The 54,088-nt window shown below is 62.5% G+C and carries 61 protein-coding genes and 2 pseudogenes (1 of these 63 cut by a window edge); 29 read left to right on the top strand and 34 right to left on the bottom strand.

Annotated features, from left to right (window positions below; all coding sequences use genetic code 11):
• Positions 1–585: the 3' portion of a DUF1176 domain-containing protein gene (locus tag NKH59_RS05935; protein WP_352818137.1), read on the top strand. 453 nt of this gene lie to the left of the window's left edge; only the last 585 of its 1,038 coding nucleotides appear in the window; the start codon falls outside the window, past its left edge; it ends in the stop codon at positions 583–585.
• On the opposite strand, the gene NKH59_RS05930 is transcribed toward NKH59_RS05935, so the two are convergent.
• From NKH59_RS05930 to NKH59_RS05910, 6 genes and pseudogenes are all read right to left on the bottom strand, one after another.
• Positions 582–1,439 (bottom strand): alpha/beta hydrolase, encoded by an 858-nt coding sequence (locus tag NKH59_RS05930; protein WP_352772732.1) that lies wholly within the window; start codon positions 1,437–1,439, stop codon positions 582–584. The two genes, NKH59_RS05935 and NKH59_RS05930, sit on opposite strands and share 4 nt — an antisense overlap.
• Positions 1,440–1,531: 92 nt before the next feature.
• Positions 1,532–3,142, bottom strand: a complete 1,611-nt coding sequence (locus NKH59_RS05925; protein ID WP_352872467.1) for an NTP transferase domain-containing protein — start codon at positions 3,140–3,142, stop codon at positions 1,532–1,534.
• Positions 3,139–3,843 carry an XdhC family protein gene (locus NKH59_RS05920; RefSeq protein ID WP_352684212.1) on the bottom strand — a complete coding sequence of 235 codons (705 nt, stop codon included), beginning with the start codon at positions 3,841–3,843 and terminating at the stop codon, positions 3,139–3,141. Before NKH59_RS05920 ends, NKH59_RS05925 begins: the two co-directional genes overlap by 4 nt.
• A 6-nt stretch (positions 3,844–3,849) precedes the next feature.
• Positions 3,850–4,188: an XdhC family protein gene (locus tag NKH59_RS05915; protein ID WP_352836815.1), complete on the bottom strand. Its 339-nt coding sequence runs from the start codon at positions 4,186–4,188 to the stop codon at positions 3,850–3,852.
• An 85-nt stretch (positions 4,189–4,273) separates the two neighbouring features.
• Positions 4,274–4,382, bottom strand: a pseudogene (locus tag NKH59_RS33475) (AAA family ATPase); the annotation flags it as partial.
• 33 nt (positions 4,383–4,415) lie between these two features.
• Entirely contained in the window at positions 4,416–4,910 is a 495-nt protein-coding gene (locus NKH59_RS05910) for a flavin reductase (protein WP_352836813.1), read from the bottom strand.
• A 180-nt stretch (positions 4,911–5,090) separates the two neighbouring features.
• On the opposite strand from NKH59_RS05910, the gene NKH59_RS05905 reads away from it, so the two are divergent.
• Complete coding sequence (locus NKH59_RS05905) at positions 5,091–6,164, top strand: branched-chain amino acid ABC transporter substrate-binding protein (protein WP_353021280.1); 1,074 nt, start codon at positions 5,091–5,093, stop codon at positions 6,162–6,164.
• Between the two features lie 14 nt (positions 6,165–6,178).
• A complete protein-coding gene (locus NKH59_RS05900) occupies positions 6,179–7,198 on the top strand; it encodes a P1 family peptidase (RefSeq protein ID WP_353021312.1) in 1,020 nt (339 codons plus the stop codon).
• A 46-nt stretch (positions 7,199–7,244) separates the two neighbouring features.
• Here the strand turns inward: NKH59_RS05900 and NKH59_RS05895 are convergent, their stop codons facing one another.
• The gene (locus NKH59_RS05895) at positions 7,245–7,499 is read right to left on the bottom strand and encodes a DUF2171 domain-containing protein (RefSeq protein WP_023674734.1); all 255 of its coding nucleotides are present in this window, start codon (positions 7,497–7,499) and stop codon (positions 7,245–7,247) included.
• Between the two features lie 247 nt (positions 7,500–7,746).
• Between NKH59_RS05895 and NKH59_RS05890 the strand changes: the two genes are divergently transcribed.
• From NKH59_RS05890 to NKH59_RS05875, 4 genes are read left to right on the top strand one after another with little or no spacing between them, the layout of a single operon-like run.
• Positions 7,747–8,472, top strand: a complete 726-nt coding sequence (locus NKH59_RS05890) for a DUF2259 domain-containing protein (RefSeq protein ID WP_352474665.1) — start codon at positions 7,747–7,749, stop codon at positions 8,470–8,472.
• Between the two features lie 11 nt (positions 8,473–8,483).
• The gene (locus NKH59_RS05885) at positions 8,484–8,984 is read left to right on the top strand and encodes a hypothetical protein (RefSeq protein ID WP_352745663.1); all 501 of its coding nucleotides are present in this window, start codon (positions 8,484–8,486) and stop codon (positions 8,982–8,984) included.
• Between the two features lie 59 nt (positions 8,985–9,043).
• A complete protein-coding gene (gene purB / locus NKH59_RS05880; RefSeq protein ID WP_352702469.1) occupies positions 9,044–10,351 on the top strand; it encodes an adenylosuccinate lyase in 1,308 nt (435 codons plus the stop codon).
• Positions 10,351–10,923 (top strand): RBBP9/YdeN family alpha/beta hydrolase, encoded by a 573-nt coding sequence (locus tag NKH59_RS05875; protein WP_352872475.1) that lies wholly within the window; start codon positions 10,351–10,353, stop codon positions 10,921–10,923. Before purB ends, NKH59_RS05875 begins: the two co-directional genes overlap by 1 nt.
• 1 nt (position 10,924) lies before the next feature.
• On the opposite strand, the gene NKH59_RS05870 is transcribed toward NKH59_RS05875, so the two are convergent.
• Complete coding sequence (locus NKH59_RS05870; protein WP_352541428.1) at positions 10,925–11,737, bottom strand: VOC family protein; 813 nt, start codon at positions 11,735–11,737, stop codon at positions 10,925–10,927.
• Positions 11,738–12,008: 271 nt separating this feature from the next.
• On the opposite strand from NKH59_RS05870, the gene NKH59_RS05865 reads away from it, so the two are divergent.
• Entirely contained in the window at positions 12,009–12,557 is a 549-nt protein-coding gene (locus tag NKH59_RS05865; RefSeq protein ID WP_352474656.1) for an RBBP9/YdeN family alpha/beta hydrolase, read from the top strand.
• Between the two features lie 98 nt (positions 12,558–12,655).
• On the opposite strand, the gene NKH59_RS05860 is transcribed toward NKH59_RS05865, so the two are convergent.
• Both NKH59_RS05860 and NKH59_RS05855 read right to left on the bottom strand, forming a co-directional pair.
• A complete protein-coding gene (locus NKH59_RS05860; RefSeq protein ID WP_352681914.1) occupies positions 12,656–13,429 on the bottom strand; it encodes an HpcH/HpaI aldolase family protein in 774 nt (257 codons plus the stop codon).
• Between the two features lie 120 nt (positions 13,430–13,549).
• Positions 13,550–13,870, bottom strand: coding sequence for a DUF1476 domain-containing protein (locus NKH59_RS05855; protein ID WP_254817651.1), 321 nt, complete (start codon positions 13,868–13,870; stop codon positions 13,550–13,552).
• 270 nt (positions 13,871–14,140) lie between these two features.
• Between NKH59_RS05855 and purC the strand changes: the two genes are divergently transcribed.
• Genes purC through NKH59_RS05825 form a run of 6 tightly spaced genes read left to right on the top strand, consistent with a single transcriptional unit; the run spans position 14,141 to position 17,644 of the window.
• Positions 14,141–14,935 carry a phosphoribosylaminoimidazolesuccinocarboxamide synthase gene (purC, locus tag NKH59_RS05850; protein ID WP_023674725.1) on the top strand — a complete coding sequence of 265 codons (795 nt, stop codon included), beginning with the start codon at positions 14,141–14,143 and terminating at the stop codon, positions 14,933–14,935.
• A gap of 40 nt (positions 14,936–14,975) precedes the next feature.
• Positions 14,976–15,218, top strand: coding sequence for a phosphoribosylformylglycinamidine synthase subunit PurS (gene purS / locus NKH59_RS05845; RefSeq protein ID WP_352541430.1), 243 nt, complete (start codon positions 14,976–14,978; stop codon positions 15,216–15,218).
• A 1-nt stretch (position 15,219) separates the two neighbouring features.
• The gene (purQ, locus tag NKH59_RS05840) at positions 15,220–15,888 is read left to right on the top strand and encodes a phosphoribosylformylglycinamidine synthase subunit PurQ (protein WP_352614096.1); all 669 of its coding nucleotides are present in this window, start codon (positions 15,220–15,222) and stop codon (positions 15,886–15,888) included.
• A 31-nt stretch (positions 15,889–15,919) separates the two neighbouring features.
• On the top strand, positions 15,920–16,585 hold the full coding sequence (locus NKH59_RS05835; protein WP_353021276.1) for a glutathione S-transferase family protein: 666 nt from the start codon (positions 15,920–15,922) through the stop codon (positions 16,583–16,585).
• Between the two features lie 2 nt (positions 16,586–16,587).
• Positions 16,588–16,998 carry a hypothetical protein gene (locus NKH59_RS05830; RefSeq protein WP_353021275.1) on the top strand — a complete coding sequence of 137 codons (411 nt, stop codon included), beginning with the start codon at positions 16,588–16,590 and terminating at the stop codon, positions 16,996–16,998.
• A 4-nt stretch (positions 16,999–17,002) separates the two neighbouring features.
• Positions 17,003–17,644, top strand: coding sequence for a Pr6Pr family membrane protein (locus NKH59_RS05825; protein WP_353021273.1), 642 nt, complete (start codon positions 17,003–17,005; stop codon positions 17,642–17,644).
• Between the two features lie 14 nt (positions 17,645–17,658).
• Here NKH59_RS05825 and NKH59_RS05820 read toward each other — a convergent pair whose 3' ends face one another.
• Complete coding sequence (locus NKH59_RS05820) at positions 17,659–17,904, bottom strand: DUF1127 domain-containing protein (RefSeq protein ID WP_353021271.1); 246 nt, start codon at positions 17,902–17,904, stop codon at positions 17,659–17,661.
• A gap of 93 nt (positions 17,905–17,997) precedes the next feature.
• Here NKH59_RS05820 and NKH59_RS05815 point away from each other — a divergent pair, with 93 nt between their 5' ends.
• From NKH59_RS05815 to NKH59_RS05800, 4 genes are all read left to right on the top strand, one after another.
• Complete coding sequence (locus NKH59_RS05815) at positions 17,998–19,410, top strand: aminotransferase-like domain-containing protein (protein WP_353021269.1); 1,413 nt, start codon at positions 17,998–18,000, stop codon at positions 19,408–19,410.
• Between the two features lie 148 nt (positions 19,411–19,558).
• Positions 19,559–21,796 (top strand): phosphoribosylformylglycinamidine synthase subunit PurL, encoded by a 2,238-nt coding sequence (gene purL, locus NKH59_RS05810; RefSeq protein WP_353021268.1) that lies wholly within the window; start codon positions 19,559–19,561, stop codon positions 21,794–21,796.
• 85 nt (positions 21,797–21,881) lie between these two features.
• Positions 21,882–22,115, top strand: a complete 234-nt coding sequence (locus NKH59_RS05805; RefSeq protein ID WP_023674714.1) for a BolA/IbaG family iron-sulfur metabolism protein — start codon at positions 21,882–21,884, stop codon at positions 22,113–22,115.
• A gap of 20 nt (positions 22,116–22,135) precedes the next feature.
• Positions 22,136–22,828 (top strand): class I SAM-dependent methyltransferase, encoded by a 693-nt coding sequence (locus NKH59_RS05800; RefSeq protein WP_353021265.1) that lies wholly within the window; start codon positions 22,136–22,138, stop codon positions 22,826–22,828.
• A gap of 43 nt (positions 22,829–22,871) precedes the next feature.
• Here the strand turns inward: NKH59_RS05800 and NKH59_RS05795 are convergent, their stop codons facing one another.
• Positions 22,872–23,666 (bottom strand): phosphodiester glycosidase family protein, encoded by a 795-nt coding sequence (locus tag NKH59_RS05795; RefSeq protein WP_353021263.1) that lies wholly within the window; start codon positions 23,664–23,666, stop codon positions 22,872–22,874.
• A gap of 163 nt (positions 23,667–23,829) precedes the next feature.
• On the opposite strand from NKH59_RS05795, the gene grxD reads away from it, so the two are divergent.
• Together grxD and NKH59_RS05785 are read left to right on the top strand one after the other, a co-directional pair.
• Positions 23,830–24,165: a Grx4 family monothiol glutaredoxin gene (gene grxD, locus NKH59_RS05790; RefSeq protein WP_023674712.1), complete on the top strand. Its 336-nt coding sequence runs from the start codon at positions 23,830–23,832 to the stop codon at positions 24,163–24,165.
• 207 nt (positions 24,166–24,372) lie between these two features.
• Positions 24,373–25,572, top strand: a complete 1,200-nt coding sequence (locus NKH59_RS05785) for a multidrug effflux MFS transporter (protein ID WP_502893744.1) — start codon at positions 24,373–24,375, stop codon at positions 25,570–25,572.
• An 18-nt stretch (positions 25,573–25,590) separates the two neighbouring features.
• Here the strand turns inward: NKH59_RS05785 and NKH59_RS05780 are convergent, their stop codons facing one another.
• From NKH59_RS05780 to rpsD, 4 genes are all read right to left on the bottom strand, one after another.
• Positions 25,591–25,998 (bottom strand): UCP034077 family protein, encoded by a 408-nt coding sequence (locus NKH59_RS05780; protein ID WP_352501584.1) that lies wholly within the window; start codon positions 25,996–25,998, stop codon positions 25,591–25,593.
• A gap of 49 nt (positions 25,999–26,047) precedes the next feature.
• Positions 26,048–26,875: an inositol monophosphatase family protein gene (locus NKH59_RS05775; RefSeq protein ID WP_353021260.1), complete on the bottom strand. Its 828-nt coding sequence runs from the start codon at positions 26,873–26,875 to the stop codon at positions 26,048–26,050.
• Entirely contained in the window at positions 26,865–27,752 is an 888-nt protein-coding gene (gene ttcA / locus NKH59_RS05770) for a tRNA 2-thiocytidine(32) synthetase TtcA (RefSeq protein ID WP_353021257.1), read from the bottom strand. Before ttcA ends, NKH59_RS05775 begins: the two co-directional genes overlap by 11 nt.
• Before the next feature lie 154 nt (positions 27,753–27,906).
• Positions 27,907–28,524 carry a 30S ribosomal protein S4 gene (gene rpsD / locus NKH59_RS05765; protein ID WP_023717376.1) on the bottom strand — a complete coding sequence of 206 codons (618 nt, stop codon included), beginning with the start codon at positions 28,522–28,524 and terminating at the stop codon, positions 27,907–27,909.
• Between the two features lie 379 nt (positions 28,525–28,903).
• Here rpsD and NKH59_RS05760 point away from each other — a divergent pair, with 379 nt between their 5' ends.
• Positions 28,904–29,113, top strand: a complete 210-nt coding sequence (locus tag NKH59_RS05760) for a hypothetical protein (RefSeq protein ID WP_353021255.1) — start codon at positions 28,904–28,906, stop codon at positions 29,111–29,113.
• Positions 29,114–29,206: 93 nt separating this feature from the next.
• Here the strand turns inward: NKH59_RS05760 and NKH59_RS05755 are convergent, their stop codons facing one another.
• From NKH59_RS05755 to NKH59_RS05740, 4 genes are all read right to left on the bottom strand, one after another.
• On the bottom strand, positions 29,207–29,395 hold the full coding sequence (locus NKH59_RS05755) for a DUF3008 family protein (RefSeq protein ID WP_023674705.1): 189 nt from the start codon (positions 29,393–29,395) through the stop codon (positions 29,207–29,209).
• A gap of 76 nt (positions 29,396–29,471) precedes the next feature.
• Positions 29,472–30,284, bottom strand: coding sequence for a glutamate racemase (gene murI, locus NKH59_RS05750; RefSeq protein ID WP_352745689.1), 813 nt, complete (start codon positions 30,282–30,284; stop codon positions 29,472–29,474).
• 156 nt (positions 30,285–30,440) lie between these two features.
• Positions 30,441–31,085 (bottom strand): DUF805 domain-containing protein, encoded by a 645-nt coding sequence (locus tag NKH59_RS05745; protein ID WP_352996294.1) that lies wholly within the window; start codon positions 31,083–31,085, stop codon positions 30,441–30,443.
• Positions 31,086–31,165: 80 nt separating this feature from the next.
• Positions 31,166–32,032, bottom strand: a complete 867-nt coding sequence (locus tag NKH59_RS05740; RefSeq protein ID WP_353021253.1) for an RNA methyltransferase — start codon at positions 32,030–32,032, stop codon at positions 31,166–31,168.
• Positions 32,033–32,237: 205 nt separating this feature from the next.
• On the opposite strand from NKH59_RS05740, the gene NKH59_RS05735 reads away from it, so the two are divergent.
• Genes NKH59_RS05735 through NKH59_RS05725 form a run of 3 tightly spaced genes read left to right on the top strand, consistent with a single transcriptional unit; the run spans position 32,238 to position 34,675 of the window.
• A complete protein-coding gene (locus tag NKH59_RS05735) occupies positions 32,238–33,449 on the top strand; it encodes an NADP-dependent isocitrate dehydrogenase (protein ID WP_353021251.1) in 1,212 nt (403 codons plus the stop codon).
• An 11-nt stretch (positions 33,450–33,460) separates the two neighbouring features.
• Positions 33,461–34,081: a glutathione S-transferase family protein gene (locus NKH59_RS05730; RefSeq protein WP_352541441.1), complete on the top strand. Its 621-nt coding sequence runs from the start codon at positions 33,461–33,463 to the stop codon at positions 34,079–34,081.
• A 15-nt stretch (positions 34,082–34,096) separates the two neighbouring features.
• Entirely contained in the window at positions 34,097–34,675 is a 579-nt protein-coding gene (locus NKH59_RS05725) for a demethoxyubiquinone hydroxylase family protein (protein WP_353021249.1), read from the top strand.
• A gap of 134 nt (positions 34,676–34,809) precedes the next feature.
• Here the strand turns inward: NKH59_RS05725 and NKH59_RS05720 are convergent, their stop codons facing one another.
• From NKH59_RS05720 to recA, 3 genes are all read right to left on the bottom strand, one after another.
• Positions 34,810–35,604 (bottom strand): PhzF family phenazine biosynthesis protein, encoded by a 795-nt coding sequence (locus NKH59_RS05720; protein ID WP_353021247.1) that lies wholly within the window; start codon positions 35,602–35,604, stop codon positions 34,810–34,812.
• Positions 35,605–35,668: 64 nt separating this feature from the next.
• Positions 35,669–38,335 carry an alanine--tRNA ligase gene (gene alaS, locus NKH59_RS05715; protein WP_353021310.1) on the bottom strand — a complete coding sequence of 889 codons (2,667 nt, stop codon included), beginning with the start codon at positions 38,333–38,335 and terminating at the stop codon, positions 35,669–35,671.
• 259 nt (positions 38,336–38,594) lie between these two features.
• Positions 38,595–39,692 (bottom strand): recombinase RecA, encoded by a 1,098-nt coding sequence (gene recA / locus NKH59_RS05710; RefSeq protein WP_023674696.1) that lies wholly within the window; start codon positions 39,690–39,692, stop codon positions 38,595–38,597.
• Positions 39,693–39,968: 276 nt separating this feature from the next.
• Here recA and NKH59_RS05705 point away from each other — a divergent pair, with 276 nt between their 5' ends.
• Entirely contained in the window at positions 39,969–40,892 is a 924-nt protein-coding gene (locus NKH59_RS05705) for a PfkB family carbohydrate kinase (protein WP_353021244.1), read from the top strand.
• A 34-nt stretch (positions 40,893–40,926) separates the two neighbouring features.
• On the opposite strand, the gene NKH59_RS05700 is transcribed toward NKH59_RS05705, so the two are convergent.
• Complete coding sequence (locus tag NKH59_RS05700) at positions 40,927–41,250, bottom strand: TfoX/Sxy family protein (RefSeq protein WP_352501573.1); 324 nt, start codon at positions 41,248–41,250, stop codon at positions 40,927–40,929.
• Between the two features lie 90 nt (positions 41,251–41,340).
• On the opposite strand from NKH59_RS05700, the gene NKH59_RS05695 reads away from it, so the two are divergent.
• The gene (locus tag NKH59_RS05695; protein ID WP_352458423.1) at positions 41,341–41,838 is read left to right on the top strand and encodes a GFA family protein; all 498 of its coding nucleotides are present in this window, start codon (positions 41,341–41,343) and stop codon (positions 41,836–41,838) included.
• A 40-nt stretch (positions 41,839–41,878) separates the two neighbouring features.
• Here the strand turns inward: NKH59_RS05695 and sufA are convergent, their stop codons facing one another.
• The 8 genes from sufA to NKH59_RS05655 form a co-directional block, all read right to left on the bottom strand.
• A complete protein-coding gene (gene sufA, locus NKH59_RS05690) occupies positions 41,879–42,259 on the bottom strand; it encodes a Fe-S cluster assembly scaffold SufA (protein WP_006206001.1) in 381 nt (126 codons plus the stop codon).
• 110 nt (positions 42,260–42,369) lie between these two features.
• Positions 42,370–42,762 (bottom strand): SUF system Fe-S cluster assembly protein, encoded by a 393-nt coding sequence (locus NKH59_RS05685; protein ID WP_352474719.1) that lies wholly within the window; start codon positions 42,760–42,762, stop codon positions 42,370–42,372.
• A gap of 5 nt (positions 42,763–42,767) precedes the next feature.
• Positions 42,768–44,009, bottom strand: coding sequence for a cysteine desulfurase (locus NKH59_RS05680; protein WP_353021242.1), 1,242 nt, complete (start codon positions 44,007–44,009; stop codon positions 42,768–42,770).
• A gap of 187 nt (positions 44,010–44,196) precedes the next feature.
• Positions 44,197–45,465, bottom strand: a complete 1,269-nt coding sequence (gene sufD, locus NKH59_RS05675; protein WP_353021241.1) for a Fe-S cluster assembly protein SufD — start codon at positions 45,463–45,465, stop codon at positions 44,197–44,199.
• A 25-nt stretch (positions 45,466–45,490) separates the two neighbouring features.
• Positions 45,491–46,246: a Fe-S cluster assembly ATPase SufC gene (gene sufC / locus NKH59_RS05670; RefSeq protein ID WP_352746447.1), complete on the bottom strand. Its 756-nt coding sequence runs from the start codon at positions 46,244–46,246 to the stop codon at positions 45,491–45,493.
• Positions 46,246–46,512, bottom strand: a complete 267-nt coding sequence (locus NKH59_RS05665; protein ID WP_352926420.1) for a hypothetical protein — start codon at positions 46,510–46,512, stop codon at positions 46,246–46,248. The genes sufC and NKH59_RS05665 overlap by 1 nt, the downstream gene beginning before the upstream one ends.
• Before the next feature lie 19 nt (positions 46,513–46,531).
• On the bottom strand, positions 46,532–48,049 hold the full coding sequence (gene sufB / locus NKH59_RS05660; protein WP_352614113.1) for a Fe-S cluster assembly protein SufB: 1,518 nt from the start codon (positions 48,047–48,049) through the stop codon (positions 46,532–46,534).
• A gap of 188 nt (positions 48,050–48,237) precedes the next feature.
• Positions 48,238–49,416: a cysteine desulfurase family protein gene (locus NKH59_RS05655; protein WP_352501566.1), complete on the bottom strand. Its 1,179-nt coding sequence runs from the start codon at positions 49,414–49,416 to the stop codon at positions 48,238–48,240.
• Between the two features lie 255 nt (positions 49,417–49,671).
• On the opposite strand from NKH59_RS05655, the gene NKH59_RS05650 reads away from it, so the two are divergent.
• Positions 49,672–50,346, top strand: coding sequence for an alpha/beta hydrolase (locus NKH59_RS05650; protein WP_023674683.1), 675 nt, complete (start codon positions 49,672–49,674; stop codon positions 50,344–50,346).
• A 6-nt stretch (positions 50,347–50,352) separates the two neighbouring features.
• Positions 50,353–51,002: pseudogene (locus NKH59_RS05645) on the top strand (FMN-binding negative transcriptional regulator).
• Positions 51,003–51,044: 42 nt separating this feature from the next.
• Here the strand turns inward: NKH59_RS05645 and NKH59_RS05640 are convergent.
• Both NKH59_RS05640 and NKH59_RS05635 read right to left on the bottom strand, forming a co-directional pair.
• Positions 51,045–51,377 (bottom strand): lipid-A-disaccharide synthase N-terminal domain-containing protein, encoded by a 333-nt coding sequence (locus NKH59_RS05640; RefSeq protein WP_023674681.1) that lies wholly within the window; start codon positions 51,375–51,377, stop codon positions 51,045–51,047.
• The gene (locus NKH59_RS05635; protein ID WP_352970435.1) at positions 51,370–52,098 is read right to left on the bottom strand and encodes a glycosyltransferase family 2 protein; all 729 of its coding nucleotides are present in this window, start codon (positions 52,096–52,098) and stop codon (positions 51,370–51,372) included. The genes NKH59_RS05640 and NKH59_RS05635 overlap by 8 nt, the downstream gene beginning before the upstream one ends.
• Before the next feature lie 387 nt (positions 52,099–52,485).
• Here NKH59_RS05635 and tyrS point away from each other — a divergent pair, with 387 nt between their 5' ends.
• Positions 52,486–53,739, top strand: a complete 1,254-nt coding sequence (gene tyrS, locus NKH59_RS05630; protein WP_352918679.1) for a tyrosine--tRNA ligase — start codon at positions 52,486–52,488, stop codon at positions 53,737–53,739.
• The last annotated feature ends 349 nt before the right edge of the window (positions 53,740–54,088 follow it).

Genomic DNA, 54,088 nt, shown 5'->3' with positions numbered 1-54,088 from the left:
GAGGATGCGGTGCCGGCAAGCTGCGGCGAAGGACCGCCGCCGCCGAAGAAGGACGCAGCGCTTGAGCAAGCCAAAAAGGCGTTTGCCGCGACTTATGGCGACCAGTGTGACAAGGATCTTTTGGCGCAGGAGCCGGACATTTTCTCGATCCACTATAAGGGCAAGGATGCGTCTGCCAGTGATCCCGAAAGCGAAACGCGGCTTTTCCATTTCGCCTGCTCGGCCGCGGCCTACAACGAAAACTCGATCTATTACATGAGCGACGACGTGCTTGGCGTGAGACAATTGCAGTTCGCCGAACCTGAGATGGACATCCGCTACGAGAACAATGACAGCGACGGCAAATTGCTGGGCATGACCATAGTTGGCTTCCAGACCTCCGGCTGGGCAACTAATTCCGATTACGACGAAGAGACCAAGACGATCACCAGCTTCAACAAATGGCGTGGCATCGGCGATGCCTCTTCATCAGGGACCTATCTGTTTCGCAACGGCGATTTTTCCCTGGTCCAGTACGATGTCGACGCGTCTTATGACGGCGAGGAAAATCCGCAGACGGTCGTCGACTACAATACCGCGCCTTAGGGAGCCTTCGACAACATCCAATTGAGCGTGCCGCGCCAGTCGGTCATGCGGATAGGGGTGCCATGCGTGCCGGTCTCGAAGCGGACGAAGCGGGTCGGATAGGCTTTCGATTTGGCCAGAATCGATCGGAAGAAGGCTTCCTGTTTCTCGATTGGAAACACCGGGTCCTTGCTGCCCTGGCCGAAGAAGACCGGCACACGACGCTTGAAGGCGGGGCTTGAGAAGAAACTCTCGTCCCATAGCGAGCCGAGCAGCAGCAGCCCGTCGATGCGCCCGCCGGTGTCATGGCGGGCGGCCAGCTTCCAGCATATTGAGCCGCCCATCGAGCCGCAGGCGACGAAGATTTTTGCGCTCGGCGATTGTTCGGCATAGTGGTTGATCAGCGCGGCGATCTGGGTGGCACCGGTGTCGCCGAAATCGGAAAAATCCGGCGACAGATAGAGGCCGCCATTGCCGGCCATCAGGTTCTTGATGCGGTTGAAATTGCCGCCGAAGGTGAAGTCGTCGCTGCCCTGCTTACGGCTGCCGCCCTGCCCGTGCAGATAAAGCACGATGATGCTGGCGCCCCCGGTTTTGCCGACGGCAATGTGGCGGACATCGCCTGCATCGGTCGGCAGCAAGAGATCCTGCTGCACCTTACGCACGCCGGTGTCGGTGTATTGCGCGTGTACACGACGCTCAGGCACTTCGTCACGAGCGTTGATGTCGCGCAGCTCACGATAATCGACAACCGTATAGGCGCCGTTGCTCTCGGACGAGAGCGTGCCCGGGTAGGCGAACAGATCGTCCTTGAAGGGTTTGAGTTCGAGAGCATTGGCGTAGGCGGCACAAGAGAGCGACAAAAGAATCGCCATCAGCAGGGCCGGGAGGCCGGAGGAAGGCAAGCGGAACCGGAAGCAGGAACGAAAGGCCATCCCTCAGCCATGCGTTTTTCGGCTTCGGTTTGTCAATCCTGCAGCACGCCGCCGGCGCCTTCCAGCGCCTCGCGCGTGTCGACGTCGACGGCTGCCCCTTCGCCGATCTCGACATCGATGACATCGAGCCCTTCGGCCTCGACCAGATGGCGGGCGCCGGTATCGCCTTCGAGGTGAGCGATCGCGGCAAACAGCGAACGCGGCAGCAGCACCGGATTGCCGCGCCGCCCGTCGTGCGAGGCCCGCACCACCGATCGGCCTTCGGACCTGCGGAACGCCTCAATCAGCCTGTCGAGGTCGGCCGACGCGACGCCAGGCATATCGCCGAGGACAATCATGGCGCCGGCGGCGTCGCCGGAAATCTTGGCGATGCCGGCCTTCAGCGATGAAGACAGACCCTCGCCGAAATCCGGATTGTCGGCGAGGGTCACATCGAGGCCAGACAGTGCACTGCGCACGCGCTCGCGCTGGTGGCCAGTGACGACGATAGTGGCCCCGGCTTTCGAACCGACCGCGCGTTCGGCAGTGCGACGGACCAGCGGCTTGCCATCGAAGAGCGCCAACAGCTTGTTCGGCCCGCCCATGCGGCTGGAGCGGCCGGCGGCCAGAAGCACGATCTCGACCTTTGGTTCGGCTTTGGCCGGCAATGGCTCGCGCGGCTGCGGCCGCGTCGGAATTTCCATCAACAGCCCGCCGACACCCATGCCGGCAATATCCCTGGCGGTCACGTCGAGACCGGCGATCAGCCGGTCAAGCACCCAGTCGAAGCCGTTCTCCTTGGGACTGCGGGCGCAGCCCGGCGCACCGATGATGCGCTTGCCGCCTAGAGTGCCTAGCACCAGCAGATTGCCGGGATCCACCGGCATGCCGGCGCGGATGACAGTGCCGCCTGCCTTTTCGATAGCAGCGGGAACGACGTCGCCGAAATCGGCCATCGCCGAGGCGCCGAAGATAACCACCATATCGTTGTCGCGGATCAGCGAGGCCGCAGCCTCGGCGACGGGGATAATTTCATGCAGGGTTCGACGCTCCGCCGTCAGCCTGCCGCCCGAACGCGTCAGGCGCGCTTCGGTGACGCGCAGCGTCTTGTCGAGCACGCTGGGTTTGATGCCGGGCAGCACCGTCTGGATGACGCCGACGCGCACCGGCTGATAGGCGTTGACCGCAAATATCTCGCCGCCGGCGCAGATCCTTGCCACGGCATCGACCAAAGCGGAGGCGACCGCAAATGGGATGATCTTCACCGTTGCTACCATCTGACCTTTTTCGACCGGCGCATGCTGCGCGAGCGTGGCGATGGTGATCGTCGGATCGACGGCGTTGATGGCGTTGATCATCGCCGCGTCGACGGTGAACATGCCGGCAGCCTGCGCATGGAGGTTGACCCTACCTGTCGCGGCGGGCTTCGCCTCGATGTTGCGATGGATCATGGATGCGGCAATCTTTTCGGCGGCGACGTCCTCGCTGAGATCATCGGGCGCCAACACCGCCGCTACGACCTCGGAAATGCCAGCGGCCTTCAACAGGGACACATCCCCGGCGCTTAGCCTGTGCGCCTTGCGGAAGCGGCGCTCTCCGACTGTGGTGGCGTGCGCAAGCACTGCCCCTTCGGCCGTATCGATCGCAACGGGACCAAATTTCACGCGACCGCGCCTTTGGATTCGAGGCCGCGGGAGCGAAAGGCGTGGATCGCTTGCGCCAACACCGCGACGGCGATCTCGGCCGGGCTGGCAGCCCCAATGTCGAGGCCGATCGGGGCATGAATGCGGGCGATCTGGTCGGCGGTCGCTCCCGAAGCCAGCAGGCGTTCCACACGTTTGGCGTGGGTCTTGCGGCTGCCGAGCGCGCCGACATAGAAGCAGCCGGCGTCGAGCGCCGCCTTCAGCGCGAAATCGTCGATCTTCGGATCGTGGGTGAGAGCGGCCAGCGCCGTATAGCTATCGAGCGGCTGACGCGTCAGCACATCCTCTGGCCATTCGGCATGCAGCGCGATATCGGGAAAACGATCGGGCGTGGCAAAGGCCGTGCGCGGATCGATGATCTCGACAGGATAGCCGGCGATCCTGGCCATCGGTGCCAGCGCCTGGCTGATGTGGACGGCGCCGATCACCACCAGGCGCGGCTGCGGCAGATGTGCGTTGAGGAAGAAGGTCCGTCCCTCAGCTTCGACCGAACCGGAATTGCCCGTGCGAAATGCCTTGGCGATGGCCGCCCCGAGTTCGCCGGCTACCCGGTCGCCCTCGCGCACGACACGGTCGCGGCCGTCGCCGAGATCGGTGACCAGGATTGCCGCGCGGCGGGCGCGGCGTTCGGCGTTGAGTGTCTTCAGCGCATAGGGATCCATTCGAGATCAACCCAATCTTTCTACATAGACCCTGATGCGGCCGCCGCATGACAGGCCGACTTGCCAGGCGGTCTCGTCTGCGACGCCGAATTCGAGCATTTTGGCCTTGCCGCTATCGATAACATCGACCGCCTCGGCGACCACGGCGCCTTCGACGCAGCCGCCCGAGACGGAGCCGTGGAAATTGCCTTCGGCGTCGATGACCAGGTGGCTGCCGACCGGGCGCGGCGCCGAGCCCCAGGTCTCGACCACGGTGGCAATGGCGACATCCTTGCCGTCCTTCATCCAGCCCTCCGCGATGATCAGCGGGTCGCGGGCCTCATCGAGATAGATACTGCGTTCCATGATTTTCTCCCTGGCAGACATGTGGTTATGCGACGCGCTTCACGCCAGCCTCGATCCACGGGCGCGCGTCGACCGAACGCATAAAAAACAGCACGGTTGCCAGCGACCGGTCCGCCACATAGTCCGCACCGGTCAACAGATCGAGCGTCTCGTCGATCGTCCGCGGCGCCGGACGCGGTTTTCAACTCGGTCATCCTGTCTTCGCCGACGCGGCCATCTGAAAGCCTCTACAAAGCGTGATAGCCGCGGTTGTGATAGATCAGCGGCCGCAAATTATCGCCGATGCGCAAACCTGTAACCTTGCCAAAAAGCACACGGTGGGTGGCCAGATCCTTGGAGTCGATCAGTTCGCAGTCGAAGACGGCGAGCGCACCCTTCAGCGTCGGCGCACCGGTCGAGATCACATCCCATTCGGCCAATGCGAAACGCTCCTCGACCGGCAGGCCGGTAATGCCGGAAAAGCCGATCGACAGCGGCTCCTGATCCGAAGCCAACGTGTTCAGGGCAAATTTGCCGTTTTCCACGAACGGCTCGTTCTTGGGATTTTCACGATTGAGGCAAACCAGGATGGTTGGCGGCGTATCCGACACCGAGCAGGCCGCGATCACCGTCGCGCCGCGCCTGCCGGCAGGGCCATCGGTGGTGATTACATGCACATGGCCAGCAAAATGGGCCATCGCGTCGCGGTAGGCCTGCGGCCCGATGTCATTCTTCTTCAGCACCGATGATTTTCCACTAGTCAGAACCAACCGTTATATATGGGGGGATATTGCAGGCCACAAGCGAAGTGCTTGACCTATATCCCGAATTCGCGTGTTGCGCCAAAGCTGGCCAGCCTTTAGGTCTTGACGGCATTGGCGCCGGCAGAACACGCGATCGGCTCGGAGGAATTCTTCGCTCGCATGCGACCTTGGACAACCACAATAGCGGTGCTGGCCTGGCTCTCGGTCGCCGGCAGTGCGAGCGCCGAGACGCTGCGGGTCGGCGTCGCGGCTCCTTTGTCGGGGCCGTCGGCGATCCTCGGCAAACAGATCGAGGCCGGCGCGACAATGGCGGCTGAAGCTGACGGTACCGAGATCAGGACGATCGATGACGCCTGCACGGCCGACGGTGGCGCCGCCGCCGCGCGGGAATTCACCGCGGCCAAGGTCAACGTCGTCATCGGGTTTTTGTGCACCGACGCAATCGAGGCGGCTCTGCCGATCCTCAAGGGTGCCGGCATACCGGTGATCACAGTCGGCGTTCGCACGGAAAGCCTGACCGACCGGCGCGCCAAGACCGGATGGCCGATCTATCGTCTCGGGCCGCGCGGCGACGACGAGCGCAATGCCGTCGCTGCCATCCTCACCCGCCTATGGCAGACCGAGCTGTTCGCCATCGTCGACGACGGTACGATCTATGGCCGCGAAATGGCCGAGACATTTCGGGCAGCCGCCGAGCAAGCGGCGCTGAAGCCGGTTTTCGTCGACACGTTCCGGCCGCAGCTCGACAACCAGATCGGCCTGATCGGCCGACTTAGGAAAGCCGGCGCAACGCATGTCTTTGCCGGCGGCGACGGCGATGATGTCGCCATTATGGGCCGGGATGCTGGCCAGCTACATACCGGCATGGTGTTTGCCGGCGGCGAAGCGTTGCGCGCGCCGCTCGGCGACGTGCCTTATGCCGACGGCACGCTGATGATCGCGCCGCCCGAATGGGTCGATGTCGCCGACCCCAAGGTGCTGCAGAGCTTTGCCGGACAAAACATCGTGCCGGAAGGTTACACGCTGCCCGCCTATGCCGCGGTCGAGATCGCCAAGTCGGCTTCAGCATTGACGCAAAGCTCCGGCGAGAGGCTGGTCAACGTGCTGACCGCGCATGACTTCACCACGGCGATCGGACCGATCCGCTTTGACGAAAAAGGTGACCTGACGCAAAATCCTTATCGAGCCTTCCGTTTCGACGGCGGCCGTTTCGTGCCGGCGGAGAGCCAATGATGTCCAGCACAGGGATGTTCCATGCGGGTCCGCGCAATCTCATCACGGACGTCGCCGGCCTGCGTGTCGGCAATGCGGCGAATGCCAAGCTGAAATCGGGTGTGACCACCGTCATCTGCGACGAACCGGCCGTGGCCGGCGTGCAAATCCTGGGCGGTGCGCCGGGCACCCGCGAAACCGACCTGCTCGAGCCGCACAATTCGATCCACGCCATCCATGCCCTGGTGCTTTCGGGCGGGTCGGCTTTTGGCCTCGACGCCGCGTCGGGGGTGCAGGCGGCATTACGTGAAAGGGGCATCGGCGTCGAGGTCGGCGGCTTTCGCGTGCCGATCGTGCCGGCGGCGATCCTGTTCGACCTGCGCAATGGCGGCGACAAGGATTGGGGCCGGTATCCGCCTTACCGTGACCTTGGCTACGAAGCCGCGCAAGCCGCCGCGATAGACTTTGCGCTCGGCACTGCCGGCGCAGGTAGCGGGGCTTTGAGTTCCGGCCTGAAGGGCGGGCTCGGCTCGGCCTCGACAGTGCTGGACAGCGGCGTCACCATCGGCGCGCTCGCCGCCGTCAACCCGACCGGCTCGGTGACGGTCGCAGGGACCCGCCATTTCTGGGCGGCGCCGTTCGAGATCGGCGACGAGTTCGGCGGGTTAGGCTATCCCCACCCGATGCCTGACGACGCCAGAATGGTCCTGCTGAAGTTCCGTGACAAGCATGCGACAGAACAGGCGGAAACCGGCGCCAACACGACCATCGCCGTGATCGCCACCGATGCGGTACTCACGAAGGCCGCCGCCAAACGTCTGGCGATATCGGCGCATGACGGCTTTGTCCGTGCCATTTGGCCGACACACACGCCCGCAGACGGCGATCTGGTCTTCGCGCTGGCAACGGGCAAGAGCGGCATCGAGCTCGCACCCAACGATGCCGTCGATCTCTACGCCGCGGCCGGCGCCACGATGGCACGCGCCATCAGCCGCGGCGTCTTTGCCGCGACGCCGGCCGAGGGCGATCTGTTCCCGGTCTGGTCGTCGCGCTGAACGCGCAACGCTCATTCGGGTGAGCCGTAATCAGACTGGATTATGATCAGGTGGGTTCGGATTTTTCTTCCTCGAAGGTGACCGCAACATCCGAGTTTGCCGACAGCCGCACCTTCTGGCCCTCGACCTCGGCGACAAGGCTGAGAGGAATGAAGTGGTGATGGCCCCTGTGAGCGCCCTCGCCGCTGTCGCGCTTGGTCAGCTTTATGCGATCTCCGTCAACCTTGTCGACGGTACCGACATGGACGCCGTCGGCGCCGATCACTTCCATACGTTCGCGAATCTTGGCTGCATCTGTCATGGGGGTCTCCCTTAGAGCGCCGCGCGTCCTTTTGAACGCGCAAAGGACACTCTAAACATTTTGAATCAATGCATCGTGCCTTCCGAAAATCGATCCTGATTTTAGGAAGGCACGATGCGGTGAAGCTGCCGACAATAACAAACGACGGCCGGATTGGATGCATCGACTTTGTGTTTCAGTCAGCACGATCTTTTGACGGCATCGTGATAGGAATTTAACGGCGTCGACCGCCGGAATGGAAAGTCCCATGCGAAATCTTGCCCTGTTTGCCGTCTGCCTGCTTGCCCCGCTCGCAACTTTGGCCGCCGCCCACGCAGGCGATGTCGCCGAGCTTGAGATCCTCGGCTTCAGCCGTGATGGCGGGGTCTTTGCCTTCGAGGAATACGGCGTCCAGGACGGATCCGGATTTCCCTATGCGATCCGCTATTATATCGACACGGCCGACGACAGTTTCCTCAAGGGCTCGCCGATACGTGTCCGGCTCGACGACGAGAATGCCACGGTGGCCGCAGCGCGGCTGCAGGCCCGGCAAAGGGGCGAAGCGATCGTCAGTCAGGCGGAACTCACGGCAAATCGCGGCATCACCGCCGGCTTCAACCCGGTGACCGAGCTTTCTGCCGATCCCTTCCGCATGGTGGTCAATCCGCGCCCGATCTTCTCGCCGGTCGACGATCCGCTCGAGTTCCGGCTCGACCAGATCGGCATGAACGACACCGAACGCTGCCAGAGCCAGGGCGAGATCAATGGCTTTCGCCTGCTGCGCATCGAGGCGAAGGATGGCGGCCAGACGAGGATCATTCACGAGGACAAATCGATCCCGCAAAGCAGAGGCTGTCCGAATGGCTACCAGATCGGCGCGGTTCAGACATTTTCGCTGGATAGCCTCAGCGCCTATGCCGTGCTGATCGCGGTGCGCCAATACGGCTTCGAAGGGCCGGACTATCGCTGGATCGCGGTAACCGGTCGCCTGTGAAGTTCCCCGCCATGCGCTATCGCGCTCTGGGCCGTCTCCGCCGCTCCTTGCCGCCGCTGCGCACCGCATTTGCCGGTGCCTTGTTGTGGGCCATGGCGATGGGCGCCAGCGCGCTGCTCAATCTGCTGTTGTACGATTGGGAGACCCCGGCGAAGGTCCGCTTCGTCTCGCTGCTTTATGCTGCCGGCGGCGCGCTGGCCTTCCCGGTTGGGCTGTTTCTGGCGCGGCTCGTCTCGCTCGGACGCCACTGGGAAATCGCCCTCGCCGCCGCCTTCGTCTGCCTTCTCGCCGCGACAATTACCTTCACCGGCGGCCTCTTTGGGCTGCAATACCGCTCCTACTATGTCCAATGGCATGCACCCGCGCTCACCATCACCTGGGTTTTCCAGTTCGTGTTCACGATGTTGACGGCGCTCTACCAGTTCGTCGTCCTCGGCATCCGGCTGTATTTTCCGCTCGGTTTCATTGCGCTAGCTGTCGCCAGCGTCTGGTTTGCGCGCCAGCAACGTTGAGCATTTTGCCTGCCTCTGTTAGGACGCGGGCAAATGCTCTCGCAAGTCAGGACCGACTGATGATCCCTCGCTACTCCCGGCCGGAAATGGTGGCCATCTGGTCGCCCGAAACCCGGTTCCGCATCTGGTTCGAGATCGAGGCCTACGCCTGCGACGCATTGGCCGAGATCGGCGTCATCCCGAAGGAGGCCGCCAAGACCATCTGGGAGAAAGGCGGGGCGGCGAAGTTCGACGTCGAAGCCATCGACGAGATCGAGCGCGTCACCAAGCATGACGTCATCGCCTTTCTCACCCATCTTGCCGAATTCGTCGGGCCGGACGCCCGCTTCATCCACCAGGGCATGACATCCTCCGACGTCCTCGACACCTGTTTTGCCGTGCAGCTCACCCGCGCCAGCGACATCCTGCTGGCCGACATTGACGGGCTGCTTGCGGCGCTCAAGCGCCGCGCCTTCGAGCACAAGGACACCATCACCATCGGCCGCAGCCACGGCATCCATGCCGAGCCGACCACCTTCGGCGTCAAGCTGGCGCAGGCCTATGCCGAATTCTCGCGTTGCCGCGAGAGGCTGGTGCATGCACGCGAGGACATCGCCACGTGCGCCATCTCTGGTGCGGTCGGCACCTTCGCCAATATCGACCCTTATGTCGAAGAATACGTGGCCAAGAAACTCGGACTGAAGCCGGAGCCGGTGTCGACGCAGGTGATCCCGCGCGACCGCCACGCGATGTTCTTCGCCACGCTCGGCGTGATCGCCTCGTCGATCGAGCGGCTGGCGATCGAGGTGCGCCATCTGCAGCGCACCGAGGTACTTGAAGCAGAAGAGTACTTTTCACCCGGACAGAAGGGCTCGTCGGCGATGCCGCACAAGCGCAACCCGGTGCTGACCGAGAACCTGACCGGCCTTGCCCGCATGGTGCGCTCCTTCGCATTGCCGGCAATGGAGAATGTGGCGCTCTGGCACGAGCGCGACATCTCGCATTCCTCGGTCGAGCGCATGATCGGGCCCGACGCGACGGTGACGCTCGATTTCGCGCTCTCACGCCTGACCAGCGTCGTCGACAAACTGCTAGTCTACCCCGACAACATGCTGAAGAACATGAACAAATTCCGTGGCCTTGTGCATTCGCAGCGCGTGCTGCTGGCGCTGACGCAAGCCGGTGTTTCGCGCGAGGACGCCTACCGGCTGGTGCAGCGCAACGCCATGAAGGTGTGGGAGCAAGGCGCTGATTTTCTTGAGGAACTTTTGGCCGACAAGGACGTTGTCGCAGCCTTGCCCGAGGCCGAGATCCGCGAGAAATTCGACTTGGGCTATCATACCAAGCACGTCGATACGATCTTTAGCCGAGTGTTTGGAGAAGCCTGATGATTTCGTCGGCCGGAGATTTCGATTTCCTCGCCCTGCCCGGGCGCGGCAATTCCGGGCCGGATCATTGGATGTCGCATTGGTGCCGGGTGTTCCCCAATTCGAGCCGCGTGCTGCAGGCCGAGTGGGACCGGCCGAAGCCTGAAGACTGGATCGGCCAGTTGGATGCCGCGGTGGCCGCCGCACCGCGCCGCGTCGTGCTGCTTGCGCATTCGCTGGCGGTGGCGACGGCGGTGAAGTGGGCTGCCGGCGCCAGTCAAAGCCAGCTCGACAAGGTCGCGGCGGCATTCCTGGTTGCCGCGACCAATGTCGAGGATACCGATCCCTCATTCGACGCGGTGCGCCCGTTCGCGCCGATGCCGCTGAAGCGCCTGCCCTTCCCGGCATTGGTGGTGGCGAGCCGCAGCGACCCACGCGTCACCTTCGACAAGGCGACCGCCTTTGCCGCCGCCTGGGGCGCAGATGTCGCCGATGCCGGCGATCTTGGCCATATGGGAAACGAGGCCGGCCTCGGCGTATGGCCAGCGGGCCTGCTCATGCTTGGCCGCTTGTTCGAAAAAGCAAACCTCTAACCTACGCCTTACCGGGAACCGTCCTTATCACCGTGCCCCACGGATCCTCGCGGGTGGTCTCGCTTGCGGCATTGTCCGAACGCATCTCGACCCAGGCCAAGCCGGAGCGGGCGGGATCGCGGCGACCGGCGCCCGCGCTCTGCCACGCATTTGCGCCAATGTGGTGATGATAGCCGCCGGACGACAGGAACACCGCCGCGCCACCGTACTTTGCCACTGTGTCGAAACCGAACTCCTGATGCCACCATGCTTCGGCTTCTTCCGGCCTGCCGACCCGCAAATGGACGTGGCCGATAATGCTGTTTTCCGGCGCGCCCTGCCAGCCGGCGTCACCGGCCGGCACTTCGGCAATGACCGACGGAATGTTCAGCCGCTCCGTCGCCATCGCGATCTTGTCGCCATTCCATTTCCAATCCTGGGGGCGGCGGTCGGCATAGATCTCGATGCCGTTGCCTTCCGGATCGGTCAGATAAAGAGCCTCGCTGACCAGATGGTCGGATGCGCCCTCGATGCCGATCTTACCGGCGATGGCGTGATTGATCCAGCGGCCGAGATCGGCCCGGCTGGGTAGCAGGAAGGCGGTGTGGAAAAGACCGGCGCTGCGCGGGTCATCGGGTTTCGCAGCCGGATCCGCTTCGATGTCGAGCAAAGGGCGATTGACTGCGCCGAGCGTAATCGTGCCGCCGGAGCGGGTCAGTTCCTGCAAACCGACGACTTTGCGATAGTAGGCAGCGAGATTTTCTGCATCGCGCGCCCGCAAGCCGACACGGGCAACGCTGACCGGGGTCGTCGCGGCAAAAGGCAGTTCGCTCATCAAAGTGCTCCGTTCAGCCGGCGCTCGACAAGCTTCCAACGAAGGAACCCGGCGCCATCAATCATTCTACGCCGTGTCCGTGCCAAAATCTCGGAACAGCCATTCTTTCTCAGCGACAGATCGTCGATCGCGATCGTTCACACAAGAGCGCAAGAAGCGAACATGGTGTTCACAATAGCGAGCAGAACCGGGCTGATGAGAGGCCGTTTGCGTGTCGCTGTTGAGTTCATACCCGGTTGCACCCGACAGCGCCTCTCGCTACATGCGCGCCATGAAAGTCAGGGAAGCAGATATTCTCATCGTGCCGGGCTACACCAATTCCGGCCCCGATCATTGGCAGAGCCGCTGGCAGTCGAAACTATCGACAGCGCGCCGCGTCGAACAGACGGAATGGTCGAAGCCGGTGCGCGAGGATTGGACGGCCGGTGTCGCCAAGGCGGTTAACGAGGCCGAGCGGCCGGTCGTCATTGTCGCTCACTCGCTTGGCGTCGCCGCGGTCATCCAGGCATTGCCTCGGTTCGAGCGACCGGTCGCCGGCGCTTTCTTCGTGGCGCCGCCCGATGTCGCCAACCCTGAGATAAAGCCGAGGCACCTGATGACCTTCGGCCCCTACCCGCGTGACCCGCTGCCATTTCCGTCGGTGGTGATCGCAAGCCGCAACGACCCGTTCTGCGCCTTCGGCGTCGCCGAGGACATTGCCGCGGCGTGGGGCTCGCTGTTCATCGACGCCGGCGATGCCGGTCATCTCAACGCGGATTCCGGCTTCGGCCCATGGCCCGAAGGTTCGATGACGTTCGCGAAATTCCTGACGGATCTCTAGAGCGGTTCATCGTTTCACGGAAACGGCGAACCGCTCTATCTCTTTGTTTTGACGCAATTCCGGACGGAAAACCGTTTCACACTTTTCCTGGAATTGCTCTAGGAAGCGATCGAATCCCTGACGCTGCTCAGCAGGGTCTTTGCCCCAAGCGAAATCAGCGAATGCTCGGAACCCAACGCCAGCAGCCGGTAGCCCATCGACACCACGCGACCGGCAACGGCCGGTTCCATCACATAGATCGCCGCATGCTTGCCGGCCTTGCGGGTGCGCTCGGCGATCGAGGCGACGGTCTCCATCATGCTCTCCAGCGTCGAACTGACGGTGGTCCCCTTCGACCAGGCGATCGAGAAATCCGACGGGCCAAGGAAGATCCCGTCGATACCCGGCGTGTCGAGAATGCCGTCGAGTGCATCAAGCGCGGCGCGCGTTTCGACCATGGCGAACGCCATGGTGCGCTGGTTGCTGTCGCGCAGCCAGTCGGCATAATCGCCCTTGCCATGGCGCGGAAAAGCATAGGTGGGACCCCAGGAGCGCTCGCCGAGCGGCGGGTATTTCATGGCGGCGGCAAACAGCTTTGCGTCCGCCACCGAATTCACCATCGGCGCAATCACAGCCTCGGCGCCGAAGTCGAGCGCGCGGCTGGCCATGTCGAAGCGGCCGACCGGGATGCGCACCAAAGCCGGCTTGTTGGCGGCCAGCACCGGCACAAGCCCGCGCAGCACGCTGTCCTCGTGATGGCCTCCATGCTGCATGTCGAGCGTAACCGCGTCGAACCCTTGCCTGGCCAGTATCTCGACCGTCAAGGCATCCGGCACGCCGGACCATGCGGTGAACAGCGTCTCGTCGACCGCAAGGCGTGACTTCAGGGACATTGGCGATTTCCTCTTTGCTTGCAGCAATTCAGCCGGAAATGACCGCAAAGGCAAAGAAAAACCGCGCGGTTAGGCCGGGCGGTCGATTGGTCCAGCATTCGATCGGTACCGGCTGAAAAATCAGGTGTTCTTGATCTGCTCGATCGCCTGCGCCATCAATTCATCCATGGTGCGGCGGATCTGATGGTCCGACTGGTCGATGCCCGCCGCATCGAAATCCTTGCGTATCTTGCGGAAAACGTCGTGATCGCCGGCTTCCTCGATGTCGCTGACGACCACTTCCCTGGCATAAGCGTCGGCATCGGTGCCGGATTTGCCGAGCTTTTCGGCAGCCCACAGGCCGAGCGCTCTGTTGCGGCGTGCCGCAGCCTTGAACCGAAGTTCCTCGTCGAATGCGAATTTGCGCTCAAAGCCCTCTTCGCGGTCTTTCATGCTGCTCATGGCATCCCTCCGTGAAATCCGATTCGTTGTGCCAATATGTGTTGCCGGAGCACAAACCAAAAGGGCGCAGGCCGGTCAATATGCTACATTGCTTGCTGCGCTGCGGCATTTCGGTGCCCGAAAGCGGTTGATTGAAAGGATTTGCCGATTGAGCAAACAGTGCGATTGGGATAGACACCGGCATTGAACCCCACCGTCGCCATCTTATTTTAGGCAGACGGACAGGAACTGGTCGCTTGCCGCCTGCCCGCAAATCCAGAGAAAAATCAGATGAAAAATCGCCGCCGCATTTATGAAGGCAAGGCCAAGATCCTTTATGAGGGACCGGAGCCTGGCACGCTGATCCAGTTCTTCAAGGACGACGCTACCGCTTTCAACAAGAAGAAGCATGAAATCGTCGATGGCAAAGGCGTGCTCAACAACCGCATTTCCGAGCACATCTTCAACCACCTCAACCGGATGGGCATTCCGACCCACTTCATCCGCCGGCTCAACATGCGCGAGCAGTTGATCAAGGAAGTCGAGATCATCCCGCTCGAAGTGGTGGTGCGCAACGTCGCCGCCGGCTCGCTGGCCAAGCGCCTGGGCATCGAGGAAGGCACCGTGCTGCCGCGCTCGATCATCGAATTCTATTACAAGGCCGATGCACTCGACGATCCGATGGTATCGGAAGAGCACATCACCGCCTTCGGCTGGGCGAGCCCACAGGAGATCGACGATGTCATGGCGCTGGCCATTCGCGTCAACGACTTCCTTTCCGGCCTGTTCATGGGCGTCGGCATCCAGTTGGTCGATTTCAAGATCGAATGCGGCCGCCTGTTCGAAGGCGACATGATGCGCATCGTCGTCGCCGACGAGATTTCGCCGGATTCCTGCCGGCTGTGGGACGTGGCGACGCAGGACAAGCTCGACAAGGACCGCTTCCGCCGCGACATGGGCGGGCTGGTCGAAGCTTATCAGGAAGTTGCCCGCCGACTCGGCATCATGAACGAGAACGAGCCGCCGCGCCCAGCCGGGCCGGTGCTCGTCGCATCGACCGACGGTGTCAAAGGCAAGCCGCACTGATGGCTTGCCCGCTCAACAGATGAACAGGAACATGTCCAGCGTGATCAAGGCCCGCATTACCGTAACCCTCAAGAACGGCGTGCTAGACCCACAAGGCAAGGCAATCGAGCATGCGCTGTCCGCAATGGGTTTCGGCGGCATCGGCCAGGTGCGGCAAGGCAAAGTTTTTGATATCGAACTTGCCGAGAGCGACAAGGCCAAGGCCGAAGCGGATCTGAAAGCCATGTGCGACAAGCTTCTGGCGAATACGGTGATTGAGAATTACGCGGTGGAGATCGCCTGAGGTGAAATCAGCCGTCGTCCTGCTCCCCGGCCTCAATCGCGACCGCGACATGATCGCGGCGCTGACCAAGATTTCCGGCACGCCGCCGGTCACCGTCTGGCAGACCGACACCGACATTCCCGATGTCGACCTGATTGCCATTCCCGGCGGCTTTTCGTTTGGCGATTATCTGCGCTGCGGCGCCATTGCCGCGCGCATGCCGGTGATGCGGGCTGTCGCCGAAAAGGCGGCCAAGGGCGTCATGGTCATCGGCGTCTGCAACGGCTTCCAGATCCTGGTCGAGGCAGGCCTGCTGCCGGGCGCATTGATGCGAAACACCTCGCTGAAATTCGTCTGCCGGCAAGTCAAGCTGCAGATTGCTAATGCCAACACGATGTTTACCCGCCGCTATCAGCCGGGCCAGGTCATCCGCGCGCCGGTGGCCCATCATGACGGCAATTATTTCGCCGATGCCGAAACGCTGGCCCGCCTCGAAGGGGAAGGCCAGGTGGTATTCCGCTATGCCGAAGGCACAAATCCCAATGGCTCGATCAACGACATTGCCGGCATCGTCAACGGCCGCGGCAATGTGCTCGGCCTGATGCCGCATCCCGAGAACCTGATCGAAGCGGCGCATGGCGGCAGCGACGGCCGGGCGCTGTTCGAAAGCGCGCTGGGCATCGCCGCTTGATACCTTCAATTTTCCTCCTGGAGCCACGGTCATGAAACTCTATTCGCGGCCGTTGTCGCCCTATTCGTCGATCGTGCGGGCGTTGGCCTACATCAAGAACGTGCCGCTCAAGCTCATTGCACCGCCGCCGGGGTTTCCCATCCCGGAGGCGTTTCGTGCCATCTCGCCGTTGAACCGGATTCCGGTGCTGATCACCGGCTCCGGTGAAACGATCTTCGAATCGGTGGTCATCGCCGAATATCTGGAGGAGCGCTTTCCCGAGCCGGCGCTGCTGCCGAGGGACTCGAAGGACCGGGCGCTGGTGCGCATGTTCGCCCGCATCACCGACCTCGACGTGCTCGCCCCGACGATGAAGCTGTTCGAACTCTATTTCGTGCCGCAGCGCAACGAGGCGGAGATCAAGGCACAGTTCGCCCGATTGCATCACGGGCTTGCGGCAATCGAGGCCCGCATGGCGCATGGCCCGTTCGCGCTCGGCGACGACATCTCCTTCGCCGATGCCTGGCTGACGCCGACCCGCTTCGTCTTCAACAATTTCAGGGCGACGATCGGCCGCCCCGATTTGCTTGACGCCTATCCGAAATTCGATGCCTACGAGCAGATTGCCTTGCAGCATCCGGCGCTGTCGCGCGTCTGGGGTGAGATGACAGACGGTCTGAAGGTGTTTCTGTCCGAACTCGAGATGGGCGCCGCTTGAACATGAGACCGACGACCACGCGCCTCGCCGTCGCTACTGCCGCCGGGCTTGTACTCGCCTCATGCCAGTCAGGCTCGAAGAGCACGCCGGCGCCGGCGGGCAAGAGCGCGTCACTGCTTGCCATGGAACAGGTGGCAATCGCTGCCCACAAATGCTGGATCGCCAGCAAGGACCCTGCCTTCAAATCTTACCAGATGGCCAACGAACTGAATTCGTTTGGCGGCACGCCCCGCTTCCTGCTGGTGCCGGCCAAGCATTATGGCGGAAAGCCGCTGCTGGTCGTGCAGGCGCAAGGCAATTCGAGCCGCGTCGACGTGTTCGGCCCATTGATGGCGGAACCGCTCGGCGCGCGCATTGGCTCGGACATTGCCCGCTGGCAGGCGGGCAATCCGGCCTGCGGCGCTGCTGCCTAGCCCAATGGGTCGCCTGCTGCAGATCATCGGTCTGGTCGTCGGCCTGGCCGGGCTCGTCCTGCAGCTCTGCATCACCGTCCCGGCATCAATGGAAGCCGGCCGCGGCTTTGCCGGCTCGCTGGTCTTCTATTTCAGCTTCTTCACCATCCTGACCAACATCGGCGCGGTGCTCGTCCATGCCTCGTTGCTGTCGTCGACGGGTTATGCCTGGTTTCCGGCCTTTGCCGCGCCACGGATGCGGGCGGGCGTAGCAGTCGCCATAACGCTGGTCCTCATCGTTTATGCAACGGTCCTGGCGCAGCTTTGGCAGCCGCAAGGGCTGTTCCTGCTCTGCGATGTGCTCCTGCACTATGTGACGCCGGTGTTGTTCGTGCTGTGGTGGCTTGTGGCAGGCGCCGACGGCTCGACGCGGTGGCGCGACATCTCCTGGTGGATGATCTATCCGATTGCCTATCTGGCCTACGCGCTGGTGCGGGCGCCGATTGCCGGTGAAGTGCCCTACCCGTTCCTCGATCTCGCCAAGAACGGCGCGACCAGCGTCGCCGTCTCGGCTCTGGCCATCACCGGGCTCTTTCTGATGCTGTGCATTGTGGCGGTGCTTGTGGACCACGGTGTCACGCGGATCAGGGCGGCGGGCGTCCGCTAAAGCGCTCGAACGCATCAGTCCCAGAACGGCCTCAGACCTTCACGATGGGCATCGCAGCGCGAAATGCCGATGTCCTTGAGCTGGGCGTCGGTCATCTCGAGCAGGACCAGCCGGCTGCGCCGGCGATCCAGCAGGCTGTCGATCCATCGGACGAATGACGTGACCACTTGCACGAGCCGGCGAACATAGGATCTCCGGTCCGACGAGCGGCTTCCGGTCAATTCAACTGCGGCGCAGCGGATTGTCTCTATTGTACCCATTTTCTTTCTGCCAAGATTGCAATTGTGCCCTTTTGTATTGCCCGTTTCATATGTATTGACTCTCACTTCGGTGCAATGTAGAAAATTGTCACCATGACAACTTGGCTTCCAGACCTTACCGGCGGCACTGGCCCGCTCTATCAGCGGCTTGCCGCTTCCATCGAGACGGACATCGACCGCGGCTTGATCGGTGCAGGGGCAAAGCTGCCGCCGCAGCGCGATCTGGCATACGACATCGGCACGACCGTCGGCACGGTCGGCAGGGCCTATCAATTGCTGCGCGAGCGGGGACTGGTCAGCGGCGAGGTCGGCCGCGGAACCTATGTTCTCGCTCAACGGTCGGAGAGCGCAAAGGCGGATTTCCTGGGGCCGGTCGAACAAGGCACGCGCTATATGGATGCGCCCGGCGACAAGCTGCGCTTCGATAGCACCGCCGCACCGGATGTCGGCCAGGGTGCCATCGTCGCCGACGTGTTGACACGCACGGCGCAAGACCATCCGCATGAGATTTCAAGCTATACTCGTGATTTCCCGGACCGCTGGTTCGAAGCCGGCAGGCGCTGGCTGTCGCGCAATTCCTATCGCCCGGCGACGGATGCAATCGTTCCCACGCTCGGCACCCACGCCGCCGTGATGGCAACCATTGCGGGGCTCACCGCCCCCGGCGACTATGTCGTCTTCGAGCACCTCACCTATTCGCAGATCTCGCGCAGTGCCGGCCTGATCGGTCGCCGGACCGCACTGGTGGCGACTGACGACGAGGGCATCGATCCCCAGGATTTCGAGCGCGTCTGCGCACAAAAGCACCCGAAGATGATGTTTTTGATGCCGACGGCCAAGAACCCGACGCTGACAACGCTGTCGGCATCGCGCCGCGAGGCAATCGCGCATGTCGCCCGTCAATATAACGTCGTCCTGATCGAGGACGATCTCTATGGCGGACTGACCGATGACCCAACGCCTTTAATGGCCGAATATGCTCCCGAACGGACCATCGTTGCCGGCGGCCTGTCGAAATCGGTTGCGGCGGGTGTTCGCGGCGGCTGGCTCGCTTGCCCGCCGGCCTATCGTCACCGCATCCGGGTTGCCCACAAGATGATGACGGGCGGCCTGCCCTTTCTGCTGGCGGAGGTGGGCAGCCGGCTGGTGCTGTCCGGTCAGGCCGCTGAGGTGCGCAAGCGCAGCATTGCCGAGATCGGTGCGCGCATCGCGATCGTGCGCGAGACACTCGACGGCTTCGATTTCAAGGCGCTGGATAACGTGCCATTCGTCTGGCTCACTTTGCCGGACCCATGGCTTTCCGGCACTTTCAAGCAGGCCTGCCTCGAACATGGCGTGCTCATCGACGACGAGGACGAGTTCAAGGCAGGGCGTTCCGAACAGGCCTTTCACGGCGTACGGTTTGGCATCTCGCAACCGCGGCAGCGGGACGATATCGCGCACGGCGTCGCGGTAATCCGGCGGCTTCTGGACGAGGGCCGCGCCGGCTACGACAGCTTTTCCTGAACCGGCTTGAAACCGGCGGGTCGAGTGGCGATCTTTCGCTACTTGCGGTCAGCTGTTGCTTTCCATCGTTTTAGTCATCCAACGGGGTGTATCGGCTGCGACGCTTGCGATAAGACGGGACTCGATCTCAAGGACACAATTGCCGATCATGACCATTTCCAATTCCGTGCCGATCACTCCTGAACTCATTGCCGCGCACGGGCTGAAGCCCGACGAGTACCAGCGCATCCTCGACCTGGTCGGGCGCGAACCGAGCTTTACCGAACTTGGTATTTTTTCGGCGATGTGGAACGAGCATTGTTCTTACAAATCCTCGAAGAAGTGGCTGCGCACGCTGCCGACCACCGGGCCGCAAGTCATCCAGGGCCCGGGCGAGAATGCCGGCGTGGTCGACATCGGCGACGGCGACTGCGTCGTCTTCAAGATGGAGAGCCATAACCACCCCTCCTATATCGAGCCCTATCAGGGAGCTGCGACCGGCGTCGGCGGCATCCTGCGCGATGTCTTCACCATGGGCGCGCGGCCGATCGCGGCGATGAACGCGCTGCGCTTCGGCGCGCCGGACCATCCCAAAACCAGGCACCTCGTTGCCGGTGTCGTTTCCGGCGTCGGCGGCTATGGCAATTCCTTCGGCGTGCCGACGGTCGGCGGCGAGATCAATTTCGACGCCCGCTACAATGGCAACATCCTGGTCAATGCCTTTGCGGCGGGGCTTGCCAAGACTGATGCGATCTTCCTGTCGGAAGCCAAGGGTGTTGGCCTGCCGGTGGTCTATCTCGGCGCCAAGACCGGGCGCGACGGTGTCGGCGGCGCCACCATGGCCTCGGCCGAGTTCGACGACAAGATCGACGAGAAGCGGCCCACCGTGCAGGTTGGCGATCCGTTCACCGAAAAATGCCTGCTCGAAGCCTGCCTCGAACTGATGGCGTCCGGCGCCGTTATCGCCATCCAGGACATGGGTGCCGCCGGCCTCACCTGCTCGGCGGTCGAGATGGGCGCCAAGGGCGACCTCGGCATCGAGCTCGATCTCGACAAGGTGCCGGTGCGTGAAGAGCGCATGAGCGCCTATGAGATGATGCTTTCGGAGAGCCAGGAGCGCATGCTGATGGTGCTGCGCCCCGAAAACGAAAAACAGGCCGAGGCGATTTTCCACAAATGGGGCCTCGACTTTGCCATCGTCGGCAAGACCACCGACGATCTGCGCTTCCGCGTGCTGCACCAGGGCGACGAGGTCGCCAACCTGCCGATCAAGGATCTCGGCGATCAAGCGCCGGAATATGACCGTCCCTGGGTCGATCCGAAGAAGCCGGCGCCGCTGGCCGGCGATGCACCTCAAGCCGATGTGGCTGACGCACTGCTCAAGCTGCTGAGCGGACCGGACCTTTCCTCGCGCCGCTGGGTCTGGGAGCAGTACGACACGCTGATCCAGGGTAATTCCCTGCAGCTTCCCGGCGGCGACGCCGGTGTCGTGCGCGTCGATGGCCACCCGACCAAGGCGCTCGCCTTCTCCTCCGACGTGACGCCGCGCTATTGCGAGGCCGACCCTTACGAGGGCGGCAAGCAGGCGGTTGCCGAATGCTGGCGCAATCTTACCGCCACCGGCGCTCTGCCGCTCGCGGCCACCGACAACCTCAATTTCGGCAATCCGGAACGGCCGGAGATCATGGGCCAGCTGGTTGGTGCTGTGAAAGGCATCGGCGATGCCTGCCGGGCGCTTGGCTTTCCGATCGTCTCCGGCAACGTCTCCCTCTATAATGAGACCAACGGACAGGGCATCCTGCCGACACCAACCATCGGCGGCGTCGGTCTGATTGCCGACTGGTCGAAAATGGTGCGCATCGGCTTTGCCGCCGAAGGCCAGATGATCGTGCTGGTCGGCGCGCCGACGATATGGGGCTCGCATCTTGGCCAGTCGGTCTATATGCGCGACATCTTTGGCCGCGCCGACGGCCCGCCGCCGCCGGTCGATCTCGGCCACGAGAAGCGGGTCGGCGACCATGTGCGGGCACTGATCGCCTCCGGTGTCGTTACCGCGGCGCATGACGTTTCCGATGGCGGCATCGCGGTAGCGCTGGCCGAGATGGCGATGGCCTCCGGCATCGGCGCGACCATCCCCGGCCTGATCGGCACAGATCCAATCCCCGTCTGGTTCGGCGAGGACCAGGGCCGCTATCTCTTGACGCTGTCGATCGACCCGCAGAGCGAGCAATGGGACGCCATTCGCGAACAGCAAAACAAGCTCGGCGTTTTTGCGCCGTGGATCGGCTCGACCGGCGGCAGCGAACTGAAGCTGGGCGAGGCGCGTGCGATACCGGTCAGCGAATTGACCGACGCCCACGAATCCTGGTTCCCTCGCTTCATGGCAAATGAGGTCGTGGACCCGTGATGTGATCGAGAGGGCCGTTTCGCTGTGGTTCATCCGCCATTTCGACCATATCTATGAGATCACGACCTGAACAAGGAATCCTCATATGGCAATGGACGCCCACGACATCGAACGGCTGATCAAGGAAGGCATTCCCGACGCCAAGGTGACGATTCGCGACCTGGCCGGCGACGGCGACCATTATGCGGCTGAGGTTGTGGCCGAAAGCTTTCGCGGGAAAAGCCGGGTCCAGCAGCACCAGATGGTCTATGACGCGCTGAAGGGCAATATGGGCGGCGTGTTGCACGCGCTTGCCCTGCAGACCAGCGTGCCGGACTAATTCTACGCAAGCGGGAAGTCATGGCCAAAGGCGACAGCGATCCGGTTGCAGTCAGTGCCTATGCTTCCTTCGCCGAGCGCTATGACGCGCTGGCGCCGATCAAGCCGCACAACGCCCTTTATGAACGGCCAGCCTCGCTGGAGTTGCTGGGCGACGTGACGGGTCTGAACATACTGGACGCCGGTTGCGGCTCCGGTATCTGCTCGGAAAAGCTGGCTGGCTCAGGTGCGCGGGTAAGTGCCTTCGACATTACGCCGGAAATGCTGGCTCTGGCACGTCAGCGATGCGCTGGGCTCGATGTCGATATCCGGCTTGGCAACCTCGAAAGGGCTCTCGACTGGCTCGCGGATGGCAGTTTCGACCGAATACTTTGCTCGCTGGCGCTCGACTATGTCGAAAAACTGGAGCCGGTATTCGCTGAGTTTCATCGCGTGGCCTGCCCGGGCGGCTGGCTGGTGTTCTCTATGGGCCATCCAATGCGCGACTGGCAGGACACGCGCACGCGCGGGACGAAAACCTATTTTGAAACGAATCGCTGGGGCATGTATTGGGAGGTTTTGGGGAGCCCAAGCCCTATGTCGAATCCTATCGCAGGCCGCTCGGCGATATCCTCAACGGGCTTGCCGACACAGGCTGGACGCTCGATCGTTTCGTCGAGCCGGTTCCCGCGCCCGAGATGGAAATGGTCGACTCCAGGCATTTTGCCGAACTGAGTTTGGCGCCGGCATTCATATGCGTACGTGCGCATAAATAAATTCACCTTTTCGCCGACACGGCGATGATCGGCCCGACCGGATAGCTTCCACCCACAATCATCCGCTCGCCGTTCGACAGCGCCGAAACGACCCCGTCGAAGAAAAGCGCGTTGGGACAATTGAGCGCATCTCGAAACAGTCGCGCGAAGCTGCCGAGGCTGACCTCAGAGCGCGAGATCGCCAGCACGACAGTGTTTTCGTCACGCACGCCGATGCCATTGCGGATATAGCGCGATGTGCCGTTTTGCTCGAAGCGGGGATGAAGCCGGCCGTCGATCACCAGCATCGGGCCGGATTGCGTGGCAAACATCACGTCCAGTCTGGTCGCAGCATAGGCGCTTGTCTCCATGACCGCCGCCTTGCCGTCCTTCCGGACCAGGAAGACGCCATTCGGTTTCAGGAAGAAATTCCCTTCGCTGTCGGCGACGTTGATCGGCGCCTTCTCCCGGCCGTCTTCGACGAGAAGGCCGACCGGAGTCAGGTCTTGGTGATACATGCCGGCGTTCATGGCGAGCAGCACCGGCCGGCCATGATTCGCCATCGCCTTGTCGAATTTGTCCAGTGAACCGAAAGCCTTGCCGTCAAGGCCTGCATGGAACACACCGATGTCATAGTGGCGCAGATCGATTTCGCAGACGACATAGGCGACCGCCTCGAAGCTCGCGTCGCGGCACGGCGCCGGTAATTCACCGCCGACGACGAGAGATGGCTGTCTCGGCGACCTGGCCCACCAGATCAAGGACAGTGCGGCGAACAGAACGGCGAGGAGGAACCCGGCGAGATATCGTCTTTTCATCGCGCCTCGGGAAAGATGGTGGCCAACGCTCTTGGCCCAAGATCAGACGTTCCTTTGCGCCATTTGCATGGCAAGGCGGCAAACATCTTGTTTCGCGCAACCCATGGGTTTATTTGAAGGGTAATGTTCGAGCCTGACTCCCACAGGCATGAAAGGGTATTCCATGAGCGGCATCAACGACTACATCGACAATGAAGTGAAGGGCAACGACGTCGTTCTCTTCATGAAGGGCACGCCCGGCTTCCCGCAATGCGGATTTTCCGGCCAGGTCGTGCAGATCCTCGACTATATCGGCGCCGACTATAAGGGCGTCGACGTGCTGACGTCGGCCGAACTGCGGCAAGGCATCAAGGACTATTCCAACTGGCCGACCATCCCGCAGCTCTACGTCAAGGGCGAGTTCGTCGGCGGCTGCGACATCATCCGCGAGATGTTCCAGGCGGGCGAATTGCAGACCTTCCTCGTCGAAAAGGGCGTCAGCGTCAAAGGCGCCGCCTGACTTCTGTTTCTGCGTATGACCTTCCGCCTGCGATTTTCGGGGGTCATGCGCTAAGCGCCGGGGCAGCCCCCACCTTGGCAAAAAGTTCTGCCCGCTATCGGGCAATCAACGAATGGATGCGTCGGCCAGCCGGCGCATTTTCGTTTGAGGATCGGACTGGCCTTGGATCAGCAAGCACAAGCGCAGCAAAAGGCAAGCACCTTGCCCATTCCGCGCTGGGAATTCATTGCGCTGTGCGCGGCGCTGATGGCGCTCAATTCGCTGGCAATCGACATTATTTTGCCGGCGCTGCAGCAGATCGGCGCTTCGCTTGGCATCGAAAATGAAAACCACCGGCAATATGTTGTCACCGCCTATATCCTTGGCTTTGGCGGCGGACAGCTGTTCTTCGGGCCGATCTCGGACCGCTTCGGGCGCCGCGCGCCGCTTGTCGCAGGGCTGGTGATCTACGTCCTGGCGGCCGGCGCTGCGGCAATCGCCCCGTCATTCGCCACGCTTCTGCTATGCCGGGCGGTGCAAGGCATCGGCGCGGCGGCGACGCGCGTCATTGCCGTCTCGATCGTGCGCGATACGTTCGACGGAAGGCGCATGGCCGAAGTCATGTCCTTGATCTTCATGGTGTTCATGGCCATTCCGGTGGTGGCGCCCGGTATCGGCCAGTTCATCATGCTGTTTGCGACCTGGCATGTGATCTTCGTCACCATGGCAGCCGGCGCGCTGATCGTGTCCGCCTGGTCGCTGCTGCGCCTGCCCGAGACACTACACCCCGAATATCGCCGGCCGCTGACGCTGTCCTCCATCATCGGCGGCTTCCGCATCGTTCTCACCAACCGCATCGCGCTCTGCTACGCCTTTGCCAGCACCTTCATCTTCGGCGCCATGTTCGGCTTCATCGCCTCGGCCCAGCAAATCTATGTCAGCGTGTTCAATGTCGGCGAGATGTTCCCCGTCATCTTCGCGGGGGTTGCCGGCGTACTTGCTTTTTCGAACTACCTCAACTCGCGCCTCGTCGGCCGCATCGGCATGCGCCGTCTGTCGCAAAGCGCGCTGCTGCTGTTTCTGGCCATCAGCCTTGCCTGGCTGGTCGTTTCCATCGAAATAAAGATGCCGCTCTGGCTCTTCATTACCTTCTTTGCCTGCGCCATGGTCCCGTTCGGCGCGCTCGGCGCGAACTTCAACGCGCTCGCCATGGAGCCGCTGGGGCACCTGGCCGGCACTGCGTCGTCGATCCTTGGGTTCATGCAGACATTTCTTGGCGGCATTCTCGGTACGCTGATCGGCCAAGCCTTCAACGGCACGGTGACGCCGCTGGCCGCCGGGTTCTGCAGCGTGTCGGTGGCGGCGCTGCTGATGATCCTGCTGGCCGAGCGCGGCAGACTGTTCCAGCCGCATAACCCGCCGGTTTAATGCACATTGCGCGTGCGCCTAGGATGCACCCTCACTGACCGCGGTGAAGCGGGGGAACAGCGTACGTCCTGCGATTGCTCCACCCATACTGTCCGAAACGGGCAGTGGAAGAGCCTTGTCGAGCGCCTCGAGGACGGAAGCCACGAAGGCCCGATTGAGCGGACCATCGTCCCCTAGATGGGAGTAAGTGGCGCGCGGCTTGCCGATAAGCGTGCCGTTTCGGCGAATTGAGAACTGCAGCGTCAGGGTCATGCCCGCGGTTCCGGGCGGCGGCTTCCAACAGGCGAAGATCGCGGAGAACATCTCGTCTATGGTGTCGACGGAGTCGGGACTGCGACATGCGCGTTCCCCAGCGCTTGCTTCATTGACACCGGCAACCAAGGCAAGGGCAAAGGCCGTTGCAACAATTGCGGACCGAGGTTTCATTCGAGGTCTCCGGTTTCGCACAGGATTGGACAACTTTGGCAGCGAAGAGTTATTCCGCCCAGAGCTCGCGGCGCAGCTCCCGCCAGCTCTCCCGGTCCGGCGCGACCAGCAGGCCACCTCCGACATGCGACGGCAGATAGGCGCTGCCGTCGAAGCGCGCGGCATGGCCGCCCGCCTCCGCATGGATCAGCACGCCAGGCAGGTGATCCCAGGGCATCAGCTTGTTGTAGACGACGAAATGGCCGTGGCCGCTGGCCAGCAGGCGGTATTCGTGGGCGGCGCAGCGATAATTGAACTGCGATAGCGACTTGGTCTGGTTGCACGCCAAACGTGAGCGGTCCGGCTCGGGCACGTAGTGCCATGAGACCGCACCGGTCATTTCCGACATCGGCGCCGGTTTGGCGACATGGACCTTTTCCAGATTGCCATGGGCATGGCGGATATGGCTGCCGGCGCCACTAACGCCGATCAGCCAATCCTTGCCGACGGGATCGTGGATGATGCCGGCGACCGTCTCGCCCTTGATCACGACGCCAAGCATGACGCCGAAAAGCGGCACGCCGGAGGCGAAGTTGAAGGTGCCGTCGACCGGGTCGATGACGAAGGCGAGTTCGGCATCGCCGAGACCGTCGAGCAGCGTCGGGTCGTCGGAGCAGGCCTCCTCGCCGACGATCATTGCGTGGGGATAACGCTGGCGCAGCCTGGCGGTGATGAGCCGTTCGGCATTGACGTCGGCTTCGGTGACGAGATCGGCGGCCGAGGTCTTGCGACGGACGTCGCCCTCGCTCAACCGGCGAAAGCGCGGCATGATCTCGGCGACGGCGGCTTCCGACAGAAGGTCGGCAAGCCAGTCGATCGCGCTATCGTCAAATGTCATCGGGACGCCTGGTGGTGAGGGTTTCGTTGAGGGCGGCGAAATCGAACAGCTTCCTGTCGAGCAGATGCGAACGCCGCACATTGGTCATGGCGCGGATCATCGTGTCCTTGCGGCCAGGCATGCGCTTCTCGATGTCGTCGAGCATCGCCTTCATGGAGGTGCGCTGCAGGCCTTCCTGGCTACCACACAGATCGCACGGAATGATCGGGAATTTCATGGCGCCGGCGAATTTCTCGAGATCGGCTTCCGCACAATAGGCGAGCGGCCGCAGCACCATGACATCGCCTTCGTCGTTGAGCAGCTTCGGCGGCATGGCGGCAAGGCGTCCGCCATGGAACAGGTTCATGAAGAAGGTTTCCAGTATGTCCTCGCGGTGATGACCGAGCACCAGCGCCGAGCAGCCCTCCTCGCGGGCAATGCGATAGAGATGGCCGCGCCGCAGCCGCGAGCACAGCGAGCAATAGGTGCTGCCCTCGGCCAGCTTGTCGGTGACCACCGAATAGGTGTCCTGATATTCGATGCGATGCGGAATGGCATATCTATCGAGATAATCGGGCAATATGTGCTTGGGAAAGTTCGGCTGGCCCTGGTCGAGATTGCAGGCCAACAGCTCGACCGGCAGCAGCCCGCGCCATTTGAGATCGAGCAGCACGGCAAGCAGGCCGTAGGAATCCTTGCCGCCCGACAGAGCGATCAGCCAACGGTCGCCGGGTCTCACCATGGCGAAATCGTCGATCGCCTGGCGGGCAAGCCGCAACAGCCGCTTGCGCAGCTTGTTGAACTCGACGGAGGACGGCACATCGGCAAACAGCGGATGAAAGCCGCCTTCGGTATCGGCGACCGGTTCGAGTGTTTCGGCGTCTGGCAGCATATTCATGGCGCGTCGGCCCCAAGATCCTGTTGCCGCCCGCAGTAGCGCATCGGACCGAAAACCGAAATCGATTTCGGAATCACGCCGCGGAAAAAGAAACGAAAAAAGAAAAGGCCGCCTCGACGGGCGGCCTTCGATTGTATCGCGACGAACGCGCCGATCAGCGCGAATAGAATTCGACGACCAGGTTCGGTTCCATCTGCACGGCAAACGGAACGTCCGCCAGGCCGGGGATGCGTGTGAATGCCGCGGTCATCTTGTTGTGATCGGCCTCGATGTAATCGGGCACGTCGCGCTCGGCCAGCCCCACCGATTCCAGCACGATGACCAGCTGCTTCGACTTTTCGCGCACTTCGATGACATCGCCCGGCTTGCAGCGGTACGAGCCGATGTTGACGCGCTTGCCGTTGACGTTGACGTGGCCATGATTGACGAACTGGCGCGCCGCAAAGATGGTCGGCACGAACTTGGCGCGATAGACGACTGCGTCGAGGCGCGATTCGAGCAGGCCGATCAGGTTCTCCGAGGTGTCGCCCTTGCGGCGGTCCGCCTCTTCATAGACCTTGCGGAACTGCTTTTCCGAAACGTCGCCATAGTGGCCCTTCAGCTTCTGCTTGGCGCGCAGCTGTAGGCCGAAATCGGAAAGCTTGCCCTTGCGGCGCTGGCCATGCTGGCCGGGGCCGTATTCACGCTTGTTGACCGGGGACTTCGGGCGGCCCCAGATGTTTTCGCCAAGACGGCGGTCGATCTTGTACTTCGCGGATTCGCGCTTGCTCATCGCATTCCCTTTCAAAACAATGCACCCGGAACCTCATGGTCCGGGTGAAGGAAACGCGCCCTCCTCTGGCCTCAGTTTTCGAGACCTGACAGGGTTTTCCACGCAACGCGACGGAAAACCCACGGGACACGTCATTTCAAACAAGACATAGGGAAAGTAAACCGGCTTCCCAAACGTCTTGCACACATAAAGAAAACCACCGGGCATTGCGGCCCGGTGTTGGTGGGCTGGTTAAACGGAGATTTAACCGCTGTCAAGCTTCCGGCTGGCGCGAATCGCCGAACCGGATAGTGTTACGGTTGTAGAACGTGCCGGATGTGGCGGGAGGTTGCGCCAGCGGCATCAGGAAGGGACTGAAATCAGAGGAGCTGGAATTCGCATGAAGAAGTTCTTCCTTACGTTGGTAGGCGCCGCGGTGATGGCCGGCACGATGGCGGTCGCGCCCGAGCCGGCGCAGGCCCGGCATTGGCATGGGCACAGGCATCACCAGGTCTGCCGCATCGTGGTCAAGAAGAAGGTGGTGTGGCGCCACGGTCATCGCAAGGTGATCCGCTACAAAGTGCGGCGCTGCGGGTGGGGCTGGAACTGATAATTTTCGTCCTCGCCCGTTGAGACTTCATGGCCCGCGGCTCAGCCGCGGGCCTTTTATTGACCGGCATCCGCCGTCAGAATGGCCAGTCGATCAGTGTTTCGACTTCTTTTCCGGCAGGCCCTTGCGCTTGGTCTCGGCGAATTCCTCGAGCTGTTTTTCGCTCATGGATTTATACATTCCCTTCGACGCGCCTTTGAGCGCGCCCTTCTTGGTCTCGCCGCGCTTGGCTGACAATGCCGCGCCGGCCGCTTTCTGCTGGGCTTTTGAGGTGGCTGGCATGATGGTTTCTCCCGTTTCCAATGAGAGGAAAACGCATTGTCCGGTGTGATGTTCCCAAAGCGAAAATTGCCTGCGATCAGGATATCGCCAGGCCAAATCCCTGCATCAGCCGGCGCGTCGGAAAATCGGCGCTGTTCGAGGTGAAGAATGCAAGGTCGGCGCCTTCCGGCAGTGCCTCTCTGCGATAGCGGGCCTCGGTATCGGCAAGCAGCGACAGCGCCCGGCGTGCGATCGCCTCGGCCGGGTCGAGCCAGTCGACCGGCCACGGTGCTGTCTTGCGCATGCGGTTGGCCAAAAACGGATAATGGGTGCAGGCAAGCACGACGATGTCGGTGCGCAGCCCGTCATGCTCGACGAAGCACGGCGCGATCTCGGCGCGCACGGCGTCCTCGTCGACAAAGCCATCGCGCATATAGGCTTCGGCCAATCCCGCCAGCCTGTCGCTGCCGACCAGGCGGACATGGCATTTCTGCGCCCATTTGCTGATCAGGTCGCGCGTGTACTGGCGCTTGACGGTGCCGGGCGTCGCCAGAACCGAAACCAGGCCCGAGCGCGTGCGTTCCGCCGCCGGCTTGATGGCCGGCACGGTGCCGACGAAAGGGTGGCCGGGAAACCTCTCGCGCAAGGCATCGATGACCAGTGTCGAGGCGGTGTTGCAGGCGATGACCGAAATGGCCGGCGAAAACCGGTCGAGCAGCCTGGCGAACAACTCCAGGATATGTGTTCTCAGCGCCGGCTCCTCCCAGCCGCCGAAGGGGAACGCCGCGTCGTCGGCGACATAGATGAAGCGGCGGTCAGGCATCAGCACGCGCGCCTCACGCAGCACGGTGAGGCCGCCAATGCCGGAATCGAACATCAGGATCGGACGGGCGCTCGATGGATCGGTCATTGTCATTGAGTCACTAAGGGCTGGGAATCACTAAGGGCTGGGAATCACAAACGAGATCACGAGGGAGGCCCGGCCCATGCTTTCTGCTTCGGCCAATGATGCTTTATCCCGGCCGCTTCTATGTGGAACCATCATGGCCTTGATGCGGCGAGCCGGTCACACAAGGCCGCGCTTGCCGAAGCCGCCGGGCCGCGGCCGGCCGTTCGCCGGAGATGCAGGTTGAGATGCAGGGTGGTTCGACGGCACCGGCGCGGCCCGCGTGGCGTAGGCTGGAGCCTGGGCCGTCACGCCGGCGACTGACTCTGAATAGGGCGCCCCGCGACCGCGCAGCGGCCCGGGCGGGTCGAAATCGTCGAAACTCAGGGATGACGCCATATCCGAAGAGCCGCCACCCGCCGGCTTGCCCGCCAAGATGACGGCCCACAGCCCGACAAGAGCTAATCCCAGCAGGTTAAGGCCGGAATGCGAATCTTCGCCGTCGAATTTTACGACAAGAACAGTACCGGCCTGCAGGATCGCGAACAGCGTCGAGAACACGATATACGACCAAAGGATCCAACCCGACCCTTGCGCGTCGCGGCTTCGACGCCAGGCGAAATTCGCGCGGAACAGAACGATCACCAGCGAGGTAACGAGAACAGCCGCGGCCAGCCCTTCCCTGGAAGGACCGGGTTTCGAATTGGCCAAACCCTCGAAGCCGACGGTCCCCACGACGCACAGCACAAAGGTCACGATTTCCGCAACCAGCAAGGCCGCGGAATAGAAGAAAAAGCGAAGACGCCCGATATTTGAATTGAACATCGAAAGGATCCATCGTTTTCCAGACAATGGATCACACCAAATAACATTCGGTTACTGGTGAGGTATGGGCAGTTCCGAGGCTAGTCTTTGTCTTTCGCCCTCGCAGCGCGTGCCGCGGCCGCCGGGAGCCGCCTTGGATCGTCGCCGGGCGATCCGTCGCCGCGCGGCATGGCCGGCGAGAACCTGTCCAGCGATGATATTATGCCGCGCAGCACCTTGAGCTCCGGCTCGGCAAAGCCGGGGCGGGTCAGCACAGCGCGCAAATTGTCGACCATCTTCGGCTTCTTCGCTGCCGGGCGGAAATAGCCGCGCGCCTCCAGTGCACCTTCCAGATACGCCAACAGGCCGTGCAATTCTTCCTTGGCAGCCGGCGGCATTTCGGGGCGGGAGAAGTTGGTCCTGGTCTCGTCTTCCAGGCCGGACTTCATCCATTCATAGGACATCAGCAGGGCCGCCTGGGCAATGTTGAGCGAGGAGAAGGCTGGATCGACGGGGAAGGTGACGATCTCGTCGGCAAGGCCGACCTCGTCATTATAGAGGCCGAAGCGCTCGCGGCCGAACAGGATGCCGGTGCGCTGGCCGGCCCGCTGCCGCGCGCGCATTGCCCTGCCCGCCTCGACCGGACCGCGCACCGGCTTGAAATTGTCGCGCGCGCGCGCCGTGGTGGCGAAGACGAAGTTCAGATCGGCAACCGCCGAGGCCAGGTCATCGAACACCGTGACGGCATCGATGACGTGGTCGGCGCGGCTTGCGGCGGCACGCGCCTTCTCGCTCGGCCAGCCGTCGCGCGGATTGACGAGCCGCAGCTCGGTAAGGCCGAAATTGGCCATGGCGCGCGCAACCATGCCGATATTCTCGCCGAGCTGCGGCTCGACCAGGATGATCGCCGGTCCGGACGCTGGAGTTCCGGGGGCAAGAGGGGTGTCGGGATTCTGGGTAGCGGCCAAGGTTGTCAGTGAACTGCTGTTTGCGGCATTTCGCAGTCCCTGCCACATTTGGCGGCGAAAATGAAGCTTTCGCAAGAAATGCCGGCACTACGGCGCGGTTCGCCGTTTGCGCGGCCAAAAAGCCTTTGATATACGGGCCGCATCCCAGGGCCGGCAGCCGTGCGGGCAAGGCCGTTCCGTTCCCCAAAAGCGAGGCATTCTTTCCATGGCGAAGATCAAGGTGGCGAACCCGGTCGTCGAACTCGACGGCGACGAGATGACCCGCATCATCTGGCAGTTCATCAAGGACAAGCTGATCCACCCTTATCTCGACCTCAAGCTCGAATATTACGACCTCGGCATCGAGCACCGCGACGCCACCAACGACCAGGTGACCATCGATTCGGCCAATGCCATCAAGAAATACGGCGTCGGCGTGAAATGCGCGACGATCACGCCCGACGAGCAGCGCGTCGAGGAATTCAAGCTGAAGAAGATGTGGAAGTCGCCGAACGGCACCATCCGCAACATCCTCGGCGGCACCATCTTTCGCGAGCCGATCATCATGAAGAACGTGCCGCGGCTGGTGCCCGGCTGGACCAAGCCGATCATCGTCGGCCGCCACGCCTTCGGCGACCAGTACCGCGCCACCGACTTCCGCTTTCCCGGCAAGGGCAAGCTGACGATCAAATTCGTCGGCGAGGACGGCCAGGTAATCGAGCACGACGTCTTCGACGCACCCGGCGCCGGCGTCGCCATGGCCATGTACAATCTCGACGAATCGATCCGCGAATTCGCCCGCGCCTCACTGAACTATGGGCTGCTGCGCAATTACCCCGTCTACCTCTCGACCAAGAACACCATCCTCAAAGCCTATGACGGACGCTTCAAGGACATCTTCCAGGAGGTCTACGAGGCGGAGTTCGAAGCAGAATTCAAAGCGAAGAAGCTCTGGTACGAGCACCGGCTGATCGACGACATGGTGGCCTCGAGCCTGAAATGGTCGGGTGGCTATGTCTGGGCCTGCAAGAATTATGACGGCGACGTGCAGTCCGACACGGTGGCGCAAGGCTTCGGCTCGCTCGGCCTGATGACCTCGGTGCTGATGACGCCGGACGGCAAGACCGTCGAGGCGGAAGCCGCGCACGGCACCGTCACCCGCCACTATCGCCAGCACCAGAAGGGCGAGGAGACCTCGACCAATTCGATCGCCTCGATCTTTGCCTGGACGCGCGGCCTCGCGCACCGCGCCAAGCTCGACGACAATGCCGAACTGAGGCGCTTTGCCGAGACGCTGGAAAGGGTCTGCATCCAGACGGTCGAGTCCGGCTTCATGACCAAGGACCTGTCGCTGCTGATCGGCCCCGACCAGCCATGGCTTTCGACCACCGGCTTCCTCGACAGGATCGACGAGAATTTGCAGAAAGCGATGGCCTGAGCCCAACCGGCATGGGCAAGCCCGTCGTCTACGGCGCGGACTACAGCGTCTATGTGCGCATCGTGCGGCTGGTGCTGGAGGAAAAGGGCGTCGGCTACGAACTCGTGCCCGTCGACATCTTTGCCGCGGACGGCATTCCCGGCTGGTATTTCGAGCACCAGCCGTTCGGCCGCATCCCGGCCTTCGAGCATGACGGCTTTCGCCTCTACGAGACCGGCGCGATTGCCCGTTATGTCGACGAAGCCTTTGGCGGCCCGGCGCTGCAACCGGTCGAAGCCCGGCCTCGAGCACGCATGAACCAGATCACCAGCCTGCTCGACGCCTATGCCTACAGGACCATGGTCTGGGATGTCGCGGTCGAGCGGCTGGAAACAACGCCGCCCGACGAAGCCGTGATCGCCAACGGGTTGCGGCAGGCAAGAATGGCATTGCAGGCGCTCTCCTCGCTGAAAGCTGAAGGGCCTTGGCTGTTGGGAACGGACCTGACGCTGGCCGACCTGCACGCCGCACCGATCATCGGCTATTTCGTCAAGGTCGCCGAGGGACAAGCCCTGCTGGCCGAGTTTGCCGAGATCCAGAATTGGTGGACCCGCATTGCGGCGCGTGCGAGCGTTGCCGGCAGGCTGACTTAACTCTCGAGCGCATTCATGGCCTACTCTCACCAGGACGCACTGACGGTGGCCAGAATAGTCAGAGTCAACCACGCCGGCGAGTACGGCGCGATCAGAATCTATTCGGCACAGATTCTTGTCGCGAAGCGTTTCTGGCCGGACTGCGTGCCGTCTTTGTCGGAGATGCTTGGGCACGAGCGCACCCATTGCGCGTCTTTCCATGCAGCCACGCCACTGCGAAATTCCCGACCGTGTCGCGTGATGCAATTCTGGAGCTGGGGCGGCTGGCTGCTGGGTTTCCTCACTGCCCTGCTCGGCCCGCAAGGCGTCTGGGCCTGCACCGCAGCTGTCGAAGCGGCGGTGCACCGCCATCTCGATGATCAGCTGTTCTTTCTCACCGGACGCGATCACGAGTTGCACGGCATCATCCTGTCCATCCGCGAAGAAGAGCTTGCCCATCTCCGTCACGCCGAAGAGCAGCTGACCTCGCCTGGACCGTTGCTGAACAGCCTGCGCGCAGCGATCTCCGTTACCACCGACTGCCTGATTTGGCTGTCGACCTGGGGGGACTCGACGCGAATGACGCGTGCCCTGAAGGCATCAAGGCATCTCTGATGAGCGCTATGCCGTTCTAGCGCCGCCTCTTTGGGGCCACTGCCCTGCGCCATCGGGCCGCCGCCCGGCCCTAACGCCATACCGTGATCTGGACACCTGGCTCAGGCGAAGCAGCCACCGAATTGGCAAGCCGCTCAATCGGGAAGGTAGATCTCCGCCTTCATGAAGGTCTTCGCACGGCCTGTGATCAGCACGCGATCTCCGGCCAGTTCGCATAGCAAATGCCCGCCGCGCTGCGAGCATTGGAATGCCGACAGATGCGTCTTGCCGAGTTTTTCAGACCAGTAAGGCACCAGCGTCGCATGAATGGAGCCGGTTACCGGATCCTCGGGAATGCCCGCCCCAGGCACGAAGTAACGGGAGACGAAATCGTGGGCTCGCCCAGGCGCGGTAATAACCAGGCCGAGAGGATGAAAACGTCCGATCCTGAGCAGATCGGGAACGAAAGATCGCACGGTTGTCTCGTCGGCAAGCTCGACAATCAGGTTCTCGAAATTGCGGAAGCTCGCAACCGGCCGCTGAGGCAATATCGCTTGCAGCGCCGAGTTCAGCTCTTCCTCGACGGGCTGCGGCGGAAAACAAGGCAGATCGAGCTGATAGCCCCCTTCCCACCGGGAAACCCGCAGCTCGCCGACGCGGGTGGCGAAGGCCATTTCGCCCTGACCATTGTATTCCGTAGCCAGCACATGGGCGGCCGCAAGAGTGGCGTGGCCGCAGAAGTCGACTTCGTGGACCGGCGTGAACCAGCGCAAATCCCAACCTTTGCCATTCGGCCGCACAAACGCGGTTTCAGCAAGATTGTTTTCGTTGGCGATGGCCTGCATTACCTGCTCCGACAGCCATTCCTCTAAAAGGAGAACGGCGGCAGGGTTACCCTGGAAGGCCCGTTCGGCAAAGGCATCGACCTGATACATCGTCAGCGTCGGCATATCGGCCCTCAGAGATATCCACTGGGCGACGCGCCATTTCGGCCGTGCCGCCCCGGGTGCAGGTTCACGCCGCTTCGAGAGCCGCCTTCACCGCAGCGATCGCGTCTTCGGCCTTCGAGGCGTCCGGGCCGCCGGCCTGAGCCATATCGGGTCGCCCGCCGCCGCCCTGCCCGCCCAATGCCGCGGACGCGACGCGCACCAGATCGATGGCGCTGAAGCGGCCGGTCAGATCATCGGTGACGGCGACGACGACGCTCGCCTTGTTGTCCTCGCCGGCGCCGACAAAGACGACGATGCCGGAGCCGAGCGACTTCTTGCCGGCATCGGCCAACGGCTTAAGATCCTTTGGCGAGACGCCCGATACCGCCTTGCCGAGAAAACCGACACCGGCAATGGTTTCGTTTTCCGCAGGCACACCGGCTGGCGAGCGATCGCCCAGCGCCAGCTTCTTGCGCGCCTCGATCAGCTCCTTTTCGAGCTTCTTGCGTTCGTCCAGCAGCGCCTCGACGCGGGCCGGCACATCGGCCGGCGAAATCTTCAGCGCGGCGGCGGCCGCCTTCAGCCGCTTGTCCTGTTCGTCGAGATGCTTTCTGGCCGCCTCGCCGGTCAACGCCTCGATGCGGCGCACGCCGGCAGCGACCGCGCTGTCGGACAGGATGCGCACCAGGCCGATATCGCCGGTCGCCCTGACATGCGTGCCGCCGCATAGCTCGACCGAATAAGGCCGGTTGGCCTTGGCGCCATGCAAGCCCGTGCCCATCGAAACGACGCGCACTTCATCGCCATATTTCTCGCCAAACAGCGCCATGGCGCCTTCGGCAATGGCGTCGTCGACAGACATCAGCCGCGTGGTTACAGGGCCGTTCTGAACGACGATCTCGTTTGCCATGCGCTCTACCTCTTCGAGCTCGTCAGGCGAGATCGGCTTGTTGTGGGAGATGTCGAAGCGCAGACGCTCGGGCGCAACCAGCGAGCCCTTCTGCGCCACATGGGTACCCAGCACCTCGCGCAGCGCCTCATGGATCAGATGCGTGGCGGAATGGTTCGCGCGCAGCCTGGAGCGACGCGCGTGGTCCACCTTCAGCTCGACGGTCGCGCCCGTCTTGACCGTGCCGGTAGCCACCTTGCCGAGATGGACGAAAAGCCCATCGGCCTTCTTCTGGGTATCGGATATCTCGATCGAGAACCCGTCGCCCGAAATGACGCCGGTGTCGCCCATCTGGCCACCGGACTCGCCATAGAACGGCGTCTGGTTGACAACCACGGCAACGGCGTCACCTTTGCCGGCGCTGTCGACGGTCTTGCCGTCCCTGACCAGCGCCTGGATGAGGCCTTCCGCCTGCTCGGTCTCATAGCCGAGGAACTCGGTGGCGCCGGCGTTCTCGCGCACCGGAAACCATACCGTCTCGGTCGCCACGTCGCCGGAGCCGGCCCAGCTTTTGCGCGCCTCCGCCTTCTGCCGCTCCATCGCCTCGGTGAAGCCGGCAAGGTTGACCGAGATGTTGCGCTGGCGCAGCGCGTCCTGCGTCAGATCGAGCGGAAAGCCATAGGTGTCGTAGAGCTTGAACGCTGTCTCGCCATCCAGCATGTCGCCGGAGGCCAGCTTTTCCGTCGCCTCGGAAAGCAAGCCCAAGCCGCGCACCAGCGTCTTGCGGAAACGAGTTTCCTCAAGCTTCAGCGTTTCGGTGATCATCTGTTCGCCGCGCACCAGTTCCGGGTAGGCTTGACCCATCTCGCGGACCAGTGCCGGCACCAGGCGCCACATCAGCGGATCGCGGGCGCCGAGCAACTGCGCGTGGCGCATGGCGCGGCGCATGATGCGACGAAGCACGTAGCCGCGTCCTTCGTTGGACGGCAGCACGCCGTCGGCGACCAGGAAGCAGGACGAACGCAAATGGTCGGCGATGACACGGAACGATGCGACGGTGCCCGCATCCGGACCTTTGCCAAGCGCCGACGACGCAGCGTCGATCAGGTGGCGGAACAGGTCGGTTTCGAAGACGCTTTCAACCCCTTGCAGGATGGATGCCATGCGCTCGAGGCCCATGCCTGTGTCGATCGACGGACGCGGCAGGTCGACGCGCTCGTCCTTCGTCACCTGTTCGTACTGCATGAACACCAGGTTCCAGAATTCGAGGAAACGGTCGCCATCCTCCTCGGGGCTGCCGGGAGGGCCGCCCCAGATATGCTCGCCGCGGTCGATGAATATCTCCGAACACGGCCCGCAAGGTCCAGTGTCGCCCATTGCCCAGAAATTGTCCGAAGTCGCGATGCGGATGATGCGATCGTCCGAAAGGCCGGCGATCTTCTTCCAGTACGAGGCCGCCTCGTCGTCGGTGTGGTAGACGGTGACCAGCAGCTTGTCCTTCTTCAGCCCGAACTCCCTGGTGATCAGGTTCCAGGCAAGCTCTATGGCCCGCTCCTTGAAATAGTCGCCGAAGGAGAAATTGCCGAGCATCTCGAAGAAGGTCAGGTGGCGCGCGGTGTAGCCGACATTGTCGAGGTCGTTGTGCTTGCCGCCGGCGCGAACACTCTTCTGGGCGGTCGTGGCGCGCGAATACGGCCGCTTCTCCAGACCGGTGAAAACGTTCTTGAACTGCACCATGCCGGCATTGGTGAACATCAGCGTCGGGTCGTTGCGCGGCACCAGCGGGCTTGACGCGACGACCTCGTGACCTTCCTTGCGAAAATAGTCGAGAAATGCCGACCGGATCTCGTTGACGCCACTCATGAATACTGCCTTTTCGAGAGAACCGCCGGCTGCCGGCGGAAAATAGACATGGCCTTTTAGCGGTCGCACCGCAGCCTGTCCAGAAACACCAAATGGGCTCAAATCCCGGCTTTCACCAGCGCCTTGAAATGCGTCTGCCTCGCCGTCAAACGCGAACCGCCGGCCCTGGGCCGGCGGTTCGAAACGCATCGATTACGCAAACTCAAAATCAAAACATCAAATCGAAACCTGGCTGAGGCTCAGCGAGGCGTCGCTTGCCCTACATCACCCCAGCGTCGTCCTCGAAACCGTCATCGCTGCTTTCGGAGCCGCCGTTCTCAAGGAATTTCTCAGCGATCAGCCCGGCATTCTGCCGGAGCGCCAGCTCGATCTCGCGCGCCGTGTCGGGATTGTCGCGCAGGAACAGTTTTGCGTTTTCGCGGCCCTGGCCAAGACGCTGCGAATTGTAGGAGAACCAGGCGCCCGACTTTTCGACCACGCCCGCCTTGACGCCGAGATCGACCAGCTCGCCGGTCTTGGAGACGCCCTCGCCATACATGATGTCGAACTCGACCACCTTGAAGGGCGGCGCCAGCTTGTTCTTGACGACCTTGACGCGGGTCTGGTTGCCGACGACCTCGTCGCGATCCTTGACCGAGCCGATGCGGCGGATGTCGAGGCGGACCGAGGCATAGAATTTCAACGCATTGCCGCCGGTCGTCGTCTCGGGCGAACCGAACATGACGCCGATCTTCATGCGGATCTGGTTGATGAAGATGACCATGGTGTTGGAGCGCGAGATCGAGGCGGTGAGCTTGCGCAGTGCCTGGCTCATCAGGCGGGCCTGCAGGCCGGGCAGCGAATCGCCCATCTCGCCTTCGATTTCCGCCCGCGGCGTCAACGCCGCCACCGAATCGACCACCAGCACGTCGATGGCGCCGGAGCGCACCAGCGTGTCGCAGATCTCCAGCGCCTGCTCGCCGGTATCGGGCTGCGAGATCAAAAGGTTTTCGAGATCGACGCCGAGCTTGCGGGCATAGACCGGGTCGAGCGCGTGCTCGGCATCGACGAAGGCGCAGATGCCGCCCTTCTTCTGGGCTTCGGCCACCGTGTGCAGCGCCAGCGTCGTCTTGCCCGAGCTTTCCGGCCCGTAGATCTCGACGATGCGGCCGCGCGGCAGGCCGCCGACGCCAAGCGCGATGTCCAGCCCAAGCGAGCCGGTCGGCACCGTCTCGATCTCGACGACCTGCTCGTTCGCGCCGAGCCGCATGATCGAGCCCTTGCCGAAGGCACGCTCGATTTGCGACAGCGCCGCATCCAGAGCCTTTGATTTGTCCACCGCTTTGTCCTCTACAAGCCGCAAAGAATTCTGAGCCATGATACATCACCCCGTGGTCGTCAATGGAGGCCGGACAATCCCGCAATCCTTAAAAAAATGTACCTCATTTGTTCTCATTTGTCAATGAGCACCAAGGGTTTGAAAAATAACGCATATCCCTATTTGTTCTATTTTTGTTTCGCAATTATTGCTTCGGATGTATCTCACCTCGCATGCGGCGCCGTTGCCGTTACCGACCGAATCGGACCCGCGATTGCAGGGTTCCGCCCGGCGACCTAGTCTCCCCGGGCAACAGCTAAAGGGCATTTTGACGGCATGATCAAATCCCCGACGATCCTGGCCGTGGGCGGCGCCTATATCGAGCGGCGCGGCCGGGTTGCCGGCGCCTTCGTGCCGGCCGCTTCCAACCCCGGCACGATGCGCGAGCATGTCGGCGGTGCCGTCTTCAACGCCTTGCGCTTTGCGGTGCGACGCGGCGCCTCGGCCGCGCTGCTTTCGGTGCGCGGCGGCGATGCCCTTGGCGACACGGTTTTACGCGCCGTCACCGAGGCCGGCATTACCGACCTGTCGGCGGTGTTCCTCGACCGAGCAACGCCAAGCCATACGATGCTGATCGACAGCGACGGCGGGCTGATCGCCGGCCTTGCCGACATGGTGCTCTACGAGCTGGCGCTTCCCAAGCAGATCCGCCGTGCCAAGGTGCGGGAAGCGATCGGTTCGGCCGACGCGGTGCTGTGCGACGCCAACCTGCCGTCGACCGCGCTGGAGCGGCTGGCGGCACTCGCCGCCGGCAAGCCGGTGTTTGCGCTTGCGGTCTCGCCCAACAAAGCGGCGCGGCTGACGCCGGTGCTCGACCGTCTGGCGATGGCCTTCATGAACCGGCGCGAGGCCGGCATGCTCGCCGGCGTCCAAATCGATCAAGGCATCGTCGACGGCCTGAGACGCGCCGGGCTGAAAAGCGGCGTGATCACCGCCGGCGACGAACCAGTGCTCGGTTTCGACGAATTGAGCGCGTTCTCGATCTCGCCACCACCGCTGCAAAAGCGGACCGATGCTGCCGGCGCCGGCGACGCATTGGCAGGCGCCACGATCGCTGCCCTGCTGCGCGGCCTGACGCTGCGCGCGGCTCTGCGCGAAGGCATTGCCGCAGCTATGCTCGTCGTCGAGCGTGCCGCCTTCACCAGCGCTGGCTTTGCCGAGGCGCTGGCGCTCGTGCCCGAGGCGCGGGACCTGGCATGAAGTGCGGCCAGGAATTACCGAAGCATGACGCAGCCTATTTGCCGGCGCGCCGTCCTGCCTCGTAGGCGCGGCGCGCCCAGATCGCCATCTCGTCGGGATCGTCGAACGCGCTGTCGGGAACGCTCCAATAGGGCATCGACACGAGCTTGCCGTGGCGCGAGCCGGTATAGGTCCATTGCCGGCAGCCGGCCGCTTCGAATTCCGGGGCGCTTTCGGCGTCGGCCTTCAGCATCAATTCGCCACCGATGACGATGGCGACGATGACGCCGTCGAAATAGATGCCCTTGCCGCCGAACAGCTTGCGGATACTGACCGGGCCGAGGCCTTCGAAAAGCTCTTCTATGCGCTCGTTGTCCATGCGGCGATCATGTCACCCGGATTTCCCCTTGTCATCGCCGCAACCGGCGCCATCCTGACAAAGTGCAAATCACTTTCGTCGGAGTTTCTCATGCCGCTTCTGCTCAAAGGGTCCTGCCGGTGCAATGCCGTGCGTTTCGAGGTGGAAAGCCACACGCCGGTGCCGTTCATGCTGTGCTACTGCTCGATCTGCCGCAAGCAGCAGGGCGGCGGCGGTTTTGCCATCAATCTCGGCGCCGATTACGAGACGCTGAAAATCCAGGGCAAGCGCCATCTCGGCGTCTACCGCGCCGAGATCGAGGACGACGAGCACCCGCAACGCGAGACCTCGACCGGCGAGCGGAACTTCTGCACGAAATGCGGGACGGCACTCTGGCTCTACGATCCGACCTGGCCGGAGCTGGTGCACCCCTTCGCCTCGGCGATCGACACAGACCTGCCAAAGCCGCCGGAGAAGGTGCATCTGATGCTGAAATACAAGGCGAACTGGGTCGAGCCGGATATCGGCAAGGGCGACAAGGTCTTCGATGTCTACCCGGAGGAGTCGATCGCAGACTGGCACAAGCGAACAGGGATGTGGGTGGATTAGCGTTCGTCTCCCCGTATAGTGACGGGGAGAAGGAAAAGCCTCAGGCCGAAGCGCGCGCCTCGGCCAGTGCCTTCAGATCAGCCGGCTTCAATTCGACCGATTCGCCGCAGCCGCAGGCCGAGCTCTGGTTCGGATTGCGGAAGGTGAAGCCGGTTCGCAGTGTCGTCTGCTCGAAATCCATCTCGGTGCCGAACAGGAAAAGTGCCGCCTCCGGCGCGACATAGACATGGGCGCCGTCGCGCTCGATATGGTCGTCCTTGGTGTTGGGCTCGGTCACCAGATCGACCGTATATTCCATGCCGGCGCAGCCGCCCTTCTTGATGCCAAGGCGAATGCCATGTGCATTCTCACGGGTCGCAACGATCTCGCGCACCCGGTCGGCGGCCTTTTCGGTCATCGTGATGACGGCAAAGCGTCCCATGTTTTCCTTCTCCATTGCGCGCAGGTTCAAGGCCTGCCGAATGATTCCTCACCTAAAATGGTGAAGTTTTGTACCCGGCGCAAGTGCGCCAGCCTCCGGCTGGTCGCATGCTAGTACCACCCAACCGCCACCTGCGCCTCTTCCGACATGCGGTCGGGCGACCAGGGTGGGTCGAAGGTCATGTTGACCTCGACGCCGGAAACGCCTTCGACGGCGCCGACGGCATTTTCGACCCAACCAGGCATTTCGCCGGCCACCGGGCAGCCGGGCGCGGTCAGCGTCATGTCGATCTTGACCGAGCGGTCGTCCTCGATGTCGATCTTGTAGACCAGGCCGAGCTCGTAGATGTCGGCCGGGATTTCCGGGTCGTAGACCGTCTTCAGCGCCGAGACGATGTCGTCGGTCAGCCGCGCCAATTCGTCGGCGGGGATTGTCGATCCGGAAACCGCCGCATTGGTCGTCGCTTCCGAATTGGTCTCGGCGGTGTGGCTGGCATCATCCATGATCGTCACCCGAAGAATTTTCGCGCTTTTTCCAGCGCATCGGCCAAAGCATCGACTTCGGCCCTGGTATTATACATGCCGAACGACGCCCTGCATGTGGATGTTACGCCGAAGCGTTTCAACAGCGGCTGCGCGCAATGCGTGCCGGCGCGGACCGCCACGCCCTGCCGGTCGATGACCATCGACACGTCATGGGCATGGATACCCTGCAGCTCGAACGAGATGATGGCGCCCTTGCCGGGCGCATCGCCGAAGATGCGCAGCGAGTTGATGGCGCGCAGTTTTTGATGCGCATAGTCCTTCAAATCGGCCTCGTGCGCGGCGATGCGCTCGCGGCCGATCTTTTCCATGTATTCGAGCGCGGCACCAAGCCCGATTGCCTGCACGATCGGCGGCGTGCCGGCCTCGAAACGGTGCGGCGGATCGTTGTAGGTGACGATGTCTTGCGTCACCTCCTCGATCATCTCGCCGCCGCCCATGAACGGGCGCATGCGCTCCAGAATATCCTTCTTGCCATAGAGCACGCCGATGCCCGACGGGCCATAGACCTTGTGGCCGGTGAAGACGAAGAAATCGCAGTCGAGATCCTGCACGTCGATCGGCATATGCACGGCGCTCTGGCTGCCGTCGACCAGCACCGGAATGCCGCGCGCGTGCGCGATGCGCACGATCTCCTTCATCGGCGTCACCGTGCCCAGCGCGTTCGACATATGGGTGATGGCAACCAGCCTGGTGCGGTTGGTCAGCCGCTTCTCGAACTCCTCGATGTGAAAGGCGCCGAGATCATCGACCGGCACCCAGACCAGTTTGGCGCCCTGCCGCTCGCGGATGAAATGCCACGGCACGATGTTGGAATGATGCTCCATGATCGACAGCACGATCTCGTCGCCTTCGCCGATGTTCGGCATGCCGAAACCATAGGCGACCGTGTTGATCGCCGCCGTGGTGTTCGAGGTGAAGACGATGTTGTCGGTGCTCGGCGCATTGAGGAAACGGCGCACCGTCTCGCGAGCCCTCTCATAGGCGTCGGTCGCGGCATTGGACAGGAAATGCAGGCCGCGATGGACGTTGGCGTATTCCTGGGAATAGGCGTGCTGGATGGCGTCGAGCACGGCCTGCGGTTTCTGCGCCGAGGCGCCATTGTCGAGATAGACCAGCGGTTTGCCGTAGACTTGCCGCGACAGGATCGGGAAGTCGCGGCGGATCGCCTCGACGTCGTAGGGGATGTTTTCGACTTTCTGGTCCATTACAAGCTCTCTCGAGGCACCGCCTCATTCCGTCCAGCACCCCTCATCCGTCTTGGCGCTTCGCGCCAATCCACCTTCTCCCACAAGGGGAGAAGGAGAGGCGCGTTTCCTTCTCCCCTTGTGGGAGAAGGTGGCCGAGCGAAGCTCGGTCGGATGAGGGGTGTTGGCACCAACCCCTCAGTCACCTCTACCCGTGCGTCAAAAACCAATCGTCGAGCCGTGCTTCCAGCGCCTCGACGATGGCCTCGTCGTCCAGTTCCTCGATCACCTCGGCGACGAAGGCCTTGACCAGCAGGCCGCGCGCGGTCTTCTCGTCGACGCCGCGCGCCATCAGGTAGAACAGATGGCTGTGGTCGATCTCGGTGACGGTCGCGCCATGGCCGCAGACGACGTCGTCGGCGAAGATTTCGAGCTCCGGCTTGGTCGAGAACTCGCCGTCGTCCGACAGAAGCAGCGTGTTGCAGGCCATCTTGGCGTTGGTCTTCTGCGCATATTGGTGGACGTTGATGCGGCCCTGGAAGACGCCGCGCGCCTTGCCGGTCACCACATTGCGGATGACTTCGGTCGAGGCTGTGTGCGGTACGGCGTGGTCGAGCACCATGGTGACATCGGTATGGGTATCGCCGGCGAGCAGATTGATGCCGCGCAGGGTGAAGTCGGCGCCCTCGCCGGTCGTCTTCACAACGACCTCCTGGCGCACCAGTCTGCCGCCGGCATTCATGACGAACAGCGTCAGCTTCGAATTCTTGCCGAGATGCGCCTTGAACTGGGCAAGGTGCGTCGCCGTATCCGGCTGCTCCTGCACGACCAGCCAGGTCACTTCGGCGCCCTCGCCAAGCACAAGCTGGCTGACCGAACTGACCAGCGCCGCCCCCTCGCCTGCCTGGCGCTCGACGACGACAGCCTTGGCGCCGGCACCGACACGGACGGCCAGCCGTACATGCGTCTGTCCACCGGCCTGCAAATTCTGCAATTCGATCGGCTTTTCCAGTTGGGCACCGTCGGCGATGTCGACGAAATAGCCGTCGGCGACAAAGGCGGTGTTGAGCGCGCCGATGGCATCGTCGGCGCCATAGGAATCCAACCCCGGAGCGATGCTGCCGTCGGTTAGCTTCTCCGACAGGCGCTGCACGGCAACGCCTTCGATACCGGGCAGTTTCGTACTCGAAACGCCGTTCAGCACCGGCAAAACCGAGGAGCCTTCGACGATCGGCGCAATGGCTTTCGCGACCGCTGCCGGATCGAAGTCCGGCACCGAGGTCAGCAGCCGGCGCAGGTCCGTATAGTGCCAGGATTCGATGCGCCGCGTCGGCAGGCCGCTCTTGATCGCCTCGATGGCGTCGTCGCGCTTCAGCATCACCGCGCCGTCGCCAGGCAGCAGCGACAGCCGCTCGCCAAAGGCGTCGATCAGCGCCGTTTCGGCCAATGTTCGCTGGGGTGTCGTGTGCATATTCATCAGTTTCGTCCCGCCTTCCGGCATCTCACGCGGCTTGCCCGATCACGCCGGCATAGCCATTGGCCTCGAGATCGAGCGCCAGCGACTTGTCGCCCGACTTGATCACCTGGCCCCTGTAGAGCACGTGCACCGTATCCGGCACGATGTATTGGAGCAGGCGCTGGTAGTGGGTTATGACGACAATGGCCCTATCCGGCGAGCGCAGCGTGTTGACGCCGTCCGCGACGATCTTCAGCGCATCGATATCGAGTCCGGAATCGGTCTCGTCGAGGACACACAGCTTCGGCTCGAGCAGCTTCATCTGCAGGATCTCGGCGCGCTTCTTCTCGCCGCCGGAAAAGCCGACATTGAGCGGCCGCTTCAGCATCGCCATGTCCATGTTGAGCGAGGCGGCCGCTTCCTTCACGCGCTTGAGGAATTCCGGGATTTTCAGCGGCTCCTCGCCGCGCGCCTTGCGCTGCTCGTTCATCGCAACTTTCAGGAATTCCATCGTCGCCACGCCCGGTATCTCCATCGGATACTGGAAAGCGAGAAAGATGCCGGCCGTAGCGCGCTCGGCCGGATCCATGTCGAGGATCGACTGGCCGTTGTAGAGGATGTCGCCCTCGGTGACCTCATAATCCTCGCGCCCGGCAAGGATATAGGACAGCGTCGATTTTCCCGAGCCGTTCGGCCCCATGATGGCCGCGACTTCACCGGCCCTGACCGTCAGGTTCAGGCCGCGAATGATCTCGGTGCCGTCATCGACGATACGGGCATGGAGGTTTCTGATTTCAAGCATTATTTTCCACTTTCTTGTTCGCGGTGCCCGGCCTGCGACGGAACTTTTCTAAAAGCTCGAAAAGCGCGTACAAACTTGCTGGTGACCAACATCCAGCTAAAAAACCCAGCCGCGCTTAAGCCTGCAATCGAACCACCAATAGTTTTTGTCGAACTCAAGCCAAACACTGCGCCTATCAACGCCATCACAGCACCACCAACAGCCAATGTCAGCAAGAGCATCAGAACGGCAAATATCAAGCCTTCTATCCGCTTGAACAAATCCATGATCGCCGTTCCAGTTAACTCACCCAACACTCCCCTCAAGACTAATCCCGATCAGCTTCTGCGCTTCGACCGCGAATTCCATCGGCAGTTGCTGGATGACGTCCTTGACGAAGCCGTTGACGATCAGCGCAATCGCCTCTTCTTCCGGGATGCCACGCTGCATGACGTAGAACTTCTGGTCCTCGGAAATTTTCGAGGTCGTAGCCTCATGCTCGAACTGCGCCGTCGAGTTCTTGGCTTCCATGTAGGGCACGGTGTGTGCGCCGCACTGATCGCCGATCAGCAGCGAGTCGCAATTGGTGAAGTTGCGGGCGTTGGTCGCCTTGCGGTGCGCCGAGACCTGGCCGCGATAGGTATTCTGCGAGAAGCCGGCGGCGATGCCCTTGGAGATGATGCGGCTGGACGTGTTCTTGCCGAGATGGATCATCTTGGTGCCGCTGTCGACCTGCTGGTAGCCGTTCGACACGGCGATCGAATAGAACTCGCCGCTGGAATCGTCGCCGCGCAGGATGCAGCTCGGATATTTCCAGGTGATGGCCGAACCGGTCTCGACCTGCGTCCACGAAATCTTCGAGCGATGGCCGCGGCAGTCGCCGCGCTTGGTGACGAAATTGTAGATGCCGCCCTTGCCTTCGGCGTCGCCGGGATACCAGTTCTGCACCGTCGAATATTTGATCTCGGCATCGTCGAGCGCGATCAGCTCGACCACCGCGGCATGAAGCTGATTCTCGTCGCGCTGCGGCGCCGTGCAGCCTTCGAGATAGGAGACGTAAGCCCCCTCCTCGGCGATGATCAGCGTGCGCTCGAACTGGCCGGTGTTCTTCTCGTTCATGCGGAAATAGGTCGACAGTTCCATCGGGCAGCGCACGCCCTTGGGCACGAAGACGAACGAACCGTCGGTGAACACGGCCGAATTCAGCGTTGCGTAGAAATTGTCGGAGGTCGGCACGACCGAGCCGAGATACTTCTTCACCAGCTCCGGATGCTCGCGGATGGCTTCCGAGATCGAGCAGAAGATGACGCCGGCCTGCGCCAGCTCCTTCTTGAAAGTGGTGACGACGGAGACGGAATCGAACACCGCATCGACGGCCACGCGGCCCGACTTGTAGACGTTGTCGCTGGCTTCCTCGAGCTCCGACGCATCGGTCTTCTGCACGCCGGCGAGGATTTCCTGTTCCCTGAGCGGAATGCCGAGCTTCTCATAGACCTTCAGCAGTTCGGGATCGACCTCGCTGAGCGAAGTCGGCCCCGGCGTGCTCTTGGGCGCCGCGTAATAGTGGAGGTCCTGGAAATCGATTTTGGGATAGTGGACGCGCGCCCATTTCGGCTCGTCCAGCGTCACCCAGCGGCGATAGGCTTCCAGGCGCCATTCCAGCATCCAGGATGGCTCGTCCTTCTTCGCCGAAATGAAGCGGATAATGTCTTCGCTCAGGCCCTTGGGGGCCTTGTCCATCGCGATTTCGGTCTGGAATCCGTATTTATACTGGTCGACATCGATCTTTCGAACTCGATCGATCGTCTCCTGCACAGCAGGCATCAGCGTTCTCCATCCACGCCGGGGTCAAGGCCCGGCAGTTTTCAAACTATGGCACCGCAAACGAGCACCCATCAGGCACCCGAGGCGGCGTAAGCTTCATATAGTGCGTTCATGCCGGAAATTCACCCGGCCAAATTCGAACGCACGGCTTCTACCAGGCCGCAAGCCCTACATTTCGTCTGCCGCGCTCAGGCGGCTCGTTCCCTGCTTGCCTTTTCCTTACCGGCTTGGCGCGCGACGATCGTCGCCAGCGCCGAACGGAACAGCTCAATGTCTTCAGCGCTGGTCGCGTGGCCGACGGACACGCGCAACGCGCCGAGGCTGTCGCTATAACCCATGGCTTTCAGCACGTGACTCGGCCCTACTTTGCCCGACGAACAGGCCGATCCAGCCGAGAGCGCCACACCGGCCAGGTCGAAGGCAATCTGCGCCGTCTCGGCCTTGATGCCGGCAATAGCGAAGAATGTCGTATTGGCAAGCCTTGGCGCGCCGGTCCCGAAGATTTCGGCGTCCGGAACAAGCGTTTTCACGATCGCCTCGATTTCGTCGCGACGCTGCCGCACCGTTTCGATCGTTTGCAAGCCGGCAGACGCCTCGCGCGCCGCCGCGCCAAACCCGGCAATCGCCGCCAGGTTTTCGGTGCCGCCGCGATGGCCTTTTTCCTGGCCACCGCCGCTGACCAGCGGTCTTGGCATCATCAGGTCCGACGCCGCGACCATGGCGCCGACGCCCTTGGGTCCGCCGATCTTGTGCGAGGAGAGAATCAGATAGTCTGCGTAACCCGCTGACATATCGAGCGGAATGCGGCCCGCCGCCTGCACGGCATCGACAACCAGGATGCCACCCGCCGCCTTGACGATTTCGGCAATGCGGCCAACCGGCTGGATGACGCCGGTCTCATTGTTGGCAGCGTGGATGGCCACCAGCGGCAAGCCTTCGGCCTTGTCATGCTGGGCGAGAGCCTCGGCCAAAACGTCGAGCCTGACGACGCCGTCGGCGTCGACGCCGATCCGCGTTACCTGCCCCGTGGGGAAACGCCCGCCGTTCAGCAGGCAGGGATGATCGGACTCGGACACATGGAGCCGGCTCATGCGGACAGCGCCGCGGCCCATCTGCCAGTCCGGCGTCAGCAGCGTCGAGGCCGCTTCCGTCGCGCCGGAGGTGAATACGACGTGCTCGGCCCTGGCGTTGACCAGTCGCGCCACGTCGCGCCTGGCGTCCTCGATCAGCCGCCGTGCAGCGCGGCCCTCGGCATGAACCGAGGACGGGTTGGCGGCAACGTCGAGCGCAGCCACCACCGCCGCGCGCGCCGAGGCAAGCAGCGGCGCGCTGGCGTTGTAGTCGAGGTAGGCGCGTGCTCCGGCCATTTCCGTCCAACTGGTCCCTTCAAAAGCCGTTCCGCGAAGATAGCGCGTTATTTCCTTGAAATTGCAAGGCAAGACGTCCTATTTACGCGGCTTGCGGCGCGGGTGGCCGAGCCACAATTTTTGGCCGCCCAGTTTTGAACAATTCTAAACTAGCTTCTAGAAAGACGCTCGCCCTGCGTCAAGGCCTAGGGAAGACTGGGGCCAGAGGAAGAGTTGTTCCGGGCGCCGCGCAATTTATGCCAAGTGGAGTATTTCATGCCTGAGGTCATTTTCACCGGTCCGGCCGGCCGCCTGGAGGGTCGTTATCAGCCCTCGAAGGAAAAGAGCGCGCCGATTGCCATCGTCCTGCACCCGCACCCCCAGTTCGGCGGGACGATGAACAACAAGATCGTCTACGACCTCTTCTACATGTTCCAGAAGCGCAATTTCACCACGCTGCGCTTCAATTTCCGCGGCATCGGCCGCAGCCAGGGCGAGTTCGACCACGGCACCGGCGAATTGTCCGACGCCGCCGCGGCGCTCGACTGGGTGCAGTCGCTGCATCCGGATTCCAAGAGCTGCTGGGTTGCCGGCTATTCGTTCGGCTCGTGGATCGGCATGCAGCTTCTGATGCGCCGGCCGGAGATCGAGGGCTTCATCTCGGTCGCGCCGCAGCCCAATACCTATGATTTCTCGTTCCTGGCGCCATGCCCGTCGTCCGGCCTGATCATCCACGGCGACGCCGACAAGGTCGCGCCGCCCAAGGACGTGCAGGGCCTGGTCGACAAGCTGCACACGCAAAAGGGCATTACCATCACCCAGAAGACCCTGCCCGGCGCCAACCATTTCTTTGCCAACCATGCTGAGCTTCTGATCGAGGAATGCGCGGACTACCTCGATCGCCGGCTGGCCGGGGAACTGTCCGACCCACGGCCGAAGCGGCTGAGATAATCGGCGATGTACCAACCGCCTCACTTCCAGGAAACACGGCCGGACGTCCTGCACGGGCTGATCCGGGCGCATCCGCTTGGCCTGCTGGTGTCGAACGGCGTCGAGGGCCGGTCGCCAACGCGATTCCCTTTCTTCTAGACGCGGATGTGCCACCGAACGGCAGGCTGCGCGCCCATTTGGCCAAAGCCAATCCGCAATGGCGGCTTTTGGCCGACAATCCCCCGGCGCCGGTACTGGTCGTCTTCCAGGGCGCCGATGCCTATGTGACGCCGTCCTGGTACGAGACCAAGCGTGAAACCGGCAAGGTGGTACCGACCTGGAACTACGCCATCGTCCAGGTGCGCGGCAGCGTCACGGTGATCGAAGACCAGGATTGGCTGGCCGAGCAGATTTCCGATCTGACGATGTCGCAGGAGGGCAGCCGCGCGGCGCCGTGGGCGGTGACCGACGCGCCGGCGCCCTTCATCCAGTCACAGATCAAGGGCATCGTCGGCCTGGAGATCGAAATCACCGAAATCAGCGGCAAATGGAAAGTCAGCCAGAACCGCCCGGCCGCCGACCGCGTCGGTGTCGCCGAGGGGCTCGAGAGCGAGACTGCCGATTCGGCCGACATGGTCCGGCTGGTAAGGTCTTACGGCGGGCTGGACGGCAAGTAATCCGGATTGCTTGCTCGACCGGTTCAGGCCGCGGTGGCGGGCTCAATCGACCTTGGTCATCGCCGCCTTGCGCTCGTTGGCGATCAGCCAGAGATTGCGGATGTAGATCAACAGGCCCATGGCCTGGCCGGCGATGAACACCGGATCCTGACGCTGGATGGCGTAGATCAGCAGCAGGCCGCCGCCGAACAGCGAAAAGAACCAGAAGGCGATCGGCACGACGCTGCGCTTGGCCTTTTCCGACGCCACCCACTGCACCAGAAAGCGCATGGTGAAGAAGAACTGGGCGACGAAGCCGAGCAGAACCCAGGCATCGAATTGCTTGACGAAAACATCGTGAAGCCAGGTCGCCAATTCCTGAAGCACGTTACCCATGCCTGATTTCCTCTACTTTGGGCATTCTGCGGCGCCTGCGGCGCAGCCACCAGACGCCGGCAAGATCGAGCACGCCCTGCAGGCCGCGATCGAAGATGCCGTAATTCGATTTGCCGTGACGGCGGGGGCGGTCGACGACATCGCAATGGACGACGCGGTAGCCCTCCTGGATGACCAGCGCCGGAACAAAGCGGTGGGTGCCGTCGAAGAACGGCAATTTCCGCAAAATGTCGGTGTAGATCGCCTTGAGGCCGCAGCCGGTATCCCGCGTCTCGTCGTGCAGGATGGCTTTTCTCAGCCCGTTGGCGAAACGCGACGCCAGTTGCTTGATCTTGCTGTCGCGGCGCTTCAGACGCTGTCCCTGCGCGGCCCCGACTTCGGGACCAGCCTGCCGCAGCGCGTCGATCAACACCGGGATGTAGCCGGGGTCGTTCTGGCCGTCGCCATCGATCGTGGCGACGATATCGCCGCGCGCCGCCCAGGCGCCTGAGCGCACCGAGAGCGACTGGCCGGCGGATTTTTCATGCCTGAGATGGCGCAGCGGAAACCGGCGAAGCGCTGCCTCTGCGGCAAGCACCGAAGGTGTATCGTCTGTCGAGCCGTCGTCGACGACAATGACCTCGAAGTCCCGCCCGGCCATGGCAGTGCCGATCTCGTCGAGCAGAAGCGGCAGGTTCGCCGCCTCGTTCCGGCAAGGAATGACGATGGATATCTCCGGCATCTCGACTCTGTCACAGGATATGGCATTCGATCGATGCCGCGCGGTCCAGTGGAAGAGCCCCGCTGGCGCGGCGCCTCATTACGCCAGCCGAAACAATGACGCAAGCAGGCCGCACGCTTGGGGTTCTCCCTTCTCCCCTTGTGGGAGAAGGTGGCCGCGCGAAGCGCGGTCGGATGAGGGGTGTTCCAGCTTGGCAAGGACGGCACTCCGTCCAGCACCCCTCAACGTCTTGGCGCTGCGCGCCAATCCACCTTCTCCCACAAGGGGAGAAGGCAAGAGGGGTGTCGCAAAACCGGATTCCACTTTTGCTGATCGCGCTTGAGTGCTAAACGCCCGCCTTCATGCATAGCCGAGCCGCGTTCGGCCGGAAGCTTTTCGGGAAAGAAAATGTCCGCCTTCAAATCCGATTTCCTGCGCACGATGAGCGAGCGCGGTTTCATCCACCAGACCTCGGACGATGCCGGCCTCGACCAGCTTTTCGCCATGGAAACGGTGAGCGCCTATATCGGCTTCGATGCTACCGCCAGGAGCCTGCATGCCGGGTCGCTGATCCAGATCATGATGCTTTACTGGCTGCAGCAGACCGGCCACCGGCCGATCGCGCTGATGGGCGGCGGCACCTCGATGATCGGCGATCCGTCGTTCAAGGACGAGGCGCGCAAGCTTTTGACGCCGCAGGACATTGAGGACAATCTCGCCGGCATCCGCCGCAACTTCACGCCCTACCTCAAATTTGGCGGCGGCCCCAACGACGCCGTCATGATCAACAATGCCGACTGGCTGATGGACATCAACTACGTCAATTTCCTGCGCGATGTCGGCCGGCATTTTTCGGTTAACCGCATGCTGGCCTTCGATTCGGTCAAGCTCCGGCTGGATCGCGAGCAGTCGCTGTCGTTCCTCGAATTCAACTACATGATCCTGCAGGCCTACGACTTCGTCGAGCTCTACAAGCGCCTCGGCTGCCGGTTGCAGATGGGCGGCTCCGACCAGTGGGGCAACATTGTCAACGGCATCGATCTCGGCCATCGCATGGAAGGCGCGCAGCTTTATGCGCTGACGACGCCGCTGCTCACCACCTCCTCCGGCGCCAAGATGGGCAAGTCGGCCTCGGGCGCGGTCTGGCTCGATGCGGAGATGCTGAGCCCGTACGAGTTCTGGCAATACTGGCGCAACACCGAGGATGCCGATGTCGGCCGTTTCCTGAAGCTCTACACGACCCTGCCACTCGCCGAGGTCGGACGCCTCGAACGGCTCGGCGGCTCGGAGATCAACGAAGCCAAGAAGATCCTCGCCACCGAAATCACCGCCATGCTGCATGGCCGCGAGGCGGCGGAGGAGGCCAGCGAAACGGCGCGTAAGACGTTCGAAGAAGGGGCGCTCGCCGAAACACTGCCAACCGTCGAGGTGGGCAGGACCGATCTTGAAGCCGGCGTCGGCATATTGTCGCTGTTCGTCACCGCCGGGCTGGCCGGGTCCAACGGCGAGGCACGGCGGCATATCCAGGGCGGCGCCGTGCGCCTCAACGACCAGCTCGTGGCCGACGATCGCAGGATGGTGACGCTGCAGGACCTTGGCCCGGAAAACGTCGCGAAACTGTCGCTCGGCAAGAAGAAACACGTTCTGGTGCGGCCGGTCTGACCAGGGCCCGGTACTTCCTGTTAGATCTTTTCCGAAACCGGTTTCATCTTGCGGCGCTTACCTTCGGTTCGGAATCACCGCCGAGGCTAATCAGCTAGCTCCCGAGAATGGCCGAGGTGCCATTCGTCTCATCGATCGGATCGAGCAGGTAGCGCAAATAGCGGACGTTCTGCGGCGCTTCGATGAACGTCTTGTTCGGGGCACGGAAGCGGACTTGCGGCTTGGAGGCTTGGAGGCTTGGAGGCTTGGAGGCTTGGAGGCTTGGAATGTGAGAAGCGGACGTTCAGGCGCCCCCATGCATCGACGCGATCTGACCCATTCACGACAGTCGAAATCACGGTGAACGGGT

The organism is Mesorhizobium sp. M0998 (assembly GCF_040318885.1).
Classification (GTDB): Bacteria; Pseudomonadota; Alphaproteobacteria; order Rhizobiales; family Rhizobiaceae; genus Mesorhizobium.
Note: the sequence above shows the minus strand (reverse complement) of the source record. Positions and strands in the feature narration are given on the sequence as shown.

Coding starts and splice junctions, on each gene's coding strand:
- recA (WP_023674696.1), bottom strand. CDS start 39,692: ATGGCTCAGAATTCTTTGCGGCTTGTAGAGGACAAAGCGGTGGACAAA.
- tyrS (WP_352918679.1), top strand. CDS start 52,486: ATGTCCGCCTTCAAATCCGATTTCCTGCGCACGATGAGCGAGCGCGGT.
- NKH59_RS05820 (WP_353021271.1), bottom strand. CDS start 17,904: ATGGGTACAATAGAGACAATCCGCTGCGCCGCAGTTGAATTGACCGGA.
- NKH59_RS05640 (WP_023674681.1), bottom strand. CDS start 51,377: ATGGGTAACGTGCTTCAGGAATTGGCGACCTGGCTTCACGATGTTTTC.
- rpsD (WP_023717376.1), bottom strand. CDS start 28,524: ATGAGCAAGCGCGAATCCGCGAAGTACAAGATCGACCGCCGTCTTGGC.
- purL (WP_353021268.1), top strand. CDS start 19,559: ATGACCATTTCCAATTCCGTGCCGATCACTCCTGAACTCATTGCCGCG.
- NKH59_RS05635 (WP_352970435.1), bottom strand. CDS start 52,098: ATGCCGGAGATATCCATCGTCATTCCTTGCCGGAACGAGGCGGCGAAC.
- grxD (WP_023674712.1), top strand. CDS start 23,830: ATGAGCGGCATCAACGACTACATCGACAATGAAGTGAAGGGCAACGAC.
- sufD (WP_353021241.1), bottom strand. CDS start 45,465: ATGAATATGCACACGACACCCCAGCGAACATTGGCCGAAACGGCGCTG.
- NKH59_RS05795 (WP_353021263.1), bottom strand. CDS start 23,666: ATGAAAAGACGATATCTCGCCGGGTTCCTCCTCGCCGTTCTGTTCGCC.
- NKH59_RS05870 (WP_352541428.1), bottom strand. CDS start 11,737: ATGAGCGAACTGCCTTTTGCCGCGACGACCCCGGTCAGCGTTGCCCGT.
- NKH59_RS05835 (WP_353021276.1), top strand. CDS start 15,920: ATGAAACTCTATTCGCGGCCGTTGTCGCCCTATTCGTCGATCGTGCGG.
- NKH59_RS05890 (WP_352474665.1), top strand. CDS start 7,747: ATGCGAAATCTTGCCCTGTTTGCCGTCTGCCTGCTTGCCCCGCTCGCA.
- NKH59_RS05775 (WP_353021260.1), bottom strand. CDS start 26,875: ATGACATTTGACGATAGCGCGATCGACTGGCTTGCCGACCTTCTGTCG.
- NKH59_RS05725 (WP_353021249.1), top strand. CDS start 34,097: ATGGCCTACTCTCACCAGGACGCACTGACGGTGGCCAGAATAGTCAGA.
- NKH59_RS05865 (WP_352474656.1), top strand. CDS start 12,009: ATGAAAGTCAGGGAAGCAGATATTCTCATCGTGCCGGGCTACACCAAT.
- sufC (WP_352746447.1), bottom strand. CDS start 46,246: ATGCTTGAAATCAGAAACCTCCATGCCCGTATCGTCGATGACGGCACC.
- NKH59_RS05655 (WP_352501566.1), bottom strand. CDS start 49,416: ATGGCCGGAGCACGCGCCTACCTCGACTACAACGCCAGCGCGCCGCTG.
- NKH59_RS05780 (WP_352501584.1), bottom strand. CDS start 25,998: ATGAAACCTCGGTCCGCAATTGTTGCAACGGCCTTTGCCCTTGCCTTG.
- purC (WP_023674725.1), top strand. CDS start 14,141: ATGAAAAATCGCCGCCGCATTTATGAAGGCAAGGCCAAGATCCTTTAT.
- NKH59_RS05705 (WP_353021244.1), top strand. CDS start 39,969: ATGATCAAATCCCCGACGATCCTGGCCGTGGGCGGCGCCTATATCGAG.
- NKH59_RS05920 (WP_352684212.1), bottom strand. CDS start 3,843: ATGGATCCCTATGCGCTGAAGACACTCAACGCCGAACGCCGCGCCCGC.
- NKH59_RS05680 (WP_353021242.1), bottom strand. CDS start 44,009: ATGGACCAGAAAGTCGAAAACATCCCCTACGACGTCGAGGCGATCCGC.
- NKH59_RS05800 (WP_353021265.1), top strand. CDS start 22,136: ATGGCCAAAGGCGACAGCGATCCGGTTGCAGTCAGTGCCTATGCTTCC.
- NKH59_RS05665 (WP_352926420.1), bottom strand. CDS start 46,512: ATGGATTTGTTCAAGCGGATAGAAGGCTTGATATTTGCCGTTCTGATG.
- NKH59_RS05685 (WP_352474719.1), bottom strand. CDS start 42,762: ATGGATGATGCCAGCCACACCGCCGAGACCAATTCGGAAGCGACGACC.
- NKH59_RS05720 (WP_353021247.1), bottom strand. CDS start 35,604: ATGCCGACGCTGACGATGTATCAGGTCGATGCCTTTGCCGAACGGGCC.
- NKH59_RS05745 (WP_352996294.1), bottom strand. CDS start 31,085: ATGTTCAATTCAAATATCGGGCGTCTTCGCTTTTTCTTCTATTCCGCG.
- NKH59_RS05900 (WP_353021312.1), top strand. CDS start 6,179: ATGTTCCATGCGGGTCCGCGCAATCTCATCACGGACGTCGCCGGCCTG.
- NKH59_RS05830 (WP_353021275.1), top strand. CDS start 16,588: ATGAGACCGACGACCACGCGCCTCGCCGTCGCTACTGCCGCCGGGCTT.
- NKH59_RS05825 (WP_353021273.1), top strand. CDS start 17,003: ATGGGTCGCCTGCTGCAGATCATCGGTCTGGTCGTCGGCCTGGCCGGG.
- NKH59_RS05735 (WP_353021251.1), top strand. CDS start 32,238: ATGGCGAAGATCAAGGTGGCGAACCCGGTCGTCGAACTCGACGGCGAC.
- NKH59_RS05905 (WP_353021280.1), top strand. CDS start 5,091: ATGCGACCTTGGACAACCACAATAGCGGTGCTGGCCTGGCTCTCGGTC.
- alaS (WP_353021310.1), bottom strand. CDS start 38,335: ATGAGTGGCGTCAACGAGATCCGGTCGGCATTTCTCGACTATTTTCGC.
- purB (WP_352702469.1), top strand. CDS start 9,044: ATGATCCCTCGCTACTCCCGGCCGGAAATGGTGGCCATCTGGTCGCCC.
- NKH59_RS05875 (WP_352872475.1), top strand. CDS start 10,351: ATGATTTCGTCGGCCGGAGATTTCGATTTCCTCGCCCTGCCCGGGCGC.
- NKH59_RS05805 (WP_023674714.1), top strand. CDS start 21,882: ATGGCAATGGACGCCCACGACATCGAACGGCTGATCAAGGAAGGCATT.
- NKH59_RS05815 (WP_353021269.1), top strand. CDS start 17,998: ATGACAACTTGGCTTCCAGACCTTACCGGCGGCACTGGCCCGCTCTAT.
- NKH59_RS05855 (WP_254817651.1), bottom strand. CDS start 13,870: ATGAGCAGCATGAAAGACCGCGAAGAGGGCTTTGAGCGCAAATTCGCA.
- NKH59_RS05860 (WP_352681914.1), bottom strand. CDS start 13,429: ATGTCCCTGAAGTCACGCCTTGCGGTCGACGAGACGCTGTTCACCGCA.
- ttcA (WP_353021257.1), bottom strand. CDS start 27,752: ATGAATATGCTGCCAGACGCCGAAACACTCGAACCGGTCGCCGATACC.
- NKH59_RS05915 (WP_352836815.1), bottom strand. CDS start 4,188: ATGGAACGCAGTATCTATCTCGATGAGGCCCGCGACCCGCTGATCATC.
- NKH59_RS05930 (WP_352772732.1), bottom strand. CDS start 1,439: ATGGCGATTCTTTTGTCGCTCTCTTGTGCCGCCTACGCCAATGCTCTC.
- NKH59_RS05695 (WP_352458423.1), top strand. CDS start 41,341: ATGCCGCTTCTGCTCAAAGGGTCCTGCCGGTGCAATGCCGTGCGTTTC.
- NKH59_RS05760 (WP_353021255.1), top strand. CDS start 28,904: ATGAAGAAGTTCTTCCTTACGTTGGTAGGCGCCGCGGTGATGGCCGGC.
- sufA (WP_006206001.1), bottom strand. CDS start 42,259: ATGGGACGCTTTGCCGTCATCACGATGACCGAAAAGGCCGCCGACCGG.
- NKH59_RS05885 (WP_352745663.1), top strand. CDS start 8,484: ATGCGCTATCGCGCTCTGGGCCGTCTCCGCCGCTCCTTGCCGCCGCTG.
- sufB (WP_352614113.1), bottom strand. CDS start 48,049: ATGCCTGCTGTGCAGGAGACGATCGATCGAGTTCGAAAGATCGATGTC.
- murI (WP_352745689.1), bottom strand. CDS start 30,284: ATGACCGATCCATCGAGCGCCCGTCCGATCCTGATGTTCGATTCCGGC.
- NKH59_RS05895 (WP_023674734.1), bottom strand. CDS start 7,499: ATGACAGATGCAGCCAAGATTCGCGAACGTATGGAAGTGATCGGCGCC.
- NKH59_RS05730 (WP_352541441.1), top strand. CDS start 33,461: ATGGGCAAGCCCGTCGTCTACGGCGCGGACTACAGCGTCTATGTGCGC.
- NKH59_RS05650 (WP_023674683.1), top strand. CDS start 49,672: ATGCCTGAGGTCATTTTCACCGGTCCGGCCGGCCGCCTGGAGGGTCGT.
- NKH59_RS05755 (WP_023674705.1), bottom strand. CDS start 29,395: ATGCCAGCCACCTCAAAAGCCCAGCAGAAAGCGGCCGGCGCGGCATTG.
- NKH59_RS05700 (WP_352501573.1), bottom strand. CDS start 41,250: ATGGACAACGAGCGCATAGAAGAGCTTTTCGAAGGCCTCGGCCCGGTC.